The 53,908-nt window shown below is 61.6% G+C and carries 59 protein-coding genes (1 of these 59 cut by a window edge); 47 read left to right on the top strand and 12 right to left on the bottom strand.

All coding sequences use genetic code 11. From position 1 onward, the window contains the following. The 16 genes from rplN to rplQ all read left to right on the top strand — a co-directional run. On the top strand, nucleotides 1-328 hold the 3' portion of the coding sequence (rplN, locus tag FJ527_RS15875; protein ID WP_006205457.1) for a 50S ribosomal protein L14. The gene continues 41 nt to the left of window position 1, outside the view; 328 of the gene's 369 nt are visible here — the last part of the coding sequence; its start codon lies off the left edge, out of view; it ends in the stop codon at nucleotides 326-328. Nucleotides 329-340: 12 nt separating this feature from the next. Beyond that, entirely contained in the window at nucleotides 341-655 is a 315-nt protein-coding gene (gene rplX, locus FJ527_RS15870; protein ID WP_015317981.1) for a 50S ribosomal protein L24, read from the top strand. After that, nucleotides 648-1,226, top strand: coding sequence for a 50S ribosomal protein L5 (gene rplE, locus FJ527_RS15865; RefSeq protein WP_023773630.1), 579 nt, complete (start codon nucleotides 648-650; stop codon nucleotides 1,224-1,226). Before rplX ends, rplE begins: the two co-directional genes overlap by 8 nt. A 27-nt stretch (nucleotides 1,227-1,253) precedes the next feature. Further along, on the top strand, nucleotides 1,254-1,559 hold the full coding sequence (rpsN, locus tag FJ527_RS15860; RefSeq protein WP_013895695.1) for a 30S ribosomal protein S14: 306 nt from the start codon (nucleotides 1,254-1,256) through the stop codon (nucleotides 1,557-1,559). Between the two features lie 12 nt (nucleotides 1,560-1,571). Beyond that, a complete protein-coding gene (gene rpsH, locus FJ527_RS15855; protein WP_006205453.1) occupies nucleotides 1,572-1,970 on the top strand; it encodes a 30S ribosomal protein S8 in 399 nt (132 codons plus the stop codon). Nucleotides 1,971-2,058: 88 nt separating this feature from the next. Next, the gene (gene rplF, locus FJ527_RS15850) at nucleotides 2,059-2,592 is read left to right on the top strand and encodes a 50S ribosomal protein L6 (RefSeq protein ID WP_013895694.1); all 534 of its coding nucleotides are present in this window, start codon (nucleotides 2,059-2,061) and stop codon (nucleotides 2,590-2,592) included. Between the two features lie 137 nt (nucleotides 2,593-2,729). Further along, complete coding sequence (rplR, locus tag FJ527_RS15845) at nucleotides 2,730-3,089, top strand: 50S ribosomal protein L18 (protein ID WP_015317978.1); 360 nt, start codon at nucleotides 2,730-2,732, stop codon at nucleotides 3,087-3,089. Nucleotides 3,090-3,221: 132 nt separating this feature from the next. Beyond that, nucleotides 3,222-3,785 (top strand): 30S ribosomal protein S5, encoded by a 564-nt coding sequence (rpsE, locus tag FJ527_RS15840; RefSeq protein WP_006333394.1) that lies wholly within the window; start codon nucleotides 3,222-3,224, stop codon nucleotides 3,783-3,785. Nucleotides 3,786-3,809: 24 nt separating this feature from the next. Then, complete coding sequence (gene rpmD, locus FJ527_RS15835; RefSeq protein ID WP_006205449.1) at nucleotides 3,810-4,007, top strand: 50S ribosomal protein L30; 198 nt, start codon at nucleotides 3,810-3,812, stop codon at nucleotides 4,005-4,007. Nucleotides 4,008-4,029: 22 nt separating this feature from the next. Further along, nucleotides 4,030-4,503 carry a 50S ribosomal protein L15 gene (gene rplO, locus FJ527_RS15830; protein ID WP_015317977.1) on the top strand — a complete coding sequence of 158 codons (474 nt, stop codon included), beginning with the start codon at nucleotides 4,030-4,032 and terminating at the stop codon, nucleotides 4,501-4,503. A 193-nt stretch (nucleotides 4,504-4,696) separates the two neighbouring features. Continuing rightward, a complete protein-coding gene (gene secY, locus FJ527_RS15825) occupies nucleotides 4,697-6,037 on the top strand; it encodes a preprotein translocase subunit SecY (protein ID WP_015317976.1) in 1,341 nt (446 codons plus the stop codon). Continuing rightward, nucleotides 6,034-6,630 (top strand): adenylate kinase, encoded by a 597-nt coding sequence (locus FJ527_RS15820; protein WP_140619537.1) that lies wholly within the window; start codon nucleotides 6,034-6,036, stop codon nucleotides 6,628-6,630. Before secY ends, FJ527_RS15820 begins: the two co-directional genes overlap by 4 nt. Nucleotides 6,631-6,829: 199 nt before the next feature. After that, entirely contained in the window at nucleotides 6,830-7,198 is a 369-nt protein-coding gene (rpsM, locus tag FJ527_RS15815; protein ID WP_006205445.1) for a 30S ribosomal protein S13, read from the top strand. A 122-nt stretch (nucleotides 7,199-7,320) separates the two neighbouring features. Beyond that, entirely contained in the window at nucleotides 7,321-7,710 is a 390-nt protein-coding gene (rpsK, locus tag FJ527_RS15810; protein ID WP_006205444.1) for a 30S ribosomal protein S11, read from the top strand. Between the two features lie 103 nt (nucleotides 7,711-7,813). Then, the gene (locus FJ527_RS15805) at nucleotides 7,814-8,824 is read left to right on the top strand and encodes a DNA-directed RNA polymerase subunit alpha (RefSeq protein ID WP_006205443.1); all 1,011 of its coding nucleotides are present in this window, start codon (nucleotides 7,814-7,816) and stop codon (nucleotides 8,822-8,824) included. Between the two features lie 104 nt (nucleotides 8,825-8,928). Continuing rightward, nucleotides 8,929-9,360: a 50S ribosomal protein L17 gene (gene rplQ / locus FJ527_RS15800; RefSeq protein WP_015317974.1), complete on the top strand. Its 432-nt coding sequence runs from the start codon at nucleotides 8,929-8,931 to the stop codon at nucleotides 9,358-9,360. Between the two features lie 63 nt (nucleotides 9,361-9,423). Here rplQ and FJ527_RS15795 read toward each other — a convergent pair whose 3' ends face one another. Beyond that, nucleotides 9,424-10,035 carry a hypothetical protein gene (locus tag FJ527_RS15795; protein ID WP_140619538.1) on the bottom strand — a complete coding sequence of 204 codons (612 nt, stop codon included), beginning with the start codon at nucleotides 10,033-10,035 and terminating at the stop codon, nucleotides 9,424-9,426. 137 nt (nucleotides 10,036-10,172) lie between these two features. On the opposite strand from FJ527_RS15795, the gene FJ527_RS15790 reads away from it, so the two are divergent. From FJ527_RS15790 to FJ527_RS15750, 9 genes are all read left to right on the top strand, one after another. Continuing rightward, a complete protein-coding gene (locus FJ527_RS15790; RefSeq protein ID WP_140619541.1) occupies nucleotides 10,173-11,666 on the top strand; it encodes a DegQ family serine endoprotease in 1,494 nt (497 codons plus the stop codon). Between the two features lie 144 nt (nucleotides 11,667-11,810). Continuing rightward, nucleotides 11,811-13,118 carry a replication-associated recombination protein A gene (locus tag FJ527_RS15785; RefSeq protein ID WP_140619543.1) on the top strand — a complete coding sequence of 436 codons (1,308 nt, stop codon included), beginning with the start codon at nucleotides 11,811-11,813 and terminating at the stop codon, nucleotides 13,116-13,118. A gap of 293 nt (nucleotides 13,119-13,411) precedes the next feature. Further along, on the top strand, nucleotides 13,412-13,795 hold the full coding sequence (locus FJ527_RS15780) for a DUF930 domain-containing protein (protein ID WP_140619719.1): 384 nt from the start codon (nucleotides 13,412-13,414) through the stop codon (nucleotides 13,793-13,795). Between the two features lie 156 nt (nucleotides 13,796-13,951). Next, the gene (locus FJ527_RS15775) at nucleotides 13,952-14,782 is read left to right on the top strand and encodes an aspartyl/asparaginyl beta-hydroxylase domain-containing protein (RefSeq protein ID WP_140619545.1); all 831 of its coding nucleotides are present in this window, start codon (nucleotides 13,952-13,954) and stop codon (nucleotides 14,780-14,782) included. Nucleotides 14,783-14,980: 198 nt separating this feature from the next. Continuing rightward, nucleotides 14,981-15,355 carry a fluoride efflux transporter CrcB gene (crcB, locus tag FJ527_RS15770; RefSeq protein ID WP_140664338.1) on the top strand — a complete coding sequence of 125 codons (375 nt, stop codon included), beginning with the start codon at nucleotides 14,981-14,983 and terminating at the stop codon, nucleotides 15,353-15,355. Between the two features lie 63 nt (nucleotides 15,356-15,418). Then, nucleotides 15,419-16,399, top strand: a complete 981-nt coding sequence (locus FJ527_RS15765; protein WP_140664341.1) for an RluA family pseudouridine synthase — start codon at nucleotides 15,419-15,421, stop codon at nucleotides 16,397-16,399. 47 nt (nucleotides 16,400-16,446) lie between these two features. Beyond that, complete coding sequence (locus FJ527_RS15760) at nucleotides 16,447-17,319, top strand: DMT family transporter (protein ID WP_051041371.1); 873 nt, start codon at nucleotides 16,447-16,449, stop codon at nucleotides 17,317-17,319. A gap of 12 nt (nucleotides 17,320-17,331) precedes the next feature. Next, nucleotides 17,332-18,123, top strand: coding sequence for an ATP12 family chaperone protein (locus FJ527_RS15755; RefSeq protein ID WP_015317965.1), 792 nt, complete (start codon nucleotides 17,332-17,334; stop codon nucleotides 18,121-18,123). Nucleotides 18,124-18,300: 177 nt separating this feature from the next. Beyond that, nucleotides 18,301-20,190, top strand: a complete 1,890-nt coding sequence (locus tag FJ527_RS15750; protein WP_140619549.1) for an MFS transporter — start codon at nucleotides 18,301-18,303, stop codon at nucleotides 20,188-20,190. A 75-nt stretch (nucleotides 20,191-20,265) separates the two neighbouring features. Here FJ527_RS15750 and FJ527_RS15745 read toward each other — a convergent pair whose 3' ends face one another. Then, entirely contained in the window at nucleotides 20,266-20,460 is a 195-nt protein-coding gene (locus FJ527_RS15745; RefSeq protein ID WP_140823554.1) for a DUF2735 domain-containing protein, read from the bottom strand. 314 nt (nucleotides 20,461-20,774) lie between these two features. Here FJ527_RS15745 and FJ527_RS15740 point away from each other — a divergent pair, with 314 nt between their 5' ends. After that, the gene (locus tag FJ527_RS15740) at nucleotides 20,775-21,815 is read left to right on the top strand and encodes a glutamine synthetase beta-grasp domain-containing protein (RefSeq protein WP_140823553.1); all 1,041 of its coding nucleotides are present in this window, start codon (nucleotides 20,775-20,777) and stop codon (nucleotides 21,813-21,815) included. Between the two features lie 664 nt (nucleotides 21,816-22,479). Here the strand turns inward: FJ527_RS15740 and glnA are convergent. Both glnA and FJ527_RS15730 read right to left on the bottom strand, forming a co-directional pair. After that, nucleotides 22,480-23,889, bottom strand: a complete 1,410-nt coding sequence (glnA, locus tag FJ527_RS15735) for a type I glutamate--ammonia ligase (protein WP_015317961.1) — start codon at nucleotides 23,887-23,889, stop codon at nucleotides 22,480-22,482. Nucleotides 23,890-23,956: 67 nt separating this feature from the next. Further along, entirely contained in the window at nucleotides 23,957-24,295 is a 339-nt protein-coding gene (locus FJ527_RS15730; RefSeq protein WP_006205430.1) for a P-II family nitrogen regulator, read from the bottom strand. Between the two features lie 357 nt (nucleotides 24,296-24,652). Between FJ527_RS15730 and FJ527_RS15725 the strand changes: the two genes are divergently transcribed. Continuing rightward, complete coding sequence (locus FJ527_RS15725; RefSeq protein ID WP_140823552.1) at nucleotides 24,653-26,182, top strand: NAD(P)H-hydrate dehydratase; 1,530 nt, start codon at nucleotides 24,653-24,655, stop codon at nucleotides 26,180-26,182. Between the two features lie 33 nt (nucleotides 26,183-26,215). Here the strand turns inward: FJ527_RS15725 and FJ527_RS15720 are convergent, their stop codons facing one another. After that, nucleotides 26,216-27,748 (bottom strand): acyl-CoA carboxylase subunit beta, encoded by a 1,533-nt coding sequence (locus FJ527_RS15720; RefSeq protein WP_140823551.1) that lies wholly within the window; start codon nucleotides 27,746-27,748, stop codon nucleotides 26,216-26,218. 409 nt (nucleotides 27,749-28,157) lie between these two features. Between FJ527_RS15720 and FJ527_RS15715 the strand changes: the two genes are divergently transcribed. Beyond that, nucleotides 28,158-29,579, top strand: coding sequence for a DEAD/DEAH box helicase (locus tag FJ527_RS15715; protein ID WP_015317958.1), 1,422 nt, complete (start codon nucleotides 28,158-28,160; stop codon nucleotides 29,577-29,579). 103 nt (nucleotides 29,580-29,682) lie between these two features. Here FJ527_RS15715 and FJ527_RS15710 read toward each other — a convergent pair whose 3' ends face one another. Both FJ527_RS15710 and FJ527_RS15705 read right to left on the bottom strand, forming a co-directional pair. Beyond that, the gene (locus tag FJ527_RS15710) at nucleotides 29,683-30,657 is read right to left on the bottom strand and encodes an alpha/beta fold hydrolase (RefSeq protein WP_140823550.1); all 975 of its coding nucleotides are present in this window, start codon (nucleotides 30,655-30,657) and stop codon (nucleotides 29,683-29,685) included. A gap of 91 nt (nucleotides 30,658-30,748) precedes the next feature. Further along, the gene (locus FJ527_RS15705) at nucleotides 30,749-31,570 is read right to left on the bottom strand and encodes an SDR family oxidoreductase (RefSeq protein WP_140619562.1); all 822 of its coding nucleotides are present in this window, start codon (nucleotides 31,568-31,570) and stop codon (nucleotides 30,749-30,751) included. Nucleotides 31,571-31,793: 223 nt separating this feature from the next. Between FJ527_RS15705 and FJ527_RS15700 the strand changes: the two genes are divergently transcribed. The 5 genes from FJ527_RS15700 to FJ527_RS15680 all read left to right on the top strand — a co-directional run bounded on the left by FJ527_RS15700 (nucleotide 31,794) and on the right by FJ527_RS15680 (nucleotide 35,742). After that, the gene (locus FJ527_RS15700) at nucleotides 31,794-32,828 is read left to right on the top strand and encodes a cysteine synthase A (RefSeq protein WP_140717259.1); all 1,035 of its coding nucleotides are present in this window, start codon (nucleotides 31,794-31,796) and stop codon (nucleotides 32,826-32,828) included. After that, nucleotides 32,828-33,571 carry an alanyl-tRNA editing protein gene (locus tag FJ527_RS15695; RefSeq protein WP_140823549.1) on the top strand — a complete coding sequence of 248 codons (744 nt, stop codon included), beginning with the start codon at nucleotides 32,828-32,830 and terminating at the stop codon, nucleotides 33,569-33,571. The genes FJ527_RS15700 and FJ527_RS15695 overlap by 1 nt, the downstream gene beginning before the upstream one ends. Nucleotides 33,572-33,608: 37 nt before the next feature. After that, the gene (gene sseA / locus FJ527_RS15690; RefSeq protein ID WP_140823548.1) at nucleotides 33,609-34,505 is read left to right on the top strand and encodes a 3-mercaptopyruvate sulfurtransferase; all 897 of its coding nucleotides are present in this window, start codon (nucleotides 33,609-33,611) and stop codon (nucleotides 34,503-34,505) included. A 4-nt stretch (nucleotides 34,506-34,509) separates the two neighbouring features. Next, nucleotides 34,510-35,073, top strand: coding sequence for a GNAT family N-acetyltransferase (locus tag FJ527_RS15685; protein WP_015317952.1), 564 nt, complete (start codon nucleotides 34,510-34,512; stop codon nucleotides 35,071-35,073). 201 nt (nucleotides 35,074-35,274) lie between these two features. Next, entirely contained in the window at nucleotides 35,275-35,742 is a 468-nt protein-coding gene (locus tag FJ527_RS15680; protein ID WP_140664374.1) for a DUF1203 domain-containing protein, read from the top strand. Between the two features lie 231 nt (nucleotides 35,743-35,973). Here FJ527_RS15680 and FJ527_RS15675 read toward each other — a convergent pair whose 3' ends face one another. Both FJ527_RS15675 and ald read right to left on the bottom strand, forming a co-directional pair. Next, a complete protein-coding gene (locus FJ527_RS15675) occupies nucleotides 35,974-37,278 on the bottom strand; it encodes an outer membrane beta-barrel protein (RefSeq protein ID WP_140619569.1) in 1,305 nt (434 codons plus the stop codon). A gap of 226 nt (nucleotides 37,279-37,504) precedes the next feature. After that, nucleotides 37,505-38,620, bottom strand: coding sequence for an alanine dehydrogenase (gene ald / locus FJ527_RS15670; protein WP_140793731.1), 1,116 nt, complete (start codon nucleotides 38,618-38,620; stop codon nucleotides 37,505-37,507). Between the two features lie 157 nt (nucleotides 38,621-38,777). Between ald and FJ527_RS15665 the strand changes: the two genes are divergently transcribed. Further along, the gene (locus FJ527_RS15665; protein WP_015317948.1) at nucleotides 38,778-39,251 is read left to right on the top strand and encodes an Lrp/AsnC family transcriptional regulator; all 474 of its coding nucleotides are present in this window, start codon (nucleotides 38,778-38,780) and stop codon (nucleotides 39,249-39,251) included. Nucleotides 39,252-39,255: 4 nt separating this feature from the next. On the opposite strand, the gene FJ527_RS15660 is transcribed toward FJ527_RS15665, so the two are convergent. After that, nucleotides 39,256-39,915, bottom strand: a complete 660-nt coding sequence (locus FJ527_RS15660; protein ID WP_015317947.1) for a 5-formyltetrahydrofolate cyclo-ligase — start codon at nucleotides 39,913-39,915, stop codon at nucleotides 39,256-39,258. A 164-nt stretch (nucleotides 39,916-40,079) separates the two neighbouring features. Between FJ527_RS15660 and FJ527_RS15655 the strand changes: the two genes are divergently transcribed. Together FJ527_RS15655 and FJ527_RS15650 are read left to right on the top strand one after the other, a co-directional pair. After that, nucleotides 40,080-41,345 (top strand): NAD(P)/FAD-dependent oxidoreductase, encoded by a 1,266-nt coding sequence (locus FJ527_RS15655; protein WP_140619574.1) that lies wholly within the window; start codon nucleotides 40,080-40,082, stop codon nucleotides 41,343-41,345. A 150-nt stretch (nucleotides 41,346-41,495) separates the two neighbouring features. Continuing rightward, on the top strand, nucleotides 41,496-43,475 hold the full coding sequence (locus FJ527_RS15650) for a bifunctional 2',3'-cyclic-nucleotide 2'-phosphodiesterase/3'-nucleotidase (RefSeq protein WP_140717251.1): 1,980 nt from the start codon (nucleotides 41,496-41,498) through the stop codon (nucleotides 43,473-43,475). Between the two features lie 124 nt (nucleotides 43,476-43,599). Here FJ527_RS15650 and FJ527_RS15645 read toward each other — a convergent pair whose 3' ends face one another. Continuing rightward, nucleotides 43,600-44,856: a cyclopropane-fatty-acyl-phospholipid synthase family protein gene (locus FJ527_RS15645; RefSeq protein WP_140619578.1), complete on the bottom strand. Its 1,257-nt coding sequence runs from the start codon at nucleotides 44,854-44,856 to the stop codon at nucleotides 43,600-43,602. Nucleotides 44,857-45,191: 335 nt separating this feature from the next. Between FJ527_RS15645 and FJ527_RS29835 the strand changes: the two genes are divergently transcribed. The 6 genes from FJ527_RS29835 to FJ527_RS15620 all read left to right on the top strand — a co-directional run bounded on the left by FJ527_RS29835 (nucleotide 45,192) and on the right by FJ527_RS15620 (nucleotide 48,383). Beyond that, nucleotides 45,192-45,326 carry a hypothetical protein gene (locus FJ527_RS29835; RefSeq protein WP_023773660.1) on the top strand — a complete coding sequence of 45 codons (135 nt, stop codon included), beginning with the start codon at nucleotides 45,192-45,194 and terminating at the stop codon, nucleotides 45,324-45,326. 169 nt (nucleotides 45,327-45,495) lie between these two features. Continuing rightward, a complete protein-coding gene (locus FJ527_RS15640; protein WP_015317942.1) occupies nucleotides 45,496-45,786 on the top strand; it encodes a Dabb family protein in 291 nt (96 codons plus the stop codon). A 147-nt stretch (nucleotides 45,787-45,933) separates the two neighbouring features. Next, nucleotides 45,934-46,815 carry a VOC family protein gene (locus tag FJ527_RS15635; RefSeq protein WP_140717250.1) on the top strand — a complete coding sequence of 294 codons (882 nt, stop codon included), beginning with the start codon at nucleotides 45,934-45,936 and terminating at the stop codon, nucleotides 46,813-46,815. Further along, a complete protein-coding gene (gene kdsA, locus FJ527_RS15630; RefSeq protein WP_140717248.1) occupies nucleotides 46,812-47,654 on the top strand; it encodes a 3-deoxy-8-phosphooctulonate synthase in 843 nt (280 codons plus the stop codon). Before FJ527_RS15635 ends, kdsA begins: the two co-directional genes overlap by 4 nt. Nucleotides 47,655-47,729: 75 nt before the next feature. Next, nucleotides 47,730-47,933, top strand: a complete 204-nt coding sequence (locus FJ527_RS15625; protein WP_015317939.1) for a dodecin family protein — start codon at nucleotides 47,730-47,732, stop codon at nucleotides 47,931-47,933. 84 nt (nucleotides 47,934-48,017) lie between these two features. After that, nucleotides 48,018-48,383: a PRC-barrel domain-containing protein gene (locus FJ527_RS15620; protein WP_015317938.1), complete on the top strand. Its 366-nt coding sequence runs from the start codon at nucleotides 48,018-48,020 to the stop codon at nucleotides 48,381-48,383. Between the two features lie 57 nt (nucleotides 48,384-48,440). Here FJ527_RS15620 and FJ527_RS29830 read toward each other — a convergent pair whose 3' ends face one another. Beyond that, nucleotides 48,441-48,566, bottom strand: coding sequence for a hypothetical protein (locus FJ527_RS29830; protein WP_140717246.1), 126 nt, complete (start codon nucleotides 48,564-48,566; stop codon nucleotides 48,441-48,443). A gap of 197 nt (nucleotides 48,567-48,763) precedes the next feature. On the opposite strand from FJ527_RS29830, the gene eno reads away from it, so the two are divergent. From eno to FJ527_RS15590, 5 genes are all read left to right on the top strand, one after another. Further along, nucleotides 48,764-50,038 carry a phosphopyruvate hydratase gene (gene eno, locus FJ527_RS15610; RefSeq protein WP_015317936.1) on the top strand — a complete coding sequence of 425 codons (1,275 nt, stop codon included), beginning with the start codon at nucleotides 48,764-48,766 and terminating at the stop codon, nucleotides 50,036-50,038. Between the two features lie 150 nt (nucleotides 50,039-50,188). Then, complete coding sequence (locus FJ527_RS15605; protein WP_140619588.1) at nucleotides 50,189-50,512, top strand: septum formation initiator family protein; 324 nt, start codon at nucleotides 50,189-50,191, stop codon at nucleotides 50,510-50,512. A gap of 191 nt (nucleotides 50,513-50,703) precedes the next feature. After that, the gene (gene pdhA, locus FJ527_RS15600; RefSeq protein WP_015317934.1) at nucleotides 50,704-51,741 is read left to right on the top strand and encodes a pyruvate dehydrogenase (acetyl-transferring) E1 component subunit alpha; all 1,038 of its coding nucleotides are present in this window, start codon (nucleotides 50,704-50,706) and stop codon (nucleotides 51,739-51,741) included. A gap of 14 nt (nucleotides 51,742-51,755) precedes the next feature. Next, nucleotides 51,756-53,186 carry a pyruvate dehydrogenase complex E1 component subunit beta gene (locus tag FJ527_RS15595; protein ID WP_140619592.1) on the top strand — a complete coding sequence of 477 codons (1,431 nt, stop codon included), beginning with the start codon at nucleotides 51,756-51,758 and terminating at the stop codon, nucleotides 53,184-53,186. An 18-nt stretch (nucleotides 53,187-53,204) separates the two neighbouring features. Beyond that, the coding region (locus tag FJ527_RS15590; RefSeq protein ID WP_140823547.1) for a biotin/lipoyl-containing protein at nucleotides 53,205-53,908 on the top strand (704 nt) is incomplete at its 3' end.

Genomic DNA, 53,908 nt, shown 5'->3' with positions numbered 1-53,908 from the left:
CGGCGCGCGTCGTGTCATGTGCATCAAGGTGCTGGGCGGCTCGAAGCGGAAATACGCTTCCGTGGGCGACATCATCGTGGTGTCGATCAAGGAAGCCATTCCGCGCGGCCGCGTTAAGAAGGGCGATGTGATGAAGGCGGTCGTGGTTCGCACGGCCAAGGACATCCGCCGCCCGGACGGCAGCGTGATCCGTTTCGACAAGAACGCGGCCGTTCTCGTCGACAACAAGAAAGAGCCGATCGGCACGCGTATCTTCGGACCGGTTCCGCGCGAACTTCGCGCCAAGAACCACATGAAGATCATCTCGCTCGCGCCTGAAGTGCTGTAAGGAGCCGGACCAATGCAAAAGATTAGAAAAGGCGACAAGGTCGTCGTGCTGGCCGGCAAGGACAAGGGCCGTTCGGGCGAAGTCCTCTCGGTTCAGCCGAAGGATGACACCGCGCTGGTGCGCGGCGTCAACATGATCCGTCGTCACCAGAAGCAGTCCCAGTCCCAAGAGGGCGGGATCATCACCAAGGAAGCGCCGATCCAGCTGTCGAACATCGCGCTGGCCGACCCGAAGGATGGCAAGCCGACCCGCGTCGGTTTCGTCTTCCAGAAGGACGGCAAGAAGGTGCGCGTCGCCAAGCGCTCGGGAGAAGTCATCAATGGCTAAGGCTCAAACCAAGCAGGCGACTGCCAACAACACGCCGCGTCTCAAGCAGGTCTACAACGAGACCATCCGCAAGGCGCTGCAGGAGCAGTTCGGCTACGACAACGAGATGCAGGTTCCGCGCCTCGACAAGATCGTGCTGAACATGGGTGTGGGCGAAGCGACCGCCGATTCGAAGAAGCCTTCGGTCGCGGCCGAGGACCTGGCGATGATCGCCGGCCAGAAGGCCGTCGTCACCCGCGCCCGCAATTCGATCGCGGGCTTCAAGGTTCGCGAGAAGATGCCGATCGGCGCCAAGGTCACGCTGCGCAAGGAACGCATGTACGAGTTCCTCGACCGCCTCGTGAACATCGCGCTGCCGCGCGTCCGCGACTTCCGCGGACTGAACCCCAAGAGCTTCGATGGCCGTGGCAACTACGCCATGGGCATCAAGGAGCACATCGTGTTCCCGGAGATCAACTACGACAAGGTTGATCAGATCTGGGGCATGGACGTCATCGTTTGTACGACTGCGAAGACGGACGACGAAGCCAGGGCTTTGCTCAAGGCTTTCAACTTCCCCTTCCGCCAGTAACGGCAGCGAGAAAAGGAAAAATCTGAAATGGCAAAGACCAGCTCAGTCGAGAAGAACAACAGGCGCCGCAAGCTTGCCGACCAGTACGGTCCCAAGCGCGCTGCGCTCAAGGCGATCATCATGGATCAATCCAAGCCGATGGAAGAGCGCTTCCGCGCTCAGCTCAAGCTTGCCGCCATGCCGCGCAACTCGGCCAAAATCCGCATCCGCAACCGCTGCGAAGTCACCGGCCGCCCGCGTGCCTACTATCGCAAGCTCAAAGTATCGCGCATCGCGCTTCGGGACCTCGGCAATAACGGCCAGATCCCGGGCCTGGTCAAGTCGAGCTGGTAAGGAGGACATAACATGTCATTGAGCGATCCTCTCGGCGATATGCTGACCCGCATCCGCAACGCCTATGGCCGCAAGAAGTCGAGTGTCTCGACGCCGGCCTCGCGTCTGCGCACCCGCGTCCTCGACGTGCTGAAGGCTGAAGGCTATATCCGCGATTACAGCCAGACCGATTTCGACAACGGCAAGTCCGAGATCGAAATCGAGCTGAAGTATTTCGACGGTGCCCCGGTCGTGCGCGAAATCGCCCGCGTTTCGAAGCCCGGCCGCCGCGTTTACGTCTCGGCCAAGTCGATTCCGCACGTTGCCAACGGCCTCGGCATTGCCATCCTTTCGACACCGAAGGGCGTGATGGCCGACCATGAAGCACGCGAACAGAACGTCGGCGGCGAGATCCTCTGCCAGATCTTCTGATCCGGCAGCTTACCGCACGTGGAATTCGGTCTTCGGATCGTTCCCGAAGACAGAGACCTGAAACAAGAGAAGTGACGAGGACAACCTAATGTCTCGTATTGGAAAGAAACCCGTTTCGCTGCCGCAGGGCGTGACCGCGACCGTCAATGGCCAGACCGTGACGGCGAAGGGCCCCAAGGGCGAGCTGAAGTTCGTGGTGAACGACGAAGTCCTGGTCAAGATGGAAGGCAGCGAAATCGCTGTCCAGCCGCGCGATCAGACCAAGACCGCCCGCTCCAAGTGGGGCATGTCGCGCACGCAGATCGTCAACATCCTGCAGGGCGTGAAGGACGGTTTCGAGAAGAAGCTCGAGATCACCGGCGTCGGCTATCGCGCCGCCTTGCAGGGCAAGAACCTGCAACTGGCCCTTGGCTTCAGCCATGATGTCGTCTACGAGACGCCGGCCGGCATCACGATCACCGTGCCGAAGCCGACCGAAATCACCGTGGCCGGCATCGATAAGCAGCAGGTCGGCCAGGTCGCGGCGGAGATCCGCGAATACCGCGGTCCCGAGCCCTACAAGGGCAAGGGCGTCCGCTACGCTGGCGAGAAGATCGTCCGCAAGGAAGGCAAGAAGAAGTAATCGGCTTGGCCCTGAAAAGTTGCAGACTTTTCGCACAGGGACCAAGCCACGGAAGTTAACGCCGCGGGGAGCGGTCGCGGGAGGCGCTTCGCCTACCGCATATGGCGGCCCCCGTTTTTTGAAGGCAAGGGACTATCATGGCTATCAAGGAATCCATCCAGCGCCGCGCGCAGCGCGTGCGCCGTCAGATCAAGAAAGTCGCCGGCGAGCGTCCGCGTCTGTCGGTTCATCGCACGTCGAAGAACATCTACGTTCAGGTCATCGACGACGCCAAAGGCCACACCATTGCCGCCGCCTCGACGCTCGAGAAGGACCTCAAGGGGTCGCTCAAGACCGGCGCTGACACTGCTGCCGCCGCTGCGATCGGCAAGCTGATCGCCGAGCGCGCCACTAAGGCTGGCGTCAAGGAAGTCGTCTTCGATCGCGGCGCCTACATCTATCACGGCCGCGTCAAGGCGCTGGCTGAAGCGGCCCGCGAAGGCGGTCTCAGCTTCTAAGCATGACCCCGAAAAGTTGCAGACTTTTCGGATAAGATCATGCAAGGGAAGAAATGATTTTCACCGTCGGCGACCCAAAGCGGCGCCGGCAATCAGCAACCCGTGCTTCCGGAAAAGAACAAGGAACAGGATATGGCACAGGAACGTAGGGATGGCGGCCGCGGCCGCGATCGTGAAGAACGCGATGACGGCATGGTGGACAAGCTTGTCCACATCAACCGGGTCGCCAAGGTCGTCAAGGGCGGCCGTCGCTTTGGTTTTGCCGCGCTCGTCGTCGTCGGCGACCAGAAGGGCCGCGTTGGCTTTGGTCACGGCAAGGCGCGCGAAGTGCCGGAAGCTATCCGCAAGGCAACTGAATCCGCAAAGCGCGACATGATCTTCGTGCCGTTGCGCTCGGGCCGCACGCTGCACCATGACGTCGAGGGACGTTGGGGCGCTGGCCGCGTTCTGCTGCGCGCTGCCAAGCAGGGTACTGGCATCATCGCCGGCGGCCCGATGCGCGCCGTCTTCGAGACGCTCGGCATGCACGACGTGGTTGCCAAGTCGATGGGTTCGTCGAACCCGTACAACATGGTTCGCGCCACCTTCGACGCGCTGAAGAGCCAGATGCATCCCAAGGATGTGGCTGCCGCGCGTGGCATCAAGTATTCGACCCTTCAGGCCCGCCGCGGCACCGCCGTTGCGGCTGAAGAATAGTCGATCTGACCAGGGATTTTGACCATGGCCAAGAAAGCAACCAAGACCATCACCGTTGAGCAGATCGGTTCGCCGATCCGCCGCCCGAAGGAACAGCGCGCAACGCTGGTCGGCCTCGGCCTCAACAAGATGCACAAGCAGCGCACGCTGGAAGATACGCCTTCCGTGCGCGGCATGATCGCTGCCGTCCAGCATCTCGTCCGCGTCGTGGACGAGGGCTGAGCAAGAGCGCAGGAGAACCCAGATGAAACTCAATGATCTGCGTGACAAGGACGGCGCGACGCACTCCAAGAAGCGTCTCGGCCGCGGCATCGGCTCCGGCTCGGGCAAGACCGCCGGTCGCGGCGTCAAGGGCCAGAAGGCGCGCTCCGGCGTCGCAGTCAACGGCTTCGAGGGTGGCCAGATGCCGCTCTACAGGCGTCTGCCGAAGCGTGGCTTCAACAACATCTTCGCCAAGAGCTTCACCGTCGTGTCGCTGGCCCGTATCCAGGAAGCCGTCGATGCCAAGAAGCTTGACGTCAAGGCGACCGTGACGGCCGAGGCGCTTGTCGCCGCCGGCGTCATCCGTCGCGTCAAGGATGGCGTGCGCGTGCTGTCCGATGGCGAACTCAAAGCCAAGCTCGCCTTCGACGTCGCCGGCGCCTCCAAGGCCGCGATCGAGAAGATCGAAAAGGCCGGCGGTTCGGTCAAGCTGCCGGAAAAGGCAGCCGCCGAGTAACGGCAATTTGAAGAGCGGTCGGCAAGAGTGGTATCCGTTTTTGCTTCCGATCGCGCTTTGACCTGCTCAATTTAGCGGCCGCGTCGACGCGGCCGCTTGCATGTTTACAGCCCGGAGCTTATCTCGTGAGCTTCGGTGAAACGCACCGCCTGACCTCACGGGCCATCAAGCGTTACCAAGCGGAGAATCAGGCATGGCTTCGGCTGCTGAACAACTAGCCTCGAATCTGAATTTCTCGGCCTTCGCCAAGGCGGAGGACCTTAAGAAACGCATCTGGTTCACCATCGGCGCGTTGCTCGTCTATCGTCTCGGCACCTACATCCCGCTTCCCGGCATCAATCCCGACGCTTTCGCCCAGGCCTTCTCCTCGCAGAGCAAGGGCGTGCTCGGCATGTTCAACATGTTCGCCGGCGGTGCCGTGCAGCGCATGGCGATCTTTGCACTCGGCATCATGCCCTACATCTCCGCTTCCATCATCATGCAGCTGATGACCTCGGTCATTCCCTCGCTGGAAGCGCTGAAGAAGGAAGGCGAGCAGGGCCGCAAGGTCATCAACCAGTACACGCGCTACGGCACCGTGCTCCTGGCGCTGGTGCAGGCCTATGGCATTTCGGTGGGACTGGAGAACGGCAACGGCATCGTCAGCGATCCCGGCATGTTCTTCCGCATCTCCACCGTCGTCACGCTGGTCGGCGGCACCATGTTCCTGATGTGGCTGGGCGAGCAGATCACCGCGCGCGGCATCGGCAACGGCATTTCGCTGATCATCTTCTCCGGCATCGTCGCCGGCTTGCCGCATGCCATTTCCGGCACACTGGAACTCGGCCGTACCGGCGCCCTGTCGACCGGCCTGATCCTGGCGATCATCGTGCTGGCCATCGTCGTCATAGCGCTTATCGTGTTCTTCGAGCGCGCCCAGCGCCGCCTGCTGATCCAGTATCCGAAGCGCCAGGTCGGCAATCGCATGTTCCAGGGCGATACCTCGCATCTGCCGCTTAAGCTCAACACCTCGGGCGTCATCCCGCCGATCTTCGCGTCGTCGCTGCTTCTGCTGCCGGCCACCGTCGCCGGCTTCTCGCAGACGACCAACATGCCGGCCTGGGCCAGCACGATCCTGGCCTCGCTTGGCCACGGCCAGCCGCTCTACATGGCATTCTATGCGGCGATGATCGTGTTCTTCGCCTTCTTCTACACAGCGATCGTGTTCAACCCGAAGGACACCGCCGACCAGCTCAAGAAGCATTCGGGCTTCATCCCTGGCTATCGTCCGGGCGAGCGCACCGCCGATTACATCGACTACGTTCTCACCCGCATCACCGTCGTCGGCGCCATCTATCTGGTGCTGGTGTGCCTGTTGCCGGAGTTCCTGATCTCGGCGACTGGCGTACCATTCTACCTCGGTGGCACATCGCTTCTGATCGTGGTCAGTGTAACGCTCGATACGGTTGCGCAGATTCAGGGTCACCTGATCGCGCACCAGTATGAAGGCCTGATCAAGAAGTCGAAGCTGCGCGGGGGGAAGAAAGCCAGATGAGGTTGATTTTGCTTGGGCCGCCAGGAGCGGGCAAGGGGACACAAGCACAAAGACTGGTAGAAAAACACGGCATACCCCAGCTCTCGACGGGTGATATGCTGCGCGCCGCCGTTCAGGCCGGTACCGAGGTCGGCAAGCGTGCCAAGGCGGTGATGGATGCCGGCGAGCTGGTGTCCGACGCCATCGTCAACGCCATCGTCGCCGAGCGTATCGATCAGGCTGACTGCGCCAAGGGTTTTATCCTCGACGGCTATCCGCGCACGCTGGTGCAGGCGGATGCGGTTGAATCGATGCTTTCAGCGCGTGGCATTGATCTCGACACCGTCATCGAACTGGTTGTCGACGACAGGGCCCTGGTTGGTCGAATCGTCAAGCGCGCCGATGATGCAAAGGCCGCCGGCCAGCCGGTGCGCAAGGACGACAATCCCGCCGTGTTCGAAGAGCGGCTGCGGGAGTACTACAAAAAGACCGCTCCGCTGACCGGCTACTATTACGCCAAAGGCAAGCTCAAGACTGTGGACGGCATGGCCAGTATCGACGCGGTAACCGCCGAGATTGAAGCCGTTCTCGCGGCGGCCGAGAAGGCGCGGTAAGGGAATTTAAAGATTAAGCTTGACGGAGACGACTTGCTGCGGTATGGCGGCCCGTCTTCCTATCAGATGCGCGCTTTGCCTGTCCGCAAGGGCAGGGCAGTCGCTTTGAACTGGAAACTCCCGCAAGGGCCGGCCTCCACCGGACGCGGGGCAATCTGAATAATGCCGGCTTGTCCGGCCCACATGGAGAAGAGAAGATATGGCTCGTATAGCCGGCGTCAACATTCCGACCAACAAGCGCGTCGTCATCGCGCTTCAGTACATTCACGGCATTGGCAAGAAGTTCGCCCAGGAGATCGTCGACAAGGTCGGCATCCCGGCCGAGCGCCGCGTCAACCAGTTGACCGATGCGGAAGTGCTGCAGATCCGCGAGACCATCGACCGCGACTATCAGGTCGAAGGCGACCTGCGCCGCGAAGTGTCGATGAACATCAAGCGGCTCATGGACCTTGGCTGCTACCGCGGCCTGCGTCACCGCCGCTCGCTACCGGTTCGCGGCCAGCGCACGCACACCAATGCACGTACCCGCAAGGGCCCGGCCAAGTCGATCGCCGGCAAGAAGAAGTAATAAGAGTGAGTGGTTGGTAGTGGGTGGTGAGGACGTCATCGCTACTCATTAATTCACTATTCACTTTTCCAGGTGGAGCCGCTGGCATTACGGCGGTGTAGAGATCAACTGAAAGGACTATCATGGCCAAGGAAGCCGCTCGTGTTCGCCGTCGCGAACGCAAGAACATTTCGTCGGGCGTTGCCCACGTCAATTCGACCTTCAACAACACGATGATCACCATCACCGACGCGCAGGGCAATTCGATTGCCTGGTCGTCGGCCGGTGCCCAGGGCTTCAAGGGTTCGCGCAAGTCGACCCCGTTCGCCGCCCAGATGGCTGCCGAGGACGTTGCCAAGAAGGCCCAGGAACACGGCATGCGCATGCTCGAAGTCGAGGTCTGCGGACCGGGCTCCGGTCGTGAATCGGCGCTGCGCGCCCTGCAGGCGGCCGGCTTCACCATCACCTCGATCCGTGATGTGACGCCAATCCCGCACAATGGCTGCCGCCCGCGCAAGAAGCGCCGCGTCTAAGCAATTTATCGAACGCCGCGTGAGCGCCCAAGGGCGTTCCTCCACGGTATTCCAGGTCGCCCGCCACGATTGGATGGTGGCGGGTCAACGGAAGGAAAGCATCATGATCCAGAAAAATTGGCAGGAACTGATCAAGCCGAACAAGATCGAGTTCTCGTCGAAGAAGAAGACGCTGACCACGCTGGTCGCCGAGCCGCTCGAGCGTGGCTTTGGCCTGACGCTTGGCAACGCGCTGCGCCGCGTGCTTCTGTCTTCGCTGCGCGGGGCGGCCGTCACCGCCGTGCAGATCGACGGTGTTCTGCATGAATTCTCGTCCATCGCCGGCGTGCGCGAGGACGTGACCGACATCGTCCTGAACATCAAGGAAATCGCAATCCGCATGGAAGGCGATGGCCCCAAGCGCATGGTCGTTCGCAAGCAGGGCCCGGGTGCGGTTCTTGCCGGCGACATCCAGACGGTTGGCGACGTCGAGATCCTCAACCCCGACCACGTCATCTGCACGCTGGACGAAGGCGCGGAAATCCGCATGGAATTCACCGTCGACACCGGCAAGGGCTACGTGCCTGCCGAGCGCAACCGCGCCGAGGACGCGCCGATCGGCCTGATCCCGGTCGACAGCCTCTATTCGCCGGTGAAGAAGGTCTCCTACAAGGTCGAGAACACCCGCGAGGGCCAGGTTCTCGACTATGACAAGCTGACCATGACCATCGAGACCGACGGTTCGATCTCGGGCGAGGACGCGGTGGCTTTCGCCGCCCGCATCCTGCAGGACCAGCTTGGCCTGTTCGTCAACTTCGACGAGCCGCAGAAGGAAGTCGCCGCCGAAGCCGTCACCGAGCTCGCCTTCAACCCGGCGCTGCTCAAGAAAGTCGACGAACTCGAGCTTTCGGTGCGTTCGGCCAACTGCCTGAAGAACGACAACATCGTCTATATCGGCGATCTCATCCAGAAGACCGAAGCCGAGATGCTGCGCACCCCGAACTTCGGCCGCAAGTCGCTGAACGAGATCAAGGAAGTGCTGGCGGCGATGGGCCTGCACCTCGGCATGGAAGTGCCGGACTGGCCGCCGGAAAACATCGAAGACCTCGCCAAGCGTTACGAAGACCAATATTGAGCATGAATTCCAAGGATTGGCGGCGTGAGCCGCTCGATCCGACGGTCATGCGGAAAACCCTCGGAGGCCGTGGCCTCTTGAACAACTGAAGAAGGAAAAGAGCCATGCGCCACGGTTTCAAAGGCCGCCGCTTCGCCCGCAGCATAAGCCACCGCAAGTCGATGTTCGCCAACCTGGCGGTGTCGCTGCTCGAGCACGAGCAGATCGTCACCACCTTGCCGAAGGCGAAGGACCTGCGTCCGATCGTCGAGAAGCTGGTGACGCTCGGCAAGCGCGGCGACCTGCACGCGCGCCGCCAGGTGATCGCGCAGATCGGCAATGAGGGCGTCGTCAAGCGCCTGTTCGACACCATCGCCCCGCGCTATGCCACCCGCAACGGCGGCTATCTGCGCATCATGAAGGCCGGCTTCCGTCACGGCGACAATGCCGCGATGGCGGTCATCGAGTTCGTCGATCGCGACACCTCGGCCAAGGGCGCCGGCGACCGCGCCCGCATCGAAGCCGAAGCCACCGACGCGGATGCCGCGGCCGCATAAGGCTCGGTCTTTCCGAATTGAATTGAAGGGGCCTGCGGGCCCCTTTTTGCGTCTGCCGATGTTTTACCGTCCGCTGGCAAGCGCCAGATACTGGCTTCCACTCAACAGCTTCCAATTGAATGCGCCCGGTACCTCTTCAGTCTTCGGGCTGGGGTAAGAATAGATACTGTCGAGGACGGCCCGAGAATCGATCTCCCTCATCGATTGCGACGTGGAGGACGCGCCCAAATACGCTTCGGTGTCCTGATCGCCGATGAAGTCAGTAGCCACATGAAAATGAATCTGAATCAGTCCGGCGCAGATATTCATCCCGATGTCATGGCCAGACGTAGCGTAGAAAACTTTAGCCTGATCTGGAAGCCAAAGGCCGGCCCCCAGGAACTCTGATGGCTTTGTCTTTCCGCTGAGCCCATCTAGAGCAAGCGCAAAGCAATCGGTGACAGTCTCCGACTGGCCTTTGAGATAACCGGCCTCTTCGATTTGAAACCAGTTCATCTGGTGCGGTGGCTCGATATCAAAGGAAATTTCGAGCTTTCCGAACGTCCAATAGTCCGGGTCAGCATGCTCAGGCGTGCCGAGCACCTCGACAATCTCGGCCATTGTCATGTCGGGGCGGATCGGCCCCAAGCTGCCGGTCTTCAAAAAGTCACGGAATGACAGGAGTTGTTTTTTCATGTGAGCTGACGAGGTTTTCGGCTTCAGGTTCAGCTTTAGCTGCTTTTACTGCTTAAAAAATCGGATTTCAGCGGCTTAGCCTTTCATTTTGCACATTCGTCGGGACAATGCGCCCGAACTCGCTTGGAGGATTCGCAATGCGCGCCAAAAGACTGTCCCTTGTTCTGCTCTGCGCCTTCATTGTGTTCGCAGCCGCACCGGCAGTTCGGCAGGCGCAGGCCGAAGACGTCGCCAAGCCCGCCGATCCAGGCCTCTCCGATGTGTTGACGGACTTGCTGCATGGCGTCGAAGGCGAGAATGCCACTTCAGGTCCGGACAAGCGCGTACCTTTCGGCCGCGAGGAGGTCCAGCTTTCATTCGCGCCGCTGGTCAAGCAAACGGCACCCGCGGTGGTCAACGTCTATGCCTCGCAGACCGCCAAGGTGACATCGCCTTTCGAAGGCGATCCGTTCTTCGAGGAATTCTTCGGCCGTGCCCAGCCGCGTGCGCAGTCTTCGCTCGGCTCGGGCGTGCTCGTCGATCCGAGCGGTGTCATCGTCACCAATTTCCACGTCATCAAGGATGCCGACGAGGTCAAGGTAGCGACCGCCGACGGCCGCGAATTCACCAGCAAGGTGATGCTGAAGGACGAAACGCTCGATCTTGCCGTGCTCAAGATCGAGTCCGACAAGCCGTTCCCGGTCATCGCCATCGGGGATTCCGACGCGCTCGAGGTCGGCGACCTGGTGCTGGCCATCGGCAACCCGTTCGGTGTTGGCCAGACCACCACCAGCGGCATCGTTTCCGCGCTTGCCCGCAGCCATATCGGCGTTTCGGATTCGGGTTATTTCATCCAGACAGACGCCGCCATCAACCCCGGCAATTCCGGCGGCGCGCTGATCAACATGGGCGGCCAGCTGGTCGGCATCAACACCGCCATCTACAGCCGCAGCGGCGGCTCGATCGGCATCGGGTTCGCCATCCCCGCCAATATGGTGCGGGCTTTCGCCGATGCCGCCAAGGCCGGTCTCGATTTCTTCGAGCGGCCCTATATCGGCGCCGAATTCGAAGCGGTGACGCCGCAGATCGCCGAATCGCTGGGCATGGAAAAGCCGACCGGGGCGCTGGTCTCCTCGGTCGACGCGACGGGTCCCGCCGGCAAGGCAGGGCTGAAGCCGGGCGATGTCGTGCTGCAGATCAATGGCAAGCCGGTCGAGAGCATTGAGGCGCTCGACTACCGCATGGCGACGCTGTCGATCGGTACCAAGGCGAATTTCGCGATCCTGACCAAGGGCCAGCAAGCGGCGATGGACATTGCGCTGGAGCGCGCGCCGGAGGGGGCAAAAGCCTCGGAAGTGACGCTGCATGGCCGCAGCCCGTTCTCGGGCGCGAAGGTCTCGGAACTGTCGCCGCGGCTTGCCCAGAAGCTTGGCTTGCGTACCGACCTCAAGGGTGTGACGGTGATCGATATCAATCGCGATTCGCCGGCCGCCGATTTCGGCTTTCAGCCAGGCGACATCGTGCGCGAGGTCAACGGCACCACCATCGACACCGCCGCAGTGCTGGCGCAGGTAGCCCAGCAGGATACGCGCTGGTGGCGCTTTACCGTCGAGCGCGGCGGGCAGATACTGCGCCAGGTTTTGCGTTACTGAGTTCGACCCTGAAGGGATCGCGCTCCAAACTTGGAGCAGGTCGGCGTTTCACCAAAACGCCGACCTGCCCTATATCCTTGTTTTGACGCAATCCCGGACGGAAAACCGCTTCACACTTTTCCTGGAATTGCTCTGAGGAAGTGCATGGCCGATCTGTTCAGCGTTGACGAACCGGAAAAGGTGCCGCCCGGACGGCCGCTGGCCGACAGGCTGCGTCCGAGGAATCTTGGGGAGGTCGTTGGCCAGGAACATCTGACGGGACCCGATGGCGCGCTGACTCGGCTGATCGGCTCCGGTTCGCTGGGATCGATGATCTTCTGGGGGCCGCCAGGCACCGGCAAGACCACGGTGGCGAGGCTGCTTGCCGGCGAGACCAGCCTTGCATTCGAGCAGATATCGGCGGTCTTTTCCGGCGTCGCCGACCTGAAGAAAGTGTTCGAGGCGGCCAAGCTGCGCCGTGCCAACGGCCGCCAGACGTTGCTTTTCGTCGACGAGATTCATCGCTTCAACCGCGCTCAGCAGGATTCATTCCTCCCCGTCATGGAGGATGGGACGGTCGTGCTGGTGGGCGCCACCACCGAAAACCCGTCCTTCGAACTCAACGCGGCCTTGTTGTCGCGCGCGCGGGTCATGGTCTTTCATTCGCTGGGTGAGGACAGCATCGCCAAGCTGATGACGCGGGCGGAAGAGGCGGAGGGCAGGGCGCTGCCGCTTGATGATGAAGCACGCACGATGCTCATTCGTATGAGCGATGGCGACGGACGCGCATCGCTGACCCTGGCGGAAGAGGTCTGGCGCGCGGCCAAGCCGGGCGAGATATTCGATCCCGAAGGGCTTCAGCGCATCGTCCAGCGCCGTGCGCCGATCTACGACAAGGGCCAGGACGGCCATTACAACCTGATCTCGGCGCTGCACAAGTCGGTGCGCGGCTCGGATCCCGATGCCGCCCTCTACTATCTCGCGCGCATGTTCGATGCCGGGGAGGATCCGCTCTATCTCGGCCGCCGGCTGGTTCGCATGGCGATGGAGGACATCGGGCTGGCCGATCCGCAGGCCCTGGTCGTCGCCAACGCGGCCAAGGATGCCTATGACTATCTCGGCTCTCCGGAGGGCGAACTCGCCTTTGCCGAGGCCACCGTCTATCTCGCCACCGCGCCCAAATCCAATGCCGTTTACACTGCCTTCAAGGCTGCCACGCGGGCCGCCAAGGAACATGGCTCGCTGCTGCCGCCGAAGCATATTCTCAACGCGCCGACCAAGCTGATGAAGGAAGAGGATTACGGCGCCGGCTACCGCTACGACCATGATGAGCCAGATGCCTTTTCAGGCCAGGATTATTTTCCGGAAAAGATGGGCCGCCAGACCTTCTACGATCCGCCCGAGCGTGGTTTCGAGCGCGACATCAGGAAGCGGCTCGACTACTGGGCAAAGCTGCGCAAAGAACGGGAGTAGCCGGCTTGCGGAGCCCGGTGGCCTTGTCGGTGGGAAACGAGGCCTCGCCCTGGGGGATTTCCACTTCGGTTCTCCTGCATGGGCTGCTCGCCGCCAGCGTTATGTTGATACCATCGCCGAAGCGCCCGAGTCGGCCAGAGGAGGAGCGCGTGTCGGTCGCCATCCTGACGCCACGGCAATTCGAGGTTTCGACAAGGCCGCCCGCACCTCCCATCGAGGAGGCACCCCGCGCACCCATCCCTGAGGCACCGGCGCTTGCTCCAAGCGCTCCTCAATTTCCTGCCACACCCGCCATGATCCGCCCAACGCGGATGCTGTCGGCCAAGACGCTCGCCGATCCGCGCAGCAAGCAGGCCCGCGCCGATCTCAGGACCTTCGCATCCGATGAGCGCATGGTGCAGCTTTGCAATCTGGAGGCCATGGACCAAATCCGCCAATGGCATGCGGATTTCCAGCCGGAGCGGGTGGTGCCCTACGCGACCGCGGAGGAGAAGATCACCGGCACGACGATCGCCGCTAATGGTGCGGCCTTTCGCAGTCGTAAAAACTGGTACAGTCTGAAGTTCAAATGCCAGCTCGCCAAGGACGGCGAAAGCGTCATTGGCTTTGAATTTCTGGTCGGCGATCCCGTGGCCAGGGACAAATGGGACGAGCTTGGCTTGCCGGCAGTGCATTGACGGCCCGGCAAACTCCACCAGGCAACCAGCCCGGCCAGACACCATGGCCGTTGTGCGGTGACCCAAAAAACCTTATCAAGGCGCACGGTCGGGCGGTGGCCGTTGCCATGATTGGGCACCTCATTCGCAACAGGATCGCGCTTCGCGCGTGGAAAAATGACAAAAACCCTTCGCAAATCCCTTCGCAAGTTCGCCATTGCCATCCCGCTTCTCGCCCTTGGCTTCTATTTCATCCCCATCCTGACGACGATCTTCATCGTCTGTGGTCTGATCGACGTGTTGCGCAACGACAGGAAGGATTTGGCGCTGTTCAGTGGCTACTTCCTTGGCAACGGGCTCTTCACCTGGTTGCTGTCGCCCTTCAACCTGCTGGTCGATCTCCTGTGCTACAGAAATCCGGGCGTGTGGAAGCTGGAGCAGTTTCCCGCCGACTACCAGCGTGAGGTGAATGAGGTCCTTGATATCTTCAAGGCGCGCAAGGATGAGATCATCGCCGACATCGACGCCAATTTCGGCGCCGGCCGGCGCGGCATGTATGTCTACCAGTGGTACGGCAAGCACAGGATCGACAACGTCGAGGAATTCAACAAGGATTTCAAATACATCAAGACAATTGCCGTTTCCGTCTTCAGCAAGCGCGAATCGACCTCCTGGCATTTCGGACCGCTGCGGCTCAGCCTGCGCATCCTCTACAATCTGATCCCGGTGAAAGCGGAGATTTTCGTCGAATGCGGCAACGTCAAGAACTACTGGTACGACAATCCGCAGTTCATTTTCGACGACACGCTGCTGCATCGCTCGGTCAACGAGTATGATGGCCGCCGCTACTGCGTGTTCATGGATATTATCAGGCCATCCCCGGTGCCCCGCCTGATCGCTGGCATGCTTGCGGTCGTCTCGGTGAGCGTCGAGCGCATCAACTCGATGTTCTACAAGAACTGGAAGATGATTGGCTCGACAAAGCCAAAGAAGGTCGAAACCACCTAAGTTGAAGATCTGTCGATACTGCCGGCAGAGCCGGCAGTATCCTGAATGCGTCACGGCAGTGATTGCGCTACGAGTGATTGCGCTTCGTGAGTTGGAAGCGCGGTTCTTTATCGGTCGACTATCTCTGCCATTCCCCGAAGCTGCGTCACCCCGCTCAAGGGATTGACGCCGGCGCCCTCGCGGGGGCAGTAAAGTTCTATGTTCAATCTGCTTCTCGTAGCCGTCGGCGGCGGCATCGGCGCCGGCATCCGCCATCTGACCAGCATGGGCGCGCTGCGCCTCGTCGGTCCCAATTATCCCTGGGGCACGATGGCGATCAACATCGTCGGCTCGTTTGCGATGGGGCTGTTCATCGCCATCCTTGCGCGTCGCGGCGGGTCCGATGAGGTCAGGCTGTTCGTTGCTACCGGCATTCTCGGAGGCTTCACCACCTTCTCCGCCTTTTCGCTCGACTTCGCCGCCCTGTGGGAACGAGGCTCGACACTGCCGGCATTCGGATATGCGCTTGCCAGCGTCGTTGGCGCGATCATTGCCCTGTTTCTGGGACTTTGGCTCGCAAGAACCGTTTCATAATGTTATTGCCGCGCCAAGCGCAGGCCAAGAGCCCTGCTCGGGAAACGGATAAGCGAAGAAGACATGGCAGGCGTTGAACAGATCACTGTGGAGGCCGGCGAGGCGGGCATGCGGCTCGATCGCTGGTTCAAGACGCATTTCCCGGGCCTTGGCTTCGGCCATCTACAGAAGCTGCTGCGCTCCGGCCAGATCCGCGTCGATGGCGGCCGGGTCAAGGCCGACACCCGCGTCGAGCCGGGGCAGATGGTCCGCGTTCCGCCGCTCGAGGTGGACAAGAAGGGCGAGAGTGCGCTCACCGGCCACTCGATCCGCAACCAGGGCGACGCCGATGTGCTCGCCAAGATGCTGATCCACGAGGATCCCAAGGTCTTCGTCTTCAACAAGCCGGCGGGCCTCGCCGTTCAGGGCGGCTCCGGCGTTACCCGCAATGTCGACGACATGCTGGAAGCCTGGCGCAACCAGAAAGGCGAGAAGCCGCGGCTGGTGCACCGGCTCGATCGCGACACGTCGGGCGTGCTGGTGGTGGCCCGCACCAGGCTGGCCGCGATGAAGCTTTCAGAGGCGTTCCGGGCGCGGGAAACCAAGAAGACCTACTGGGCGCTGGTCAAGGGCGTGCCGCCCAAGCGCGAGGACAAGATCTCGACCTGGCTGATCAAGGAGGCTACGCCGGACGGCGACCGCGTGCGCATTGCCGCGCATGGCGAAAAAGGCGCCGACCATGCCGTGTCCTATTATCGCATTATCGAGCAGGCGGCGCAGACCATGACCTGGCTGGAGATGGAACCTTATACCGGCCGCACACACCAGCTTCGCGTCCATGCCGCCCATATCGGCTGCCCGATCATCGGCGACCCGAAATACTTCGAGGCCGACACCAACTGGGATTTTCCTGGCGGCATTCAAAACCGCCTGCATCTGCACGCGCGCCGCATCATTATCCCGCACCCGGACAAGGGCGTCATCGACGTCACCGCTCCGATGCCGCCGCATATGCGCCAGAGCTGGAACCTGATCGGCTTCGACGACGCCAGCGCGGAGGACTAACCGTGAGCGGCGCCACCGATGCGCTCGATCGGCGCGACGCGGTCGACATGGCCGCAGCCGCCATCATGGTCGGCCTGACCTTTTCCTGGGGGCTGAACTACGTCGCCGCCAAGATCTCCTATGCAGGCTATGATCCCGTCTTCCTATCGATCGCGCGTTCGGTCATCGGTGGTTTCTGCGTCTTTCTCTGGTGCCGCTGGCGCGGCATTGCGCTGTTCAGCAGGGATGGGACATTGCCGGCGGGCATTGCGGTCGGCGTGCTTTTCGGCGTTGAGTTCCTTTGTCTCTACGTTGGCCTGGAGCATACGACCGTGGCGCGCAATACGCTGCTGGTCAACTCAATGCCGTTCTGGATGCTGATCGGCGGCCATTTCCTGCTCGGCGAACAGATCACCATGCGCAAGTTTCTCGGCCTGCTGTTGGCCTTCGCCGGTCTTGCCACGGTCTTTTCCGACAAGCTCGGCGGTAGCGGAGACATGCTGTTCGGTGATCTCCTGAGCCTCGGTTCGGGGTTTTTCTGGGCCCTGACCAATATCCTTATCAAACGATCAAAACTGGTCGAGGCGAGTGCGGAAAAACTGCTGCTCTATCAACTCGCCGGCGCGGCGATCGTTGGCATGATGGTGCTGCCTCTTGCCGGCCCACCGGTGCGCGATCCGTCCCTGTTGCCGACATTGGCGCTGCTTTTCCAGGCGGTCTATATCGTCGCTTTCACCTATGTGCTCTGGTTCTGGCTGCTGCGCCGCTATCCGGCTTCAGGCTTGTCCAGCTTCACCTTCCTGTCGCCGGTCTTCGGTGTCCTGTGCGGTGCGATCATCTTGAACGAGCCGCTGACCATTCGCATTTTTCTTGCACTTGGCTTGATTGCGGCCGGCCTGATCATCGTCAACCGGCCGGCACGCAAGCTGATACCGGTGTAAGAAAGGCACTTCATGCGTGATATCCTCAACGACCTCGAAGCGGGCAAGTATCTTTCCGATCCGGATCCGGTGCGTCGCGCCCAGATTCAGATGAAGACGCCGCTGCCCAAGCGCTTCTATAAGGAGGTCTCGGTCGCGTCGGCGGAAGGTGGCTTTGCCGTCCATCTCGACGGCAAGCCGGTGCGCACGCCGGGCAAGGCAATGCTGGCGCTGCCGACCGAGGCGGCCGCGACGCTGGTTGCCGGCGAGTTCGCGGAACAGGGCGAGACGATCAATCCGATGACGATGCCGGTGATGCGGCTGGTCAACACCGCCATCGATGGCGTAGCCAGCGATCCGCAGGCGGTGCTGGAAGACATTCTGCGTTTTGCCTCGTCGGATCTGCTCTGTTATCGCGCCGATGCCCCGCAAGGGCTGGTCGAGCGGCAGAACGAGCGGTGGGATCCCGTCATCGACTGGGCTCGCGCAGCACTTGGGGCCCGTTTCAACCTTGCCGAGGGCATCATCCATGTCGAGCAGCCACGCGAAACCATTGCCGTGCTGGGCAGCCATCTGGCGCAACGCGCCGAACCGCTGCGCCTTGCCGCCATCCATGTCATGACATCGTTGACCGGCTCGGCATTGCTGGCGTTGGCGGTCGATTTCGGCGAGCTCGACGGCGAGGAGGCCTGGGCCGCCGGCCATGTCGATGAGGACTGGCAGATCGCACAGTGGGGACAGGACGCCGAAGCCGTCGCGCGCCGCGCCGCTCGCAAACGGGACATGATGGCCGCCGTCAGCTTGCTCGAAGCGCTGCGGGCCTGAGGGCTTCGCTCCGCCTTCGCACTGCACCTAATACGAAAGTCATAATCCCATCGTCGCGGTGCCCTTTCCCCGCCCTTTCTGCCATTTTTCCTGTGTTGGCTGCGTCTTTGAGTCCGCGTTCGGAGGAGAACGCGGACGTCGGCGCACAGCATCGAAGTCTCACGGGAGGATAGCTCTATGGCAATGGCATCGACCGCCGGCGGAACGAGCCGCGGCATGACGCGGGAGGAGAAGAAAGTCATCTTCGCTTCCTCGCTCGGCACTGTTTTCGAATGGTACGATTTCTATCTCTACGGCTCACTGGCGGCTTTCATCGGCTCGACCTTTTTCAGTCCGACCATTCCCGAGGCAACGCGCAACATCTTCGCGCTGCTGGCCTTTGCCGCAGGCTTCCTGGTTCGCCCGTTCGGCGCGCTGCTGTTCGGTCGCATCGGCGACCTCGTCGGCCGCAAATACACGTTCCTGGTCACAATGACGATCATGGGCCTGTCGACCTTCCTGGTCGGTCTGCTGCCCGGCTATGCAACCTTGGGCATCGCGGCTCCGGTGATCCTTATCGTCCTGCGCATGCTGCAGGGTTTGGCGCTGGGCGGCGAATATGGCGGCGCGGCGACCTATGTCGCCGAACATGCACCCGATGACCGCCGTGGCTTCTACACCTCGTGGATCCAGACAACAGCGACGCTCGGCCTGTTCCTGTCGCTGATCGTCATCCTGATCGTGCAGGGATCGCTGAGCAAGGAGACCTACGCCGCCTGGGGCTGGCGCATTCCGTTCATCGTCTCTTTCCTGCTGCTCGCCGTTTCGATCTGGATCCGGTTGTCACTCTCGGAGTCTCCGACCTTCCAGAAGATGAAGGACGAAGGCAAGGGCTCAAAGGCGCCGCTCTCGGAAGCCTTTGGTCAGTGGAAGAACGCCAAGATCGCGCTCCTGGCGCTGCTCGGCCTCACCGCCGGTCAGGCCGTGGTTTGGTACAATGGCCAGTTCTACGCGCTGTTCTTCCTGCAGAACGTGCTGAAGGTCGACGCGCAGTCGGTCAACATCATGATCGCCATCGCGCTGGCTATCGGCTCGATCTTCTTCGTCGTCTTCGGCTGGCTCTCCGACAGGATCGGCCGCAAGCCGATCATCATGGCTGGCCTTGCGCTGGCCATCGTCTGTACCTTCCCGCTGTTCAAGGCGTTGACCTGGGCCGCCAATCCGGCGCTCGCCAAGGCTCAGCAGAGCACTCGGGCAACGGTGACGGCAGCTCCCGGCGACTGCAAGTTCCAGTTCAATCCGGTCGGCACGGCGAAGTTCACGACGTCCTGCGACATCGCGACTTCGTTCCTGACCAAGAACTCGGTTCCCTATGAAGTGGTGTCGACGGCTGCGGCCGGGACGCCTGCGTCAGTCAAGATCGGTACAGAGACAGTGGCGTCCTACGATGCGGTCGCCGCCGGCGATCAGGCCAAGGCCAAGGACGCCGCCTTCGTCAAGGCAGTCAACATGTCCTTGCAGGACGGCGGCTATCCGCTGAAGCGAGCGCCGATCAAGGTCGCGGACCAGAAACTCGATGCCTTCATCGCAGCCAATCCTGAACTTAAGCTCGACGCAGCCGCCATCCGCGGCGGTGAAAAGGCAGCGGTGCCGACCGACCAGGCGGTTAAGGACAAGCTCTTGACCGCCGATGAGGCAGCGGGCGCACCCGAGGTCACCGTCTACAACATACCGGGCGGCGGTGCCTTTGCCATGTTCGCCGATCCGGCGGCGGTTAACTGGCCGATGACGATCGGCATCCTGTTCATCCTGGTCCTGTTCGTGACCATGGTCTATGGGCCGATCGCGGCGATCCTTGTCGAGATGTTCCCGACTCGCATTCGGTACACGGGCATGTCATTGCCCTACCACATCGGCAATGGCTGGTTCGGCGGCCTGCTGCCGGCGACGGTGTTCGCGCTCAGCGCCTACAAGGGCGACATCTACTACGGCCTTTGGTATCCGGTGGTCATCGCGGCGATGACGCTGATCATCGGCATGATCTTCGTCAAGGACACGCTCGGCACCGACCTGCACGCCAAGGAATAGTCGGTAGGCCAGAACGAAAAGCCCGGCGCGAGCGATCGCGCCGGGCTTTTTTATTCAAGATCGACGTGGAAGGGTTCAGCCCTTCCGCTGCGGGTCTTCTTCCTCGACGGCGGCCTCGTGATACCAGCCATCGAAATCGGCGTGCTCGCCGCGAAGCGCGGCAAGCTCTGCCGCGAATTTGGCCTTGGCGCCTAAATTTAAGGCAGTCCTGCGCGCTGCCAGCGGGAACATCAGGATTTTCGCCGACGGACGCGATTGCGTGACTTGCATTGCCGGTGTCCCCGCTTTTTCAGGCGCTCGTTGATTCAGCTTTCACCAAAATAGGTCCTGCGATTCATTTAGGCAATATGCCTATGAAAAGATCATGATTTGCCTATGATTTAAGCAATATTGCTGCCTGGATCATCCGCATGCATTGCTGAGGCGGCTCATTAAGATAATCGCCTGGGCACGATCATTTTGCCGCACCCTGCGAGAGCCGAGTGGCACACGAATTGCTTTTTTATCCATCGGCAGGCCGGCCTGTTTCGGCCATGCATCGACATCCGCCTGCTTGCGGTGTCCAAGCAACGAGAGGCTCTAGAATGACCAAATACAAGCTCGAGTATATCTGGCTCGATGGATACACCCCGGTCCCGAATCTTCGCGGCAAGACGCAGATCAAGGAATTCGCTGAGTTCCCGACGCTCGAGCAGCTGCCGCTGTGGGGTTTCGACGGATCCTCGACGCAGCAGGCCGAGGGCCACAGCTCCGATTGCGTGCTGAAGCCGGTCGCGGTCTATCCCGATCCGGCCCGCACCAACGGCGTGCTCGTCATGTGCGAAGTCATGATGCCCGACGGCGTTACGCCGCATGCATCCAACAAGCGCGCCACCGTCCTCGACGACGAAGGCGCCTGGTTCGGCTTCGAGCAGGAATATTTCTTCTACAAGGACGGCCGTCCGCTCGGCTTCCCCGAGAGCGGCTATCCCGCACCACAGGGGCCGTACTATACCGGCGTCGGCTACTCGAATGTCGGCTCCGTTGCGCGCCAGATCGTCGAGGAACATCTTGATCTCTGCCTCGCGGCCGGCATCAACCATGAAGGCATCAACGCCGAAGTGGCGAAGGGGCAGTGGGAATTCCAGATATTCGGCAAGGGTTCCAAAAAGGCCGCCGACCAGATGTGGATGGCCCGCTATCTGATGCAGCGCTTGACCGAAAAGTACGGCATCGACATCGAATACCACTGCAAGCCCCTCGGCGACACCGACTGGAACGGCTCGGGCATGCATGCCAATTTCTCGACCACCTATATGCGTGAAGTCGGCGGCAAGGCCTATTTCGAAGCGCTGATGGCGGCTTTCGACAAGAACCTGATGGACCACATCGCCGTCTACGGCCCGGACAACGACAAACGTCTGACCGGCAAACACGAGACCGCGCCGTGGAACAGGTTCAGCTACGGCATCGCCGATCGCGGCGCCTCGATCCGCGTCCCGCATTCGTTCGTCAAGAACGATTACAAGGGCTATCTGGAAGACCGCCGTCCGAACTCGCAGGGCGACCCCTACCAGATCGCCTCGCAGATCCTGAAGACGATCGCTTCGGTGCCGGCGAGCGCAGAGATTTCGGCCGCCGCCTGATCCGTTTTGCGGGCGCTTCAATGCGCGGCAGATGGATGTTCTTGCAATAAAGGCCCGGGCGGAAGCGCCCGGGCCTTTCTTTTTACCGACCCGACATGACGCCACGCGCGGTCAGCGTCGTCACCGACTGCCCCGGAGCGGCGAATTCCCCCAAAAAAAGTCAGGTTGAAAAACAACGAGCGGTTTCACCGAAACGAGCGGCTTTGGCTGACGCTCCTTGCCGCTACTCGTCTCGTGCGGTTCCAAGTTTTCATTGAAAAAGCCCGGAAAACAGCCTGTTTCAGCTCGGTTCGTACGCGGCGGTCCTTTATATAAGCCACTGTTCATACATTGAAATCGGCGATTTACGCCTCCGTGTGGTGGCGTTGACAGGCTACGCCGCGGCATGCGTATTCGTGGCCTTGGGGTTACGCCAAGCGATGCTGTTCGAACGGGGCGGGGGTTTCGTGAACGACGGCATTGGCGGGGGCGCCGGACGAGCGGGCATTGCAGCCTGAGGCAGTGTGCCGCTCGCTCCTGGCGATTGATTGCGTCCCCCAAAAAAGCAAGTTGACCATCGTTGCGTGGCTGGCCGCACGCAATCCATCGATGAGCCTTTGGATCAGCAAAAAGCCCTTGAAGGGGAAAACCTTCAAGGGCCTTGAAACATTATTCGAGCGGAATCCTAGACCGAATAGTACATGTCGTACTCGACCGGATGCGGGGTCATTTCGAAGCGCATCACTTCGGCCATCTTGAGCTCGATATAGCTGTCGATCTGGTCGTCGTCGAAGACGCCGCCGGCCTTCAGGAAGCCGCGGTCCTTGTCGAGGCTCTGGAGCGCTTCGCGCAGCGAACCGCAGACGGTCGGGATCTTCTTCAGTTCCTTCGGCGGCAGGTCGTAGAGATCCTTGTCCATCGGCTGTCCCGGATGGATCTTGTTCTTGATGCCGTCGAGACCTGCCATCAGCATGGCGGCGAAAGCGAGGTAGGGGTTCGCGCCCGGATCGGGGAAGCGGACTTCGACGCGCTTGGCCTTTGGTGAGCTGCCGAACGGGATGCGGCAGGAAGCCGAACGGTTGCGCGCCGAATAGGCAAGCAGCACCGGCGCCTCGTAGCCCGGCACCAGGCGCTTGTAGGAGTTGGTCAGCGGGTTGGTGAAGGCGTTGATCGCCTTGGCATGCTTGATGATGCCGCCGATGTAGAACAGGCAGCTCTCCGAAAGACCGGCATATTCATTGCCGGCGAAAGTCGGCTTGCCGCCTTTCCAGATCGACTGGTGAACGTGCATGCCCGAGCCGTTATCGCCGAAGATCGGCTTCGGCATGAAGGTGGCCGTCTTGCCATAGGCATTGGCGACCTGGTGCACGACGTACTTGTAGATCAGCATCTTGTCGGCGTTGCGGACAAGCGTGTCGAACTTGATGCCGAGCTCGTGCTGGGCGGCTGCCACCTCGTGGTGGTGCTTTTCGACGCGCACGCCCATTTCGGCGAGTACGGTCAGCATTTCGGAGCGCATGTCCTGCGCCGAATCGATCGGCGGCACCGGGAAATAGCCGCCCTTGATGCGCGGGCGGTGGCCGAGGTTGCCGGTCTCGTAATCGGTGTCGTCGTTCGACGGCAGTTCCGTCGAATCGAGCTTGAAGCCGGTGTTATACGGATCGGCCTTGTATTTCACGTCGTCGAACACGAAGAACTCGGCTTCCGGGCCGACATAGATGGTGTCGCCGATGCCTTCCGACTTCATGTAGGCCTCGGCCTTCTTGGCGGTGCCGCGCGGGTCGCGGTTGTAGGATTCGCCCGAGACCGGATCGAGAATGTCGCACAGGATGACCATGGTCGACTGCGCGAAGAACGGGTCCATGTGGACGGTGTCCGGATCGGGCATCAGCACCATGTCGGATTCGTTGATGGCCTTCCAGCCGGCGATCGAGGAGCCGTCGAACATGACACCGTCGGCGAACATGTCTTCCTCGACCTCGACGACATCCATGGTGACGTGCTGCAGCTTGCCCTTCGGGTCGGTGAAGCGCAGGTCGACGAATTTCACGTCGTTGTCCTTGATCTGCTTCATGATGTCTTTGGCTGTCGTCATGTCATGTAATCCCTGTGTGCTGACGTTTTTTGATGGATGACGTTTCTTAGAGGATGGCCGGCTCGGATCAAACCGCGTCCATTCCGGTTTCGCCGGTGCGGATGCGCACCACTTCCTCGATGTTGGAGACGAAGATCTTGCCGTCGCCGATGCGGCCGGTCTGGGCCGCCTTGCGGATGGCCTCGATCGCGCCTTCCACGGCATCGTCGCCGAGCACGACCTCGATCTTCACCTTGGGCAGGAAGTCGACGACATATTCGGCGCCGCGGTAGAGTTCGGTGTGACCCTTCTGGCGCCCGAACCCCTTGGCCTCGGTCACGGTAATGCCTTGCAGTCCGGCCTCCTGAAGCGCTTCCTTCACTTCGTCCAGCTTGAATGGCTTGATGATCGCTTCGATCTTTTTCATGTAAAAAGTGGCCTCCACTGCCAAAAAAACGGGTTGTGAGCCCCCGCTTGCGCCTCAATCAAGCACGAACTGTGCCAGTCGGAGGGAACGGAAGCGGTGTCATACGATTTCAAAGTCATGTCACCCCCATATGCAAATTCGCGTCATTCGCTGCATCGGAAGCGGCATAGATGGCTGCAGCCTACCCGGCACGACTGTGCATGTCTGCCCAATATTCGGGCAAATTGCTCATCCTGCGGGCAGATCGGTGCCTGCAATCCTCGCGCCGATCGACGTGCTCATGACAGCGCCAGCTCCTCCCCGTTTGCGTCGCGCCGAAAACTGGACAATGCTTGATCGAATGCGGATCGGCAATCCATGAGCCACGAACTTCTTACCTCCGCCGAGATGGGCGAGGCGGATCGGCTGACAATTGCAGCAGGTCCAACCGACGGCGTTGGATTGATGCGCCGTGCCGGGCAGGCCGTCGCGACCGAAGTGCTCAGCCGCTATCCCTCGGCAGCGCATGTCCATGTGTTATGCGGCCCGGGCAACAATGGCGGCGACGGTTATGTCGTCGCTCGCATTCTGGCCGGCAGCGGTGTCGCCACCACGATCTGGACGTCTGGCCCGCCGAGGCTGGGTAGCGACGCGGCACTCGCCGCCGCGGAATGCCCCATCAAGCCCCGGCCGCTATCGGACTTTGATCCCGGTCCCCGCTCGATCGTGGTCGATGCGCTTTATGGGGCAGGGCTGTCCAAGCCGCTGTCCGGCGACGCCGCCAGGGCGGTCGATCTGGCGGCCAAGCTGAACTTGCGGGTTGTCGCGGTCGACCTGCCTTCCGGCATTTCCGGTGACAGCGGCAAAGTGCTCGGCACATCGTTTTCAGCAGAGCTCACCGTGACCTTCGCGCGCAAGAAGCCCGGCCATCTGCTGCTGCCGGGCCGGGAAAGATGCGGCGAGATCGTGCTTGCCGATATCGGCATCGGGGCGGAGATCATCGCAACGCTGCAGCCCCGCACGTTCGAGAACGGACCAGCGCTTTGGCAGCGCGAATTGCCGGTGCCGGCCATCGATGCCCACAAATACAAGCGCGGTCATGTCGGCGTCTTTTCCGGCGGGCCGAGCGCCACAGGCGCCGCGCGGCTCTCAGCGCTAGCCGCTGCCCGAAGCGGGGCAGGGGCGGTGACGGTTCTGTCGCCGGGCAACGCCATGCAGGTCAATGCCGCGCACCTGACCTCGATCATGCTGCGCAAGGCCGACGATGCTGCCGACATTGAAGCATTCGTCAGGGAGCGCCGGCCATCGGCGTTTGTGCTCGGACCCGGCTTTGGCATCGGTGAGAAAACCCGGGCGTTCGCACTTGCGCTACTCGCGTCGGGCAAGCCGGCGGCCGCGTCCGCCGGAATTGACGGCCTTGTCTTCGACGCCGACGCGATCACCTCGTTTCGTGAGGCGCCGGATGTCTTGTTCGAAGCCGCCCGCAGGCCGGACGCGCCCGCGCTGGTGATGACGCCGCACGAAGGCGAGTTCGCCAGGCTGTTCGCGGACATCGCCGATGACAATGTCTCGTCCAAGCTGGACAAGGCACGCGTGGCGGCCGCGCGCGCCAATGCCGTCATCGTCTACAAGGGCGCCGACACGGTGATCGCCGCTCCCGATGGCAGAGCGGCGATCAATTCCAATGGCGCGGCCTGGCTTGCCACCGCAGGATCGGGCGATGTGTTGTCCGGCATCACGGCCGGCCTGCTTGCCCAAGGCATGCCGGCTTTCGAAGCGGCCTGCGCGGCGGTCTGGATCCATGCCGAGGCCGGCAGTCGGTTCGGGCCGGGGTTGATCGCCGAGGATTTGCCGCTGGCGATGGTGCCGGTGCTGCGCGAACTGGTGGCTGCCAGAGGAGGGCGCTGATCAACCGCACTTGAGCGATGACCTCGATGCCGTTCACAGTGGGATGTTGTCGTGCTTCTTCCAGGGGTTCTGCATATCCTTGTTGCGCAGCATGCGTAGCGCGCGCGCTACGCGGCGGCGGGTCGAATGCGGCATGATCACCTCATCGACATAGCCGCGCTCGGCGGCCACGAAAGGCGACAGGAAGCGGTCTTCGTATGCCTTTGTATGGGCCGCGATCTTTTCGGCATCGCCGATGTCCTTGCGGTAGATGATCTCGACCGCGCCTCTCGCCCCCATGACGGCGATCTGCGCCGTCGGCCAGGCATAGTTCATGTCGCCGCGCAGATGTTTTGACGCCATCACATCATAGGCGCCGCCATAGGCCTTGCGGGTGATGACGGTGATCTTCGGCACGGTCGCCTCGGCATAGGCGAAAAGCAGCTTGGCGCCGTGCTTGATCAGCCCGCCATATTCCTGCGCCGTGCCCGGCAAAAAGCCTGGAACATCGACAAAGGTAACGATGGGAATAGAAAAACAGTCGCAGAAGCGCACGAAGCGCGCCGCCTTGCGGCTGGCGTCGGAATCGAGCACGCCGGCCAGCACCATCGGCTGGTTGGCGACAAAGCCAACGGTACGGCCTTCGACCCGGCCGAAACCGGTGACGATGTTCTTGGCAAAACTCTGCTGGATCTCGAAGAAGTCACCTTCGTCGGCGACCTTCAGGATCAATTCCTTGATGTCGTAAGGCTTGTTGGCGTTGTCGGGGATCAGCCGGTCGAGCGACATGTCATGGTCGGTGACCGACTGATAGCATTCGATCTCGGGGATCTCCGACGTGTTGGAAGCTGGCAACAGGTCGATCAGCCGCCGCATCTGCAAGAGCGCCTCGACGTCATTGTCATAGGCGCCGTCGGCGATCGAGGACTTCGTCGTGTGCACCGACGCGCCACCGAGGCTCTCGGCGGTCACCGTCTCATTGGTCACGGTCTTCACCACGTCCGGTCCGGTGACGAACATGTAAGAGGTGTCGCGCACCATGAAGATGAAGTCGGTCATGGCGGGCGAATAGACGTCACCGCCGGCGCATGGGCCCATGATGACCGAAATCTGCGGAATGACGCCGGACGCAAGCACGTTGCGCTGAAAGATCTCGGCATAGCCGCCGAGGGCTGCCACGCCCTCCTGGATACGCGCCCCGCCGGCATCGTAGAGGCCGATGATTGGCGCACGGTTGCGCAGCGCCATCTCCTGCACCTTGATGACCTTCTCGGCATGGGCTTCCGACAGCGAACCGCCGAAGACGGTGAAATCCTTGGCGAAGAGGTAAACGGGACGGCCATTGACCGTGCCCCAGCCGGTGACGACGCCATCGCCGGCGATCTTTGTCTTCTCCATGCCGAAATCGGTCGAGCGGTGCTCGACATACATGTCGAATTCCTCGAACGAGCCTTCGTCGAGAAACACTTCGATGCGTTCGCGCGCGGTGAGTTTGCCCTTCTTGTGCTGCGCATCGATACGGGCTTGGCCACCACCCAAGCGGGCGATGTCGCGCCGCCGCTCGAGTTCCTTCAGCACGTCCTTCATCGTTCGATCCCCAAAATCGGAAGCTGCGTTTGTGGTAATGATGCCGGTCGGGGAGTGCAAGCGTCGGCTTTTTGGCTGGTTTTTGCTGCACCGCAACGTTGCGCCCCTTGCATTCCAGGCCGAACTCAGCCATATGCAGCCCATAGGCGCTTGGGCCGGGAGATTCCGGCCTTCTCGACAAATGAGACTGGTTGCGTCTGTTTTCCCTCTTTCCGGTATATCGGCCCTCTTCCGGTACATCACAAAGTGGCGAAAAAGCCCCGTGGCATGAAGCCTGCGGGCACGACAGCGCAGCCGAGTGGACGCACGCGTCCGCCCGCCTTGTCGTTTCATATCAAATTTTCGACGGCAGGTTGCGCCCTGCCGCCATTGACGTTTGCGGCCAGAGGCCGCGTGAAAGAAGATTATTTTGACCAACGAAAACACATTGCCCGGCAACGACACCGCGGAACTCTCCGGTTTCGCGGCGCTGGGAATTACCGGTGCGCTGCTCAAGGCCACCCACAATGCCGGCTTCGCCGAACCGAAGCCGATCCAGATGCAGGCGATCCCGCCGCAGCTGGAAGGCCGTGACATTTTCGGCATCGCCCAGACCGGCTCCGGCAAGACCGCTGCCTTCGCGCTGCCGATCCTGTCGAAGATCATCGCACTCGGCACCAAGCGGCGCGCCAAGACGACCCGCGCGCTCATCCTGGCGCCGACCCGCGAACTCGCGGTGCAAATCGAGGACACCATCAAGATCCTCGCCAAGGGCGCGCATGTCTCGACGGCACTCGTGCTGGGCGGTGTCTCGCGCTTCAGCCAGGTGAAGAAGGTTGCTCCCGGCGTCGATATCCTCATCGCCACGCCCGGCCGGTTGACCGACCTGGTGCGCGAGGGCGACCTCATCCTCTCCGACACCAAATGGCTGGTGCTGGACGAGGGCGACCGCATGCTCGACATGGGCTTCATCAACGACGTCAAGCGCATCGCCAAGGCGACCGCGCCCGATCGTCAGACGGCGCTGTTCTCGGCCACCATGCCGGACGAGATCGCCGAACTCGCCAAGGGCCTCCTGAAGAACCCGGTCCGCATCGAGGTCTCGCCGCAAAGCACCGCGGCGGCAGAGATCGTCCAGGGCGTCGTCTTCGCCCGCACCAAGCAGAAGCGTCAGGTTCTGTCGACGATGCTCGCCGACGAAGCGATGAAGTCCGTCATCATCTTTTCGCGCACCAAGCATGGCGCGGACCGGGTGACCAAGGACCTGGAACGCGACGGCTTCAAGGCCGCCGTCATTCATGGCAACAAGTCGCAGAATGCCCGTCAGAAGGCACTGAATGATTTCCGTGATGGATCGGTGCGCATTCTGGTCGCGACCGACATCGCCGCGCGCGGCATCGACGTGCCCGGCATCAGCCATGTCGTGAATTTCGACCTGCCGGACGAAGCCGAAAGCTATGTCCACCGTATCGGCCGCACCGGCCGCAACGGTATGGATGGCATCGCGATCACGCTCTGCGATCCTTCGGAGAACAGCAAGCTGCGTCAGGTCGAGCGCATCATCCGCACGAAGCTGCCAATCGTTGCCGACCATCTCGGCAGCCCCGATCCCGCACGCAATCCTGCGGAAAAGAACGAGCGCTTCGAACCTGCCAACGATCGCGACCGCAATGGCCGTCGCGACGGCAGGCGGCCGGGCGGCGAGAAGAAGCCGAACAACGGCTTCGGCAAGAAGCGTTTCGGCGACAAGCCGGCCTTTGCCGGTGAGCGCAAGCCGGAAGGTGCAAAACCCTTCAAGGGCAACAACAAGCGCCGCTTCGGCGGCAAGCGTCCGGCCGCACGGGCTGCCTAACGAAACCTCGCGGCAACCGGCCAGTTCCTAACGGTTGCCTGGTGCCGACTACGAATGAAACGGCGGCTGAACATTGCTTCAGCCGCCGTTTTGTCTTCCAACCTCACTTCGCCACCGCTTCGATCCAGACGGCAATCCGTTGCGCCAGGAATGCGGTGGTGGATGGCGATAGCGCGTCGCCGGCAATGACATGGTTGTCTGGATCGCCAGTGCTTTCGATGGGCACCAGCTCATGCGCGGCACCCCAGCGCGCGGCGATCTCACGCGTGCGGTCGGGTCGCACGACCCTGTCTATATCCGAGAAGATGAACAGGGCGGGAATGGTCGCCTTCTCCACCGGCGCGCCATAGGCAAGGTCGGTCAGCGCCTGCATCGGCATCGTCGCGGCGATCGGATATCTGGTGGTCCAGAATTTCTCATGCAGCGCGTTGCGCGGCGCGAAGCTGCGTTCCTTGCCGGCGACGAGTTCGGCGATCTGCTTGCCCCAGGGCATGGTCAGGATCTCGGCGCCGGATGCTTTCACGCCGAAATTGGGCGAGATGAATGCAATGGCCGCCACACCCTCGGACGCCCCGGGCTGCGTCGCCGCCCAGGCCGCCAGCGCGCCGCCGGTCGACGTTGAGATGACGATCACCTTGTCGCCGATTGCCCGGCCGATGGCGAGCGCCTCCTCATAGTCGTTGATCCAGGCGTTGACGCTGCCTTGCGTCATCGCCGCGCCGTCCTGCCCGTGGCCGGTGAGGCGGGTGTAGAACAGGTTGGCGTCGAGCTGGTCGGCCACGTCGTCGGGCAAGGGTCGGCTCTCGCCCTTCGATGCGGAAAAGCCGTGGATGTAGACGATCGACAGCGGTGTCTTTGCGTGCACCATTGGGTTGGCCCAGACGATCTCCTTCTCCAGCCCGTCGCGGATACCGGGTACGGCAGCCTCCACTTTTGCCACATAGGCCTGTGGGTCGTCGCCGATGGCGGAAGGATCGAAATGGATCGTGGTGTCGACGGGTACGCGTGGACCCAGTAGGAAGGTCAGTGCAAGGACGGCGATCAGGCCCAGCACAGCAAGCACGATCCGTCGCCCCATCGCAGACTCCACGCAACAACATTCAAACTATGGTGGTGGCCATGAACAGGCAACGGCCGTTCAGGCGGCCAAGCCACCAATCCTGTGGGCATTATTTGTTGGGCGGTTTGCGCTCATAATGCAGCGGGCGCGCTTTCCAGCTGGTCGTCAGGCTGATCACCCATCGGCATAGCGGCCTTGGCAGCATGCCGAGAATTTTCAACGGCCAGCTCGTTCTGTACGGGAACGTCACTTCGAAGCCGCCGGATTTGATTCCCCGCACCATGCGGCGCGTCGCGCGGCCCACCGGCATCAGGCCAGGCATCGGCAGCATGTTCTTTTCGGTCAATGGCGTGTCGACAAAACCGGGGTTAATCACCTGGACGCGGATGTTCATCTTGTCGAAATCATATTTCAGCGACTCGGCCAGAATGTTGATAGCCGCCTTGGTACCGCCATAGGCCGCCGTGGTCGGCCAGCCGAAATAGGCGGTCACCGAGCCGACCAGAACGACATGCCCACGCGCGCGCACCCGCATATGCTCGACGACAGGCACCAGCCCATTGATGATGCCGAAATAGTTGACTTCGAAGGAGCGGCGGAAATCCTTGACGACGAGGGACTCTCCGGGTGTCGAGATGTAATTTCCGGCATTGAAGATGGCGAGCACGATCGGCCCGAGGTCGTTCTCGATCGCCGCCACCGTTCTTGCCATGCGCGGCTCGTCGGTGACGTCGCAGGGAAAGGACACGACTTTGCCCGGCATCTGCGCGGTCTCGACGATGAGCGTGTCGATCGGATCGTCGTCCAGCGCTGTCACAGCCACCGCATAGCCTTGTGACGCCAGATCCCTGGCCAGCGAGCGGCCAATGCCGCTGCTGCCGCCGGTGACCCAGGCAACGCCGTGTTTCGGATCGGCCCGATAGAGTGTCATGCTGCGCCCTGCCGAGTTGTTATGTCTTGCTCTAGCGGTGGAGAAATCGAATGAAAAGAGTGCTTCTCGACGCGGGTGCAAATGAACTGTCCGGTGTCCACCGGTCCCCGGCGACATCCATACACCGCAGCGCCGGAAATGCGACTGGACCAGACGAATTCTTGCCTTGAAACCGAAGCGTTGGGTTTCTAGGGTTTCGGCGCACGCATACAAGGAATCCCGAATGCCCCGTTCAGTGATCGACGCGATCGGCAACACGCCCCTGATCCGCCTCAACAAGGCTTCCGAAGAAACCGGCTGCGAGATCCTGGGCAAGGCCGAGTTCATGAATCCGGGGCAGTCGGTTAAGGATCGCGCCGGCCTGTTCATCATCCGTGATGCCGAACAACGCGGCCTGTTGCAGCCGGGCGGTGTCATCGTCGAGGGAACCGCCGGCAACACCGGCATCGGGCTGACGCTCGTCGCCAAGGCGCTGGGCTATCGCACTGTCATCGTCATTCCGGATACGCAGAGTCAGGAAAAGAAGGACACGATCAGGCTGCTCGGCGCCGAGCTGATCGAAGTGCCGGCCGTGCCTTACAGGAATCCCAACAACTACGTAAAACTGTCGGGACGGCTGGCGGAGCAGATGGCCAGGAGCGAACCGAACGGCGCGATCTGGGCCAACCAGTTCGACAATGTCGCCAACCGCGATGGCCATATCCGCACCACGGCCGAGGAAATCTGGGCCCAGACCGGCGGCAAGGTCGACGGTTTTGTCTCGGCGGTGGGGTCGGGCGGAACGCTGGCCGGTGTCGGGCTCGGATTGAAGGCCAAGAGCAAGAACGTCAAGATCGCGCTCGCCGACCCTCTCGGCGCCGCGCTCTACAGTTTCTACACCAGCGGCGAGCTGAAGTCAGAAGGCAGTTCGATTACCGAAGGCATCGGGCAGGGGCGCATCACCGCCAACCTCGAAGGCTTCACGCCTGACTTCTCCTACCAGATCAGGGATGAGGACGCGCTGCCGATCGTCTTTGACCTGATCCAGGAGGAAGGCCTGTGCGTCGGCGGCTCGACCGGCATCAACATCGCCGGCGCGATGCGGCTGGCTGCGGAATTGGGTCCGGGCCACACCATCGTGACGATCCTTTGCGACTACGGGACGCGCTACCAGTCGAAGCTATTCAACCCCGAATTCCTGCGCGAAAAGCAACTGCCGGTACCAGGCTGGATGGAATTGCAGAGCAAGATTTCAGTGCCCTTCGAGAAGGTCACGTGATGGCGCACCGGACCGAAGCGCTGTTTCGCGACGACGCCTATCTCCGCACGGCGGATGCCACGGTCGTCGCCATCAATGAGCGCGGCGGCATCATCCTCGACCGGACGATCTTCTATGCCACTTCCGGCGGCCAGCCGGGCGATAGCGGCACGTTGGAGCGTGCCGACGGCAGCCGCGTCGCAATTGCCGCCACGATCACTGGCGAGACCAAGGACGAGATCATCCATGTGCCGTCACCGGAGCAGGCCTTGCCGGAGGTGGGCGAGACGGTGAAGCTCGCCATCGACTGGGAGCGCCGGCATCTGCTGATGCGCATGCATGCGGCTTGCCACCTGCTCACCGTTGTCTGCCCGTTCCCGATCACCGGGGCGGCGGTTTCCGAGGACGACAGCCGTGTCGATTTTGACATTCCAGACGCCAGCTTCGCCAAGGAAGAGGTGACCGCCGGCATGATGGATCTGGTGCGGGCCGATCACCCCATCTTCACCAGGCTGATCAGCGACGAGGAATTGGCCGCGAATCCTGGCTTGGTGAAGTCCAAGAACGTCCGACCGCCTGTTGGCACCGGCAAGATCCGTCTGGTCTGCATCGGTGACAATGCCTCGGTGGACAGCCAGCCCTGCGGCGGCACCCATGTGAGGAGCACCGGCGAAATCGGCGAAATCCACATCGGCAAGATCGAAAAGAAGGGCCGGGAGAACAGGCGCTTCCGCATCCGCTTCGGCCCGATGCCGGCGAACTGAACAGACAGACACCATCAAAAGGCGGCAGGAGAAAAGAATGGCCGAAGACAGTCCTTTTACCGTCGATGCGGACTGGCTGCAGGAACGCCTCGGCCAGCCGGGCCTGACGATCATTGACGCCTCCTGGTATCTGCCTGCACAAAGGCGCGACGCGCGCGCCGAGTATGATGCGGCTCACATTCCTGGCGCCCGTTTCCTGGACCAGGACGCGGTTTCGGATCCTGACGCTGCCTTGCCGCATACACTGCCATCCCCGCAGCATTTCGCCCAATATGTCGGCGCGATGGGCGTTTCGGCCGATGACACCATCGTCGTCTATGATGGCCCGGGCTTTTTCTCCGCACCGCGGGCATGGTGGATGTTCCGGATCATGGGTGTCTTCCAGACCTATATTCTGGACGGCGGCTTTGATGGCTGGAAGGCGACCGGCCGGCCGGTAACGGCCGAGCCGACGAAGATCGCGCCAAGCGTCTTTCATGCCGATTTCGACGCCGGTCGCGTCGTCGGTCTGGCCGATATGCGCCGGATTGTCGATACAAAGACAGCACAGATCGTCGATGCCCGTGGGCCGGGCCGCTTCACCGGCAGCGAACCCGAGCCCCGCGCTGGCATCCGCTCCGGCCACATGCCGGGCGCGCGCAATGTGCCGTACTCCGCACTGTCGGAAAACGGCAGGCTGCTGCCGAAGGACCGTTTGCGCAAGGTGATAGAGGACGCCGGTATCGACCTATCCAAACCCGTGGTCACATCCTGCGGCTCCGGCGTCACCGCCGCGGTGGTCACGCTGGCGCTGGAGACGCTTGGCCATACCGACAACAGGCTTTATGACGGCTCATGGACCGAGTGGGGCGGATTGCCCAATACACCAGTCGTGACCGGCCCAGCGACCACCGGCCCAGCAACGACCGGCCCAGCAACGACCGGCAAGGAATGAATTGATGGAAAACGGCGTGCTGCAGGACATTGAGGTCACGGTGACTTTTCTCGAAATGCATGCCCCACCGCCCGTCTCGCCACCGGTACCCTACAACCGCCAGGTCGCGCTGCTGAAAACCAGGGACATTCCCTTGCACTTCTATCGCTACCTGATGGACCGGGTGGGACGCAAATGGCACTGGGTGAATGTTCTGAGGCTGAATGACGATGAGCTGTCAGCCGGAATCCACCGCGAGGATCGCGACATCAGGGTGCTCTATCTCGACGGTGCGCCGGCCGGCTTCTTCGATCTCAAGCCGCATCTGCCCGAGGAAGTCGAACTCGCCTATTTCGGCATGATGGAACATGCCACCGGTCAAGGCATCGGCCGCTGGTTCCTTGGTTCGGCGATTGCCGCGGCATGGTCGTATGGGCCGAAAAGGGTGACGGTGCAGACCTGCACGCTCGACCACCCGGCCGCGCTACCGCTCTACCAGAAGCTCGGTTTCAAGCCGGTGGCGCAGAAGAAGGAAGTCGTGCATCCCCTGCCTTTCGCCGAGCGCTCGGCCAGCGTCATGCGGCCGTAAGTTCAGCCGGAATCCGCCGCCGCTTCGATGATTCATCAAGGGATTGTCGAACTGATTAGCCGATTAACGATTTCGGTGGCCCTCCCGGAGCTCGAAGGGAGGATCCGACATCGGATCGGCTCATGCACGCTTGGCAGGAATCGGGTGGGAAGCACGGCGGCGAGCGCATAGTTTCCGGTCGCCAGTACCGGAGATCTTACGATGACCATCCAATTCACAGCTCTGCCGACCGAAAATGTCAGGGCGCTGCAGCGCGGCGGCCCCGATGCCTATGGCCGTACGCCCGAGCGGAAAATCTCTGACGGCGACGGGATGCCTTGCCGTCATTGTCTCAGGAATATCGCCGCCGGCGATGTCTATCTCATCCTCGCCTACCGGCCATTTCCAGACCCTCAGCCCTATGCAGAAACCGGGCCGATCTTCCTGCATGCCCAGGAATGCGAGCGTGCCGTCGGGACAAGGGAGCCGCCGGAGATCCTCGACAGCCCGGACTATATCGTGCGCGGCTATGGCGGCGATGATCGCATCGTCTACGGCAGCGGTGGCATTATCCCGACCGGAGCAATTGCCGCACGAGCCGAGACTTTGTTGGAGCGTGAGGACATTGCCTATGTGCATGTCCGCTCGGCGCGCAACAATTGCTATCAGTGCCGCATCGAGCGCGCATAAGATCAAGGGATTGGCGGCAGAAAGTCTCTGTCGCACTGCTGTCGCATAGACGCGCTAGAAAGCCAGTGTCGATCGATTGGCCGACCGCGGATGAACCGGCGGCAATCTTGATATCGAGGAAGCGGGGCTTTGGCTCCGCTTTTTTGTTGCCGCGTTCGGCCCTAACGTCTTTCGCCGCAAAAAAGCCCGCCGGCATGGCCGACGGGCTTCGACTGTTTGCCTGGAGGGGGCTTAGTTGAACTTGTACTTCGCGCCGATACGCACGGTATGGAAGGAAGCCTTGGAAGTGATGGAGTCGTCGGGGAGGCCGAGATCCGACGAGAAATCCTTCTTGGCAAACTGCGAATAGCGGTATTCCAGACCGAGCGTGACGTTGCTCGACACTGCCGTTTCCAGGCCACCACCGACTGAGAAGCCGCTGGAACCCCAGTCGATGATATCACCGACCGGATCGGAAGCGTTCAGATCGAAATGCTGCCAGCTATAGCCAGCCAGTGCATAGGCAAGGGTCGATTCGTTCATCTTCATGCCGACGCGGCCCAGCACATCGAAGCCGTAGTCCGTATCCAGATTGATCGAGCCGCCTGGGATGTCGAGCTGGCTGGTCATGCCCGAATAACGAGCATCGACCATGACACCCGCAACCCAGCTGCCGAAGTCATGATCATAGCCGACGTTCAACTCGCCAAGCACGCCTTCACCACCAAGGCCGTTGAACTTGGCACCGAGAAGCGGCGGGATTTCGAGCTGGTGCACCGATGCGCCGGCGCCCAAGCCACCACCGATATAGAAGCCGGTCCAGTTGTAGGCGGGTGTTTCAAACGAAGCGGCGGCTCCGTTCTGCGCACCGAAGCGATAGCTGGCGGCAACCTGGAATGTGTGACGCGACGTGTCGAGATTGAGTGCGCCGTCCGGCGAAGGAATGCCAGCTTCGGAAAGGAGATCGTCCTTGGTGCCGAAGCGGGTGTAGCGGTATTCTGTTTTGATCGTCCAGTTGCTGTTGATCGCGGTTTCGAGACCACCCCCGACGAAATATCCGCTCTGGTCCCAATCGAAGCCGAAACCGGCATTGGTATCGAGCTTGTACTTCTGCCAGGAATAGCCGCCCATGACGTAGCCCAGCGTAGTCGGCGTGATCAGGTAACCAGCACGCAAACCGGCATCGAAGCCGTATGTCTCCTGAATAGACGCGTCGAAAGGGCCGACATCCAGCGACGTTTCAATGTTGCCAACATGGACATCGACAAGCCCACCCAGAAGGAAGCGGGGCGACACCATATAGTCGTAACCAGCGGTAAGTTCGCCGTAGACCCCTTCACCGCCGATGCCATCCAAAGACAGACCGGGGATGAAATCGCTGCTGAGCTTGTGCGAGTTGGCTCCGGCGCCGATACCGAAGCCAACATAAACGCCACTCCAGTTAAAACCGGATGCCTCGACCGGTTGCACAACATCAGCGGCATGCGCGACTGACATAATTGCCACCGCCGATACTGCACTAAGAAGAATAGATTTCGCTGAAACGCGAAGAAACATAGCCCGTACCCCTAATCAATAAGCCCAAGATGTTCCTAGCAGGGAGTCGGCCAAGACGGGTATGACAAAAATGCAACAATAGGGGGTAAAGTGCCCTTACGGCACACGCTTCGATGGTCCTCTGGGAAGCGGGTTTGGCGCATCATTGCCCAAAGCAAAAAGCCCGCCGGAGTGAACCGGCGGGCAAGAGTGTGAGTTGACTTTTTCTGGGTATATTCCGGGTATATTAAGCCGCCAGCACTGCTTTCGGCTCGACCAGTTCGTAGCCGAGCGCTTCGGCGACCGCGCGGTTGGTGATCTTGCCCTTGTGGACATTTAGGCCGTTGCGCAGGTGATGGTCATCGACCAGAGCCTTCAGGCCCTTGTCCGCGAGTTGCAGACCATAGTGCAGCGTCGCGTTGTTGAGCGCGTGGGCCGAGGTGACCGGCACGGCACCTGGCATGTTGGCAACGCAGTAGTGGATCACGCCGTCGACCTCGTAGGTGGGCTCGGCATGGGTGGTGGCGTGCGAGGTCTCGAAGCAGCCGCCCTGGTCGATGGCGACATCGACCAGTACCGAGCCCTTCTTCATGCCGGACAGCATTTCGCGGCTGACGAGCTTCGGTGCGGCGGCGCCCGGGATGAGCACGGCGCCGACGACGATGTCGGCCGAGAAGCATTCTTCCTCGAGCGCCTCGACGGTCGAGTAACGGGTGTGGACCCGGCCGGCGAAGAGGTCGTCAAGCTGGCGCAGGCGCGGGATGGAGCGGTCGATGATGGTGACATCGGCGCCAAGGCCGGCGGCCATACGGGCCGCGTGCAGGCCAACGACGCCGCCGCCAAGCACGGTGACCTTGCCCGGCAGCACGCCGGGTACGCCGCCGAGCAGCACGCCGCGGCCGCCATTGGCCTTCTGCAGCGCCGTGGCGCCGGCCTGGATCGACAAGCGGCCGGCGACTTCCGACATCGGGGCCAGCAGCGGCAGGCCGCCACGATCGTCGGTCACGGTTTCGTAGGCGATCGCCGTCACGCCCGAGGCGAGCAGGCCCTTGGTCTGCTCCGGATCCGGAGCCAAATGGAGATAGGTGTACAGGATCTGGCCTTCGCGCAGCTGTGCCCATTCATTGGGCTGCGGCTCCTTGACCTTCACGATCATGTCCGACTTGGCGAACACGTCGGCGGCCGTCTTGGCGATGACGGCGCCGGCAGCGCGGTAGGCATTGTCATCGGCGCCGATGCCGGCGCCCGCGCCGGTCTCGACCAGCACTTCATGGCCATGGGCGACATATTCGCGAACCGAGCCCGGCGTCAGGCCGACACGGTATTCGTGGTTCTTGATTTCCTTGGGGCAGCCGATGCGCATTTTCTTCTCCTGATCCGGGCCCTTTTGGGCTCACTCCCTGTAGTGCTGGAGTGAACCATGAATCGGCGTGCAGGTGTTTGCGAATGCGCTTGCGCGAACAGGCCGGTTTCGATATTTGTTGCAAAAAATAAACGGATTTTCGCAGGAATCACGAAAAATGCCGCTCGACAGGATTGATATCGCCATTCTTGAGACTTTGCAGAAGGACGGGCGGATGCCGAACGCGGCCCTTGCCGAGAAGGTTGGCCTGTCGCAGTCGGCCTGCTCGCGGCGGCTCGACAATTTGGAGAAGTCCGGAACCATCCGCGGCTATCACGCCCGGCTGTCCAACGCGGCCCTTGGCCACCAGATGACGGCGATCGTCCACATATCGCTCTCCGGCCAGTTCGAAAAGACGCTGTCGGATTTCGAGGCGGCGATCAAACGCTGCCCCAACGTGCTGTCGTGCCACCTGATGTCGGGCGAGTACGACTATATCCTGAGGATCGCGGCCAAGGATCTCGTCGACTACGAGCGCATCCACAAGGAATGGCTGTCGGCGATGCCGCATGTGACGAAGATCAATTCGTCCTTCGCCCTGCGCGAAATCGTCGACCGGACGGCAATGGGTCTGAAGCCGGAGATGGCCTAGAGCCCTATACCGTGGCCGCCTCCGTCACGATCCGATCCATCGGGATGTCGTGCGGCTGCGGATAAATGGTGGCGATGCGCTGCAATTCGTAGCCGACACCGATGACCAGTGGCTTGAACGGCATGGCGGCCAGCGTACGGTCGAAGAAGCCGCCGCCATAGCCCAGGCGATAGCTTGCCGGATCAATGCCGACAATGGGCGAGATGACGATGTCCGGCAGCACCGGATCACCCTCTGCCGGAATCGGGATGTTCCAGACGCCCTTTTCCAACCGGTCGCCCGGTTTGTAGGCGCGGAAGATCAGCGGTTGCCCTTTCTCGACAACGATGGGCAGCGCGGTGCGACCGCCACGCTCATTGACGGACGCCATCCAGGGCCGCAGATCCGGCTCGCCGCGAAACGGCCAGTAAAGGCTGACCATGCGGCCCGCGATCTCGCCGACAAGTGCATCCAGCCCGCCGGCGATGCGTTGCGACATTGCTGTTCGGGCGTCGGCGGAAACTTCAAGCCGGGCGGCGATTAGCCTTTCGCGCTCGGCTTTGCGCCAACGCCGCACGTCGGTCCAGTCGCTGAGTGGTGCCTGGAACGCAGGGTCGAGCTCGTGCATGAAGCAGGGCGGCGAAGAGTATTGCGCCGGGCCCTGGTTGTCATGATCGTTAGCCATGCCTCACCTCATCTCATGTTCGATGACGCTATACCTCGCGATACGATAGAACATGTGCATTCACGACATGGAACGACGAGTCTCAAGCACTGTCCTGCCATTGTTGCATTGCACAAGATACCTACATCTAGGGCAGGCAATCTTGCCCATCAGGGGTGAATCAAATGAGCGATGCCAGACATCATGTCGTCGTCGTCGGTGCCGGGTTCGGCGGTCTCGAATTCACCCGCGCACTGGCCGGTGCACCGGTGCGCATTACCATGATCGACAAGCGCAACCATCATCTGTTCCAGCCGCTGCTCTATCAGGTGGCAACCACGGCGCTGGCAACCTCGGAGGTTGCCTGGCCGATCCGCCATCTCCTGCGCAAGCGCAAGGATGTGACGACACTGCTCGCCAATGTCACGGGTGTCGACCGGTCCGGCAAACGCGTTCTGCTCGACGACGGCAGCGCCGTCGCCTACGACACGCTGGTGCTCGCCACCGGCGCGCGCCATGCCTATTTCGGCCATGACGAATGGGAGCCTTTCGCGCCGGGCCTGAAGACTTTGGAGGATGCCACCACCATTCGGCGCCGCATTCTTCTGGCCTTCGAGCAGGCGGAGCGGGAATCTGACCCTGCCAGGCGCCAAGCGCTGCTGACCATTGTCATCGTCGGCGGCGGGCCGACCGGGGTCGAACTCGCCGGAACCATTGCCGAACTGGCACATGACACGCTGCGCGGCGAATTCCGCAACATCGATACGCGCCAGACGCGGGTGGTGCTGATCGAGGCCGGCGACCGCATTCTGGCCAATTTCGCGCCAAAGCTCTCCGACTACGCTCGGAAGGCGCTGGAACGGCTTGGCGTTTCGGTCGAGCTCGGCCGGGCCGTTACGCGCTGCGATGCCGACGGCGTGGTTTTTGGCGACACGATTCTGCCGGCCCGCACGATCCTGTGGGCAGCCGGCGTTGCCGCTTCGCCAGCCGCCGAATGGCTGGAAGCGAAGGCGGATCGGGCGGGCAGGGTGTTGGTCGAGCCTGATCTCAGCGTGCCCGGCAGCCCGGAGATTTTTGTCATCGGCGACGCCGCCCACGTGCTGCGGCCCGACGGGCGGCCCGTGCCCGGCGTCGCGCCTTCCGCCAAGCAGGAGGGACGGCATGTTGCCGCGACCGTCAAGGCCAGGCTTGCCGGCGACACCAGCCCGCGGCCTTTCCACTACAAGCACGCCGGCGATCTGGCGACGATCGGCAAGCGCGCCGCCGCCATTGATTTCGGCTGGATCAAGCTCACCGGTTGGCTTGCGTGGTGGCTTTGGGGCATTGCACATATCTATTTCCTGATCGGTTTTCGCAATCGGCTTGCGGTTTCGCTGAGCTGGCTATGGATCTACGTCACAGGCCAGCGCAGCGCCCGGCTGATCACCCAGGGCGACGACGACAAGACCTGACTTTCTTCACCGCGCCTTTCATCCGGCCGTCATCTGTTGCTGATGGATTGGCGTGCCAATGCGCGCGACTTCTTGAGTGGACTTGAGCTGATTTCAGCGCGAAGTTCGCTTCGGGGCAGGACTCGTCAGGTCGTTGAAGAAGGAGAAAACATGTCGCAACTGCTCCATCCCGTCTCTCGCCGTGGTCTCCTAGCCGGGGCCGCCGCCACAGGGGCGCTGATCGTGCTTCATCCCTTCTCCGCCCGGGCGCAGGCCAACCAGGCGCATCTAAGGATCATGGAAACCACCGATATCCATGTGAACGTGCTGCCTTATGACTACTACGCCGACAAAGCCAATGACACGATGGGCCTGTCGCGCACGGCCTCCCTCATCGACGCGGTGCGCAAGGAAGCCGCCAATTCGATGCTGATCGACAATGGCGACCTTTTGCAGGGCAACCCGATGGGCGACTACATCGCCTATGAGAAGGGCCTGAAGGAGGGCGATCTCCATCCGATCATGAAAGGCATGAACCTGCTCGGCTACGAGTGTTCGACACTGGGCAATCACGAATTCAACTATGGCCTGTCCTTTTTGGACAAGGTGCTGGCCGGCGCCAATTTCCCGTTCGTCTGCGCCAACCTGATCCGGGGTACCGAGCTTGCCGCCAACCCGCGCGACGACAAGCTCTACCTCAAGCCTTACGTAATCCTGGACAAGAAGATCAAGGACGGGTCAGGCTCGGAACAGCCGATCAGGGTCGGCATCATCGGTTTCGTGCCGCCGCAGATCATGGTCTGGGACCTCAAGAACCTCGAAGGCAACGTCAAGACACGCGACATTGTCGAAGCGGCGAGGGCGTGGGTGCCGCGGATGAAGGAGGAGGGCGCCGACATCGTCATCGCGCTCTCGCATTCCGGCATCGACGTCAAGCAGGGTGACATGATGGAGAATGCCTCGTTCTTCGTCGCCGGCGTCGAAGGCATCGACGCGGTCTTCACCGGCCACCAGCATCTGGTCTTCCCCGGCAAGAAAGATTTCCAGGCGCTCGAGGGCGTCGACGCACAGAAGGGGACGCTGCAAGGCAAGCCCGCCGTCATGGGCGGGTTCTGGGGCTCACATATGGGCCTGATCGACCTGATGCTGGAGCGCGACGGGTCGAAGTGGAAAGTGGTCTCGGCGACATCGGAGGCACGGCCGATCTTCGAGCGTGTCGACAACAAGAACAAGCCGACCGTCCCGGACGACAAGCGCATCATCGCCGCTCTCGAGCAGGACCACCAGGCGACGCTCGCCTATGTGCGCCGCCCTGTCGGCAAGACGTCCGCGCCGCTCTATTCCTATTTCGCGCTGGTCGCTGACGACCCGTCGGTGCAGGTCGTCAGCCAGGCGCAAACCTGGTACCTGAAGGACATATTGAAAAGCACACAGTGGAAGGACGTGCCGTTGCTGTCGGCGGCGGCCCCGTTCAAAGCCGGTGGACGCAACGGCGCCGATTACTATACCGATGTGCCGGCGGGCGACATCGCCATCAAGAACGTCGCCGACCTCTACCTCTATCCCAACACGGTGCGCGCCGTGGAAATCACCGGGGCTCAGGTCAAGGAATGGCTGGAAATGTCGGCCGGCATCTTCAACAAGATCGAGGCCGGGAAGGCCGACCAGGTCCTGATCAACACTGATTTTCCGTCCTACAATTTCGACGTCATCGACGGCGTCACCTACAGGATAGATCTGTCGCAGCCGCCGAAATACGATGCCAAGGGCGGCATCGCCAATGCCGGTTCCAATCGCATTGTTGAGCTTATGTTCGACGGAAAACCGATTGATCCGGCAGCGAAATTCGTTGTCGCGACCAACAATTACCGGGCTGGCGGCGGTGGCAATTTCCCCGACATCAATGCCGCGAAGATCATCTACGAGGCGCCGGACACCAACCGCGACGTCATCGTCCGCTACATCGTCAGCCAGGGCACCATCAACCCGTCGGCCGACGACAACTGGTCGTTCGCGCCGTTGCCGGGAACCAGCGTCGTCTTCGACACCGGCGTCAAGGCAAAGGACGTCATCGCCGATGTGAAGTCGCTGAAGATCGAACCTGCCGGCGAGGGCGAAGCTGGCTTTGCCCGATATCGCATCCTTCTCTGATCAGCCGTCAAAGCTGGATGCGGTCAGCCTTGGAGGGGCCGGCGGCACGAATCGCCTGGCATGACAAGATCCAGCGCATCGATGGAAATGCCGCCCGCAAAAGGAAGTCGACGTGCGTACCCAGCTACGCCTTGTAGACCACCTGGCGCACATCGATGTAGCTGGCTCGGAAGCCGGCTTCGCAATAGTGCAGGTAGAACTCCCAGAGTTTCTTGAAACGATCGTCGAAACCGAGCGGTACGATTTTCTCCCAGGACCCTCGGAAACGCTGGCGCCATTCGGCAAGCGTACGGGCATAGTCCTCGGGGAAAACGCGTTCGCGCAGATGGGCAAGGCCGTGCGCGGCGCCAAGTGATTTCAAGATGGACGGCGTCGGCAGCATGCCGCCCGGGAAGACGTAGCGCTGGATGAAATCCGGCCTGGCGCGATAGGTGTCGTAGGCGGCTTCGTTGATGGTGATGATCTGCAGCCCAGCCATGCCGCCGGGCTTCAGGCAGTCCTTCATCTTGGAGAAGAACACCGGCCAGTATTTCTCGCCGACCGCCTCGAACATCTCGATCGAGGCGATGCGATCGTAGGTGCCCGTTTCGTCGCGGTAATCCTGCAACTTGATGTCGACCTTTTCGGTAAGGCCGGCCTTGGCGATGCGCGCCTTGGCGAAGTCGTGCTGCTCGCGGCTGATGGTCAATCCGGTAACCCGGCAACCGATTTCGCGTGCCGCGAATTCGGCAAAGCCGCCCCAGCCGCAGCCAATCTCCAGCACATGATCTTTCCCGCCTATGCCGGTGTCCCTGGCCAGCGCCCGGTATTTGGCGGCCTGGGCGCTCTCGAGATCGTTGACGCCATTGGCGTAAAGCGCCGAGGAATAGGTCATGCTCGGGTCAAGCCATTCCTTGTAGAAGGCGTTGCCGAGATCGTAGTGCGCCGAGATATTACGCTTCGATCCGGTGCGTGTGTTCTCGTTGAACCAGTGACGGATGCGCTGGACTGTGTTGATGAGCCAGCTGGCGCCGCCGGCAACCCTTTCACCGAAGGCGGAGTTGACCACGAATAATTCCAGGAAGCTGGTGACGTCAGGGCTTTCCCAATCGCCGTCCATATAGGATTCGGCAACACCAATTGTGCCGCCGGAAAAGGCGCGGCCCGGCAGGCGCCAGTTCTTGAGCACCAGTTCGGCATCGGGCCCCGGCGCCTTTCCGCCGACGAGAACGGCGCGGCCGTCCGGCATCCAGACTTTCAGCGAACCGCGCGGCAGGTTCATCGCCGCCGACAGCACCATGCGCGCCTTGGCCGGCAGGCCCTTGACGATCTCGGCGAAATTGAACTCGTCGAGCCTGACCGCGTCGCCCGGCGCTATGCCATGATGTTCCCCGTGTGTCATTCCAAGCCCCTGGATCTCCGTGGTGCCGGCGCGATCGCCGAGCCGCGGTTCTCTTGGTTCATCCGCCGGGTTCGAACGCCATTGCCTGGTCCCGGTAGCTTGCGGATCCGGCGACAGGCGGGCTCGAACGAAGCGCGCGCCCCTTAGCCAGAGCTTCAGCGCTTCCCGATGAATGCCTGCGCCAATCTTCCACGCCATGAGGCGGAACTTCAAGAGGCATGCCAAGAGCTGGACTGTGCCACGCGGGCGGCTGGCATCCGCCGCCTTGCGGCAGGCTGCTGCCCGAAATCGAAAACGTCTATGGCAGCCGCGGCGCTAGTGCGATAGCTTTAGCCATGCGTTATGTGATTGTCATTGCCGCCATCGCGTTCTTCCTGATCTGGGACGGTCTCTACAATCAGGGCCGGTATCTCGACGTCACGGTCAGGGAACTCTCCCATGTCGTGCGCTACGTCACCGGAAAAGCCTGATATCCCCTCTTGAGATAGCAGCCTGGCGCCTCATTTGAGGTGCTCACCGGTGTGAGACGAGGTCCAGCCCGATCGAGGCGCGTCGCAAGGACGCGTGGCGCCATGACCGGTTGACGCAAAGAGACCGCCGTCACAAAAGACCCCGACATTTCAGATCGAGGAGGCGGGATTGATCCGGCATATCGTTTTCTTCAGCGCGCGCCGCAAGGAAGATGTGGAAGCAGTTCGCACCGGACTGCTGGCGCTTGGGGACATTCCTCATTCCAGTCTCTTCGAGGTCACGTTGAACACCAAGGTCGACCCGCTGTCGGATGAAGTCGATGTCGTCGTCTACGCGGAATTTGCCGATGACGCGGCGCTGGCAGCCTACAAGTCGCATCCGCTCTATGCGCAGACCACCAGCAAGGTCAAACCATTGCGCGAGCTGCGCTATTCCGCTGATGTCGTGGCTGGAAGCTGATCCCGTGCCGGGATAGCCTCATGTCAAGTCCAGTTGCGGCGGAAGGGAAAGTCCACGGCTGTTTCAGGTGGTTGTTGCGGGGCCGCCGCCGGCGGCATTGCGATCAAGTCTTGAACCGATCTTCCGAATGATGCACATCGCGCTTCCATGACCTCGTCAGGCATTCATCCGCTCGATCATCTGGTTCTGCCGACGCAGAGCCTCGATGTGGCGCGTGCCCGGCTCAACGCCCTTGGCTTCGTCGTCGCTCCGGCCGGAATCCATCCGTTTGGCACGGAAAACTGCTGCGTTTTCCTCGCCGACGGCACCTATCTGGAGCCGCTTGCGATCGGCCGTGAACAGGCTGCGATAGAGGCGGCTGCCGAGGGCAATGTCTTCGTTGCGCGCGATCGCCTCTATCGCGAAAGTCGTGGCAACGGGGGATTTTCCGCGGTGGTCCTCGGCACGGACAATGCCGATGACGACCATGAACGCTATGTCGAAGCGGGTCTGTCGGCGGGAGACAAGCTGAGCTTCTCCCGAGCCTTCACAGACACGGCGGGCAAAAGCGATACGGCGTCATTCAAGCTCGCCTTTGCCGCGGCTCCCGGCCAAACGGACGCATTTCTTTTTGCCTGTCAGCGCATCAACGCGCCGAGAGTAGACCGAGGAGCCTTGCAGGCTCACCCCAATGGGGTCGACGGAATTGTCGAGGTGGTTGCAATCAGCAGCGCTTCCGCCGAGCAGCATCGGCTGATTTCAGTGGCGGTCAATGATCAGGCCGCCGATGCGCACGACGGCGTTTTTCATCTGCCGAACGCGGTCTTGACCGTGCTGGACACCGCCGCTTTCACGGCGAGATTCGGCATACCGGCCGGTACGCCATCAGAATTGCACTTCGCCGCCGTGGTTTTTTCGATCCGCGACATTGGCGCCACCGCAGGTCTGCTTGCGGCCAATGCCGTCCAGCACGATATGTCGGGCAATGACATCATCGTGCGGCCGGCATCTGGGCAGGGCGCAGCCTTCATCTTTCGGGAGATCCCATGAGCAACCCCCTGGCGCCCAATTCGTCGGTAACCGTCGGCAACGTCGTCTTCGACAATGCGGGACCCCTGGCGCTGATCGCCGGCCCTTGCCAGTTCGAATCGCGCCAGCATGCCTTCGACATGGCCGGCACGCTGAAGGAGCTGACCGGTAGGCTCGGCATCGGCCTCGTCTACAAGACGAGTTACGACAAGGCCAATCGCACCTCGTTATCGGCAACGCGGGGTGCCGGCATGGATGCCGCGCTTCCCGTCTTCGACGAGTTGCGCAAGGAATTCTCGCTTCCCGTCCTGACCGATGTCCACACCGAGGAACAGTGCGCGATCGTGGCGCCGCATGTCGACGTGCTGCAGATTCCGGCCTTCCTGTCGCGCCAGACCGATATGCTGGTCGCCGCCGCGACGACGGGCAAGGTCATTAATGTGAAGAAGGGGCAATTCCTCGCGCCCTGGGACATGAAGAACGTCGTCGCCAAGATCACCGGCTCGGGCAATGCCAATGTGCTGACCACCGAGCGCGGCGCTTCTTTCGGCTACAACACGCTGGTGTCGGATATGCGGGCGCTGCCTGTCATGGCCGAGATCGGCGCCCCGGTGATCTTCGACGCCACCCATTCGGTGCAGCAGCCGGGCGGGCAGGGCGGATCGTCTGGCGGGGAGCGCCGCTTTGTCGAGACGCTGGCCCGCGCGGCCGTTGCCGTCGGCGTTGCCGGCGTCTTCATCGAGACCCACCAGGACCCCGACAATTCGACTTCCTCCGACGGTCCCAACATGCTGCCGCTAAAGGATATGCCGGCACTGCTGGAAAGGCTGATGGCCTTCGACAGGATTGCAAAGGGCTGAAAAGCCAATGTCGTAGCGGATAAGCCCCGGTTGTAGGCTCGTCCGGCAAATGAGCGCTTTGGCAAGAGGAAGCCAATGTCCGTCGCCCGCGTCACCGAAATCACCTCGTCGTCCAGGAAAAGCTTTCAAGACGCCATCGAGAAGGGAATTGCGCGCGCCGCGAAGACCCTGAAGAACGTCGAAGGCGCCTGGATCCAGGACCAGAAGATCGTCGTCGAGGATGGCAAGATCGCGGCCTATCGCGTCAATATGAAGGTGACTTTCATCCTCGCGGAGTGATTGGGCAGCCGCCAAAAAAGTCGGGAACTTTCGCCCGCGCCCCTCATTGTCAAAGTGCGGATTAACGACAACGAGGAGCAAACAATGACGACGCAAACAGGCCACACCGAAGCCATTGCCGCTTCGCGAGTCATCGGCACGACCGTCTACAACACCCAAGGCGACAGCATCGGCAGCATCGAGGACGTCATGCTCGACAAGACGTCGAACGGCATCATGTTCGCGGTGATTGGATTTGGCGGCTTTCTCGGCATTGGCGAGAAGTACCACGCCATCCCCTGGGCAAGCCTCGACTATGATGAGGCAAGGGGCGGCTATGTCATACCCTTCTCCAAGGAACAGCTGAAGGCAGCGCCTGCCCATTCCATCAACGAACTGGCCGGCGCGGATGGCGAGAGCGCGCGCGACGAGTCATACGAATATTACAAGGTCGCGCCCTACTGGCATTGACGCCACAATCGAAAAGGGGGTCGTTTCCACGGCCCCCTTTTTGATTCAAACGCAACGCTACTCGCTGATGTGCAAAGCCGGCAAAGACGCAATAGCCTTTGGCGGCGACTGCTGGTTGTCGCATGACGTCAGGAACGCCGCGGCGATCAGGAACAGACTGACAATACCGCTCACCTCAGACATGGCGAACCCCTCCTGTTTCGCCCCACGATAACATTCCTAACCCGAAATGCGCGTCCGGTGGCATGACTTATGATGACAGGAAATTGCGCTTCGTGAATCGGGCGGGCGGCACTATTCGATCAGGCCCCGATTGCCTTTTGCGTCGCTTTGGCTAAGACGGGCGCGACGTTTTCTCCAGATCAATCGAGGACATCGCAATGACCGCCATCATCGACATTGTCGGGCGTGAAATCCTGGACAGCCGTGGAAACCCGACCGTCGAGGTCGATGTTGTTCTCGAAGACGGTTCGATGGGCCGCGCCGCGGTGCCGTCGGGTGCCTCCACCGGCGCCCACGAAGCCGTCGAGCTTCGCGACGGCGGCGCCCGCTACCTTGGCAAGGGCGTGCTCAGGGCCGTCGAGGCGGTCAATGGCGAATTGTTCGAGGCGATCGGCGGCATGGAAGCCGAAAACCAGATCCATATCGATCAGACCATGATTGAGCTTGATGGCACGCCCAACAAGAGCCGGCTCGGCGCCAACGCCATCTTGGGCGTTTCGCTGGCGGTCGCGAAGGCCGCGGCCGATGCAGCCGGGCTGCCGCTCTACCGCTATGTCGGCGGCACCAAGGCGCATGTCCTGCCTGTGCCGATGATGAACATCATCAATGGTGGCGCGCATGCCGACAATCCGATCGACTTCCAGGAATTCATGATCCTGCCGGTCGGTGCGCCGACGCTGCGCGAAGGCGTGCGCTGGGGCTCGGAAATCTTCCACACGCTGCGCAAGAAGCTGAAGGATGCCGGCCACAACACCAATGTCGGCGACGAGGGCGGCTTCGCCCCGAACCTGAAGAGCGCGCCGGTGGCGCTCGACTTCATCATGGAATCGATCGAGAAGGCCGGATTCAAACCAGGTGAAGAGATCGCGCTCGGCCTCGATTGCGCCGCGACCGAGTTCTTCAAGGACGGCAACTATGTCTATGAGGGCGAGAAGAAGACGCGCGATCCCAAGGCGCAAGCCAAGTACCTCGCCAAGCTCGCGGCCGACTATCCGATCATCTCGATCGAGGATGGCCTTGCCGAGGACGATTGGGAAGGCTGGAAGTACCTGACCGACCTGATCGGCAAGAAGACGCAGCTCGTTGGTGACGATCTCTTCGTCACCAACACGGCGCGCCTGCGCGACGGCATCCGCATGGGCGTCGCCAACTCGATCCTGGTCAAGGTCAACCAGATCGGCTCGCTGACCGAGACGCTGGATGCCGTCGAGACCGCGCACAAGGCTGCCTACACCGCCGTCATGTCGCACCGTTCGGGCGAAACCGAGGATTCGACCATTGCCGATCTCGCCGTCGCCACCAATTGCGGGCAGATCAAGACCGGCTCGCTGTCGCGCTCCGACCGCATGGCCAAATACAACCAGCTGATCCGCATCGAGGAAGAACTCGGCAAGCAGGCGCATTACGCCGGCAAGTCGGTGATCAAGGGCTGATCCGGCCGCACATCGTTGATACGGAGAGGGCGGGACATCCCGCCCTTTTTCATTTCAGGCCGGCATGGCGGTCTCCCGTAACCGTCCGTTAAGCACAATCAGGCGAAAAAGACTTCGAGCCGTTTGAGTTCGCGGCACGGGGAATCGGTTATGTGGACGCGTCAGCACAAGCAGAGAAACACCGGCCGGCTGATCATTCCCTCGCTGTGCGTGCTGTTCCTGGCTTATTTCGGCTTCCATGCCTATCACGGTGAATTCGGCATCAATTCGAAATACAAGCTTGAGGCCGAGACGGTTGCGTTGCAGGGTCAGCTCGATGCGATCAAGGCACGCAGGATGGAACTCGAGCGGCGCGTCAAGCTCATGCACGACGGCACGCTGGAGAAGGACATGCTCGACGAGCAGGCGCGCAAGGCACTCAATCTGTCGCAGGCCGACGAGATCACCATCATGCTGCCGGCTCCGGCGAAGTAACCAATTTCAGGTTAATCACCAATATTTTCAATGATTTTAATTGCTTAGGCGCATGCCAGCTATGCAATTTCGACATGGCGGAACGCCTTTCTACGTGTTAGCCTCCCATAAATCGAAGGGGAGGGCGATCTCCCCGGAGCAGTTTGATCTTGCTCCAGTGTCCGCAAAGAGACGCCAACAGGGAGTGATGCATGGCCACCGCAGCCAGAAAAGCGCCTGCCAAATCGAAATCCGACGGCAAACCCGGTCTATCAGCACCCAAGCCTGTTGACTTCACCAAGGACGAAGAGCTTGCCGCCTACCGGCACATGCTGCTCATCCGCCGTTTCGAGGAGAAGGCCGGCCAGCTCTACGGCATGGGCTTCATTGGCGGTTTCTGTCACCTCTATATCGGCCAGGAAGCGGTCGTCACCGGCATGAAGATGGCGCTGATCGACGGCGATCAGATGATCACGGCCTATCGCGATCACGGCCACATGCTGGCGATGGAGCTGTCGCCGCGTGGCGTGATGGCCGAGCTGACCGGACGCCGCGGCGGCTTGTCCAGAGGCAAGGGCGGTTCCATGCACATGTTCTCCAAGGAGAAGCATTTCTATGGCGGTCACGGCATTGTCGGTGCGCAGGTGTCGCTTGGAACAGGTCTGGCCTTTGCCAACCGCTACCGCGACAACAACAATGTCTCGCTGACCTATTTCGGCGACGGCGCCGCCAACCAGGGCCAGGTCTACGAAAGCTTCAACATGGCCTCGCTGTGGAAGCTGCCGGTGATCTACATCATCGAGAACAACCGCTACGCCATGGGCACCTCGGTGTCGCGCTCTTCGGCGGAAACCAATTTTTCGCATCGTGGCGCGTCGTTCAAGATTCCGGGCATCCAGGTCGACGGCATGGATGTGCGTGCGGTGAAGGCGGCTGGCGATCTGGCTACCGAGTGGTGCCGTGCCGGCAATGGGCCGATCATTCTCGAAATGCAGACTTATCGCTATCGCGGCCACTCGATGTCCGACCCGGCGAAATATCGCTCCAAGGAAGAAGTCCAGAAGATGCGCTCCGATCATGATCCGATCGAGCAGGTCAAGGCGCGGCTCATCGAGAAGAAGTGGGCGACCGAGGACGAACTCAAGACCGTCGACAAGGAGGTTCGCGACATCGTCGCCGACGCCGCCGAATTTGCCCAGCACGACGCGGAGCCGGATCCGTCCGAGCTCTGGACCGATATCGTATTGTAAGGGAGGGCCAGGACATGCCGATCGAAATTCTCATGCCCGCCCTCTCGCCGACCATGGAAGAGGGCAATCTTTCCAAGTGGTTGAAGAACGAGGGCGACAAGGTCGTCGCCGGCGACGTCATTGCCGAGATCGAAACCGACAAGGCGACGATGGAAGTCGAAGCCGTCGACGAAGGTACGCTGGGCAAGATCCTGATCGCCGCCGGCACCGAAGGCGTCAAGGTCAACACGCCGATCGCCGTTCTGCTGCAGGATGGCGAAAGTTCTGGCGACATCGACAAGGCCTCCAAGGCGGCTCCCGCCTCGACGCAAGACGCGGTGTCAACTGGTGGGCAGCGCGCCGACGCGGCCGAGGAAGGCTCGCAGCGGGCGCCGCAGGATGCTGGAGAGGCGCCGAAAGCCTCCGTCCCCGCCGCCCCGGTGGTCAACCTCGCTGCCGATCCGGACATTCCTCCCGGCACCGAAATGGTCTCGACCACGGTGCGCGAGGCGCTGCGTGATGCCATGGCCGAGGAAATGCGCCGCGACGGCGATGTCTTCGTCATGGGTGAGGAAGTCGCCGAATACCAGGGCGCCTACAAGATCACACAGGGCTTGCTGCAGGAATTTGGGCCGCGTCGCGTCGTCGACACGCCGATTACCGAGCATGGTTTTGCCGGCGTTGGTGTCGGTGCGGCGATGGCTGGACTGAAGCCGATCGTCGAGTTCATGACCTTCAACTTCGCCATGCAGGCGATCGACCAGATCATCAACTCCGCCGCCAAGACGCTCTATATGTCGGGCGGCCAGATGGGCGCGCCGATCGTGTTCCGCGGGCCAAATGGCGCGGCGGCTCGCGTCGCGGCACAGCACTCGCAGTGCTATGCCGCCTGGTACAGCCACATTCCAGGCCTGAAGGTGGTGATGCCATACACGGCCGCCGACGCAAAGGGCTTGCTCAAGGCAGCGATCCGCGATCCGAACCCGGTCATCTTCCTCGAGAATGAAATCCTCTACGGCCAGTCCTTCGACGTTCCGAAGCTGGACGACTTCGTGCTGCCGATCGGCAAGGCGCGCATCCACAAGGCAGGCAAGGATGTCACCATCGTCTCCTTCGGCATCGGCATGACCTATGCGGTGAAGGCTGAAGCCGAGCTGCGCGGCATGGGCATCGACGCCGAGATCATCGACCTCAGGACTATCCGTCCGCTCGATCTCGACACCGTCATCGCCTCGGTCAAGAAGACCAACCGGCTGGTCGTGGTCGAAGAAGGCTACCCGCAGAATTCGGTTGGCGACCACATCGCCAACCAGGTCTCGCAGCGCGCCTTCGATTTCCTCGACGCACCGGTCATCACCATTGCCGGCAAGGACGTGCCGATGCCTTATGCGGCGAACCTCGAAAAACTGGCTTTGCCGAATGTCGGCGAGGTCATCGAGGCCGTCAAAGCCGTCGCATATCGCTGAACCGGGTGGGAGGACAATATGCCAATCAACATCACCATGCCGGCGCTCTCGCCCACTATGGAAGAGGGCAATCTTTCCAAGTGGCTGGTCAAGGAAGGCGACAAGGTTTCGCCCGGCGACGTGATCGCCGAGATCGAAACCGACAAGGCGACGATGGAGGTCGAAGCCGTCGATGAGGGCACGGTTGCCAAGCTCGTCGTGCCGGCCGGAACCGAGGGCGTCAAGGTCAACGCGCTGATCGCGGTGCTTGCGGCGGAAGGCGAAGATGCCGGCGCGGCGACGAAAAGCGGCGGCGCCACACCGGCGAAAGCCGAAGCTCCGAAAGCGGATGCGCCCAAAGCCGAAGCGCCGAAGGCTGAAGCGCCAAAGGCCGAGGCCGAGGCCCCAAAGGCGCAGGCGGCTCCGGCCGCCAATGGCAACGCGGCTGGCGACCGCACCTTTGCATCGCCGCTTGCCCGCCGTATCGCCAAGGACGCCGGCGTCGACGTCTCTGCGGTCACCGGCACCGGCCCGCACGGCCGCGTGGTCAAGGCTGACGTAGATGCCGCGATTGCCGGTGGTGGCGCCAAGGCGGCACCGGCTGCCAAGGCTCCGGCCGGCGCGCCTGCCTCCACCCCGGCGGTAAAGGCGATGTCGGACGAGCAGGTGCTGAAACTGTTCGAGGAAGGCTCCTACGAACTCGTCCCGCACGACAATATGCGCAAGACCATCGCGCGGCGCCT

Source organism: Mesorhizobium sp. B2-4-18 (assembly GCF_006441385.1).
In the GTDB taxonomy this organism is placed as follows: Bacteria; Pseudomonadota; Alphaproteobacteria; order Rhizobiales; family Rhizobiaceae; genus Mesorhizobium; species Mesorhizobium australicum.
Note: the sequence above shows the minus strand (reverse complement) of the source record. Positions and strands in the feature narration are given on the sequence as shown.

What these genes read in the sequence shown, in the direction of transcription:
- rplX (WP_015317981.1), top strand. Translation starts at nt 341, where the DNA reads ATGCAAAAGATTAGAAAAGGCGACAAGGTCGTCGTGCTGGCCGGCAAG.
- rplE (WP_023773630.1), top strand. Translation starts at nt 648, where the DNA reads ATGGCTAAGGCTCAAACCAAGCAGGCGACTGCCAACAACACGCCGCGT.
- rpsN (WP_013895695.1), top strand. Translation starts at nt 1,254, where the DNA reads ATGGCAAAGACCAGCTCAGTCGAGAAGAACAACAGGCGCCGCAAGCTT.
- rpsH (WP_006205453.1), top strand. Translation starts at nt 1,572, where the DNA reads ATGTCATTGAGCGATCCTCTCGGCGATATGCTGACCCGCATCCGCAAC.
- rplF (WP_013895694.1), top strand. Translation starts at nt 2,059, where the DNA reads ATGTCTCGTATTGGAAAGAAACCCGTTTCGCTGCCGCAGGGCGTGACC.
- rplR (WP_015317978.1), top strand. Translation starts at nt 2,730, where the DNA reads ATGGCTATCAAGGAATCCATCCAGCGCCGCGCGCAGCGCGTGCGCCGT.
- rpsE (WP_006333394.1), top strand. Translation starts at nt 3,222, where the DNA reads ATGGCACAGGAACGTAGGGATGGCGGCCGCGGCCGCGATCGTGAAGAA.
- rpmD (WP_006205449.1), top strand. Translation starts at nt 3,810, where the DNA reads ATGGCCAAGAAAGCAACCAAGACCATCACCGTTGAGCAGATCGGTTCG.
- rplO (WP_015317977.1), top strand. Translation starts at nt 4,030, where the DNA reads ATGAAACTCAATGATCTGCGTGACAAGGACGGCGCGACGCACTCCAAG.
- secY (WP_015317976.1), top strand. Translation starts at nt 4,697, where the DNA reads ATGGCTTCGGCTGCTGAACAACTAGCCTCGAATCTGAATTTCTCGGCC.
- FJ527_RS15820 (WP_140619537.1), top strand. Translation starts at nt 6,034, where the DNA reads ATGAGGTTGATTTTGCTTGGGCCGCCAGGAGCGGGCAAGGGGACACAA.
- rpsM (WP_006205445.1), top strand. Translation starts at nt 6,830, where the DNA reads ATGGCTCGTATAGCCGGCGTCAACATTCCGACCAACAAGCGCGTCGTC.
- rpsK (WP_006205444.1), top strand. Translation starts at nt 7,321, where the DNA reads ATGGCCAAGGAAGCCGCTCGTGTTCGCCGTCGCGAACGCAAGAACATT.
- FJ527_RS15805 (WP_006205443.1), top strand. Translation starts at nt 7,814, where the DNA reads ATGATCCAGAAAAATTGGCAGGAACTGATCAAGCCGAACAAGATCGAG.
- rplQ (WP_015317974.1), top strand. Translation starts at nt 8,929, where the DNA reads ATGCGCCACGGTTTCAAAGGCCGCCGCTTCGCCCGCAGCATAAGCCAC.
- FJ527_RS15795 (WP_140619538.1), bottom strand. Translation starts at nt 10,035, where the DNA reads ATGAAAAAACAACTCCTGTCATTCCGTGACTTTTTGAAGACCGGCAGC.
- FJ527_RS15790 (WP_140619541.1), top strand. Translation starts at nt 10,173, where the DNA reads ATGCGCGCCAAAAGACTGTCCCTTGTTCTGCTCTGCGCCTTCATTGTG.
- FJ527_RS15785 (WP_140619543.1), top strand. Translation starts at nt 11,811, where the DNA reads ATGGCCGATCTGTTCAGCGTTGACGAACCGGAAAAGGTGCCGCCCGGA.
- FJ527_RS15780 (WP_140619719.1), top strand. Translation starts at nt 13,412, where the DNA reads ATGATCCGCCCAACGCGGATGCTGTCGGCCAAGACGCTCGCCGATCCG.
- FJ527_RS15775 (WP_140619545.1), top strand. Translation starts at nt 13,952, where the DNA reads ATGACAAAAACCCTTCGCAAATCCCTTCGCAAGTTCGCCATTGCCATC.
- crcB (WP_140664338.1), top strand. Translation starts at nt 14,981, where the DNA reads ATGTTCAATCTGCTTCTCGTAGCCGTCGGCGGCGGCATCGGCGCCGGC.
- FJ527_RS15765 (WP_140664341.1), top strand. Translation starts at nt 15,419, where the DNA reads ATGGCAGGCGTTGAACAGATCACTGTGGAGGCCGGCGAGGCGGGCATG.
- FJ527_RS15760 (WP_051041371.1), top strand. Translation starts at nt 16,447, where the DNA reads ATGGCCGCAGCCGCCATCATGGTCGGCCTGACCTTTTCCTGGGGGCTG.
- FJ527_RS15755 (WP_015317965.1), top strand. Translation starts at nt 17,332, where the DNA reads ATGCGTGATATCCTCAACGACCTCGAAGCGGGCAAGTATCTTTCCGAT.
- FJ527_RS15750 (WP_140619549.1), top strand. Translation starts at nt 18,301, where the DNA reads ATGGCAATGGCATCGACCGCCGGCGGAACGAGCCGCGGCATGACGCGG.
- FJ527_RS15745 (WP_140823554.1), bottom strand. Translation starts at nt 20,460, where the DNA reads ATGCAAGTCACGCAATCGCGTCCGTCGGCGAAAATCCTGATGTTCCCG.
- FJ527_RS15740 (WP_140823553.1), top strand. Translation starts at nt 20,775, where the DNA reads ATGACCAAATACAAGCTCGAGTATATCTGGCTCGATGGATACACCCCG.
- glnA (WP_015317961.1), bottom strand. Translation starts at nt 23,889, where the DNA reads ATGACGACAGCCAAAGACATCATGAAGCAGATCAAGGACAACGACGTG.
- FJ527_RS15730 (WP_006205430.1), bottom strand. Translation starts at nt 24,295, where the DNA reads ATGAAAAAGATCGAAGCGATCATCAAGCCATTCAAGCTGGACGAAGTG.
- FJ527_RS15725 (WP_140823552.1), top strand. Translation starts at nt 24,653, where the DNA reads ATGAGCCACGAACTTCTTACCTCCGCCGAGATGGGCGAGGCGGATCGG.
- FJ527_RS15720 (WP_140823551.1), bottom strand. Translation starts at nt 27,748, where the DNA reads ATGAAGGACGTGCTGAAGGAACTCGAGCGGCGGCGCGACATCGCCCGC.
- FJ527_RS15710 (WP_140823550.1), bottom strand. Translation starts at nt 30,657, where the DNA reads ATGGGGCGACGGATCGTGCTTGCTGTGCTGGGCCTGATCGCCGTCCTT.
- FJ527_RS15705 (WP_140619562.1), bottom strand. Translation starts at nt 31,570, where the DNA reads ATGACACTCTATCGGGCCGATCCGAAACACGGCGTTGCCTGGGTCACC.
- FJ527_RS15700 (WP_140717259.1), top strand. Translation starts at nt 31,794, where the DNA reads ATGCCCCGTTCAGTGATCGACGCGATCGGCAACACGCCCCTGATCCGC.
- FJ527_RS15695 (WP_140823549.1), top strand. Translation starts at nt 32,828, where the DNA reads ATGGCGCACCGGACCGAAGCGCTGTTTCGCGACGACGCCTATCTCCGC.
- sseA (WP_140823548.1), top strand. Translation starts at nt 33,609, where the DNA reads ATGGCCGAAGACAGTCCTTTTACCGTCGATGCGGACTGGCTGCAGGAA.
- FJ527_RS15685 (WP_015317952.1), top strand. Translation starts at nt 34,510, where the DNA reads ATGGAAAACGGCGTGCTGCAGGACATTGAGGTCACGGTGACTTTTCTC.
- FJ527_RS15680 (WP_140664374.1), top strand. Translation starts at nt 35,275, where the DNA reads ATGACCATCCAATTCACAGCTCTGCCGACCGAAAATGTCAGGGCGCTG.
- FJ527_RS15675 (WP_140619569.1), bottom strand. Translation starts at nt 37,278, where the DNA reads ATGTTTCTTCGCGTTTCAGCGAAATCTATTCTTCTTAGTGCAGTATCG.
- ald (WP_140793731.1), bottom strand. Translation starts at nt 38,620, where the DNA reads ATGCGCATCGGCTGCCCCAAGGAAATCAAGAACCACGAATACCGTGTC.
- FJ527_RS15665 (WP_015317948.1), top strand. Translation starts at nt 38,778, where the DNA reads ATGCCGCTCGACAGGATTGATATCGCCATTCTTGAGACTTTGCAGAAG.
- FJ527_RS15660 (WP_015317947.1), bottom strand. Translation starts at nt 39,915, where the DNA reads ATGGCTAACGATCATGACAACCAGGGCCCGGCGCAATACTCTTCGCCG.
- FJ527_RS15655 (WP_140619574.1), top strand. Translation starts at nt 40,080, where the DNA reads ATGAGCGATGCCAGACATCATGTCGTCGTCGTCGGTGCCGGGTTCGGC.
- FJ527_RS15650 (WP_140717251.1), top strand. Translation starts at nt 41,496, where the DNA reads ATGTCGCAACTGCTCCATCCCGTCTCTCGCCGTGGTCTCCTAGCCGGG.
- FJ527_RS15645 (WP_140619578.1), bottom strand. Translation starts at nt 44,856, where the DNA reads ATGACACACGGGGAACATCATGGCATAGCGCCGGGCGACGCGGTCAGG.
- FJ527_RS29835 (WP_023773660.1), top strand. Translation starts at nt 45,192, where the DNA reads ATGCGTTATGTGATTGTCATTGCCGCCATCGCGTTCTTCCTGATCTGG.
- FJ527_RS15635 (WP_140717250.1), top strand. Translation starts at nt 45,934, where the DNA reads ATGACCTCGTCAGGCATTCATCCGCTCGATCATCTGGTTCTGCCGACG.
- kdsA (WP_140717248.1), top strand. Translation starts at nt 46,812, where the DNA reads ATGAGCAACCCCCTGGCGCCCAATTCGTCGGTAACCGTCGGCAACGTC.
- FJ527_RS15625 (WP_015317939.1), top strand. Translation starts at nt 47,730, where the DNA reads ATGTCCGTCGCCCGCGTCACCGAAATCACCTCGTCGTCCAGGAAAAGC.
- FJ527_RS15620 (WP_015317938.1), top strand. Translation starts at nt 48,018, where the DNA reads ATGACGACGCAAACAGGCCACACCGAAGCCATTGCCGCTTCGCGAGTC.
- FJ527_RS29830 (WP_140717246.1), bottom strand. Translation starts at nt 48,566, where the DNA reads ATGTCTGAGGTGAGCGGTATTGTCAGTCTGTTCCTGATCGCCGCGGCG.
- eno (WP_015317936.1), top strand. Translation starts at nt 48,764, where the DNA reads ATGACCGCCATCATCGACATTGTCGGGCGTGAAATCCTGGACAGCCGT.
- FJ527_RS15605 (WP_140619588.1), top strand. Translation starts at nt 50,189, where the DNA reads ATGTGGACGCGTCAGCACAAGCAGAGAAACACCGGCCGGCTGATCATT.
- pdhA (WP_015317934.1), top strand. Translation starts at nt 50,704, where the DNA reads ATGGCCACCGCAGCCAGAAAAGCGCCTGCCAAATCGAAATCCGACGGC.
- FJ527_RS15595 (WP_140619592.1), top strand. Translation starts at nt 51,756, where the DNA reads ATGCCGATCGAAATTCTCATGCCCGCCCTCTCGCCGACCATGGAAGAG.